Raw genomic sequence first — 44,653 nt, 5'->3', positions numbered from 1 at the left:
TGTCCGGCGCCCGCATCGCCCTGCACCTCGCCCTCGAACTGCAACGCCGCGGCGGCGGCATCGGCGCAGCCGCACTCTGCGGCGGCGGCGGACAAGGCGACGCACTCATCATCCGCGTCCCCAAGGCGTAATTACTTCATCCTGACCAGACAGGTCGCCGAGCCCTCATCGTGCTCGGCGACCTGTCTGTTTCATGTCGGAGGCTAGTTCGGATCAAGCGTCGTCAAACGGTTACGCAACAACTTCTCGATCTCCGAACGTCGGTATCTCCGATGTCCGCCAAGCGTTCTCAGAGTGCCGACCTTGCCCTCCCTCGCCCACCTGGACACCGTGGTCCTGTCGACATGGAACAGTGCGGCAACCTGTTTGGTTGTCAGCCATTCGTCGACAGATGCTGCGTGCTCTTCTTCTCGGCTCATTGACAGTGATTCGTAGCCGTAGCGTGGATGGATGGGTCCGACAATGAATTGGCAACCCCTGGCGCGCTGTGAAAGACTCGCTGCAAAACTTTACTATTCCTTGGGGAAAATATGTCGAAGTCGGTAACTCTGATCCGTTCCACATCACTCTCATCGGTCGCTGAATACGCCTATGCAGCAACGGCTCCCGCCGAGGCTCGACTGATCTTCCTGGCCGGATCCTGCCCGTTGAACGAGGACGGCTCCACTGCCGCCATCGGCGACTACGCAGGACAGGCAGCCAAGGCCGTCGACAACCTGAGAACAGCTCTCTCGGACGCGGGCGCGTCCATCACCGACGTGATCAACACCCGCGTCCTGGTGGCGTCGAGCAATCAAGCCGACCTCGTTGCTGCGTGGGAGGTAGTCCGCGACGCGTTCGGTGATCACGACGCCCCAAGCACTCTGATGGGTGTGACCGTTCTCGGTTACGACGATCAACTGGTCGAGATCGAGGCAATCGCGGCCGTCGTCGACTGAACTCGAACCGAACCGGGCGTTCCTACCGGGGATCTTCGTGAGCAAGGGCCTGGTAGCCCTTTGCCCCCGCACGATCCACAGCGGCTCGCACAACAGCGAAGATGGCTCCCTGCAGGGCGGCGGCGATCAGGACTTCCTTACTCGACCTGCTCAAATCTTTTGGCTCGGGCGCATTCTTGTCGTCACCGATGCGCTTCCACACCTGTTGGAAGACGGCGCCGGCCAGAATGCCGCCGAGGACGCTCGTCGCCAGTGAGAGTGGCTTGTACATCGCTTTCGATACTGCGCTCATTGCGCGGATCCTCCATGGTTCGATTCGTACCGCCTGAGCGGGCTGACCGACTCTCACTACCCCACAGGCGAACTGTCGAAACATTGCACCGGCGCGGCGCGAAGTTGACTGTCGCACGTTATGTTCCACGGTTTGCCATTTCGCGGGCCGGGTAGGATCGTCTTAGCGAAAGAAGGTTGTGTAAGTCATGGAAAACTACAGAATCGAACTACCGGACGGTACTACGGTGATGGAAGATTTCGTCTCGGATCGCGCCGCCATCGCATACGCGGTCGATCTGAATCACGGGTGTAGCGAGAAAGTATCGGTATTCCGTATCACCGACGAAGGGGAAACCATCCCGACTCGGATGTGCCCCAAGCCGAATCCTGGTTCGCGGCGTCGCGCGCGAAGCGTCCGATAGAAACCCGTCAAGAAGCGTCGAGGCGGGGGAAGAGCGTTTCTCTTGCGAGCAACAGCAAGGCCGCAGCGACCGGAATCGCCAGCAACGCACCGACAATACCGAGCAACGCTCCGCCCAACAGGGCCGCGACCACAGTCACCAACGCCGGGACCGCTACCGTCTTCCCGATGATCTTCGGAACGAGCAGGTAGTCCTCGAGCAGACGTAACGCGATGAAGAATGCAACTGTCGCCAATGCCGTTGGGACAGAGACTGTCAGGGAGACCAGGGCGACGATAACCCCTGCGATCGTGGAACCGACTATCGGGATCAGATCGAGCAGAGCGACCAGCAGCGCCAGGATCAACGGGTACGGCACATCGAAGATCAACAACCACGCGAAGGTGCACACTGCGGTGATCACGGAGATCAGAACATTGCCGAGGACGTACCCACCCACACCTGCCAGTATCTGATCACCGATGGCGATTGCTCGGGGCCGCCGCGAATGTGGCACCAGCCGATACAGATTCGTGCGGATTCGTGGATAGTCGATCAAGAAGTACGTCGTCAGTACAGCAACGATTCCGGCGTCGGCGACTGCGCTGAACACCGCCCGCCCCGCACCGAGCAAACCCGTCGCGAGCGCAGAACCCGAACCATCCAGTTGCGTGGTGAGGTGCTGCTCGAGGTGATACTTCTCGTCGAGGTCGTTGACGATCGGGTACCGGTCACGAATGTGTGTCAGGAGTTCGGGAGCGTGCGATGCAAACTGACGTCCCTGCTCGACCAGCGGGGTGATCGCAGCAACGAGAAACAGCGCCAACATCACTGCAATTCCGAGGAGTACCACGGTGACTGCGATCCAGCGCCGGAAATGTCTCCGCTCCAGCCAGACGATCATCGGTTCGATGCCCACCGCGAGAAACAGCGCGACAACGATCAGGATCAGCATGCCTCGCGCCGCAAGCAGCACTTCGATCACCGCATAAGTCACGGCAACTCCGGCCGCGGCGCTCAGACCGATGAAGAACGGTGACCGACGGTCGAATCTCGGTCCGGGTTCACCCAGCGGCCGGACAGGCGTCGCCAATGCTGCGGCTTCGCGTTCCGCTTCCACCATCGGATCTACGGCTTGGACTTCACTTTCGGAGTCCGGTGAACGGTCTGCGGAACTGGGATCCATTCAAGCCACCTCACGATCCGCGCGACTTCCCGGCACGGGAGTGAGTACCCGTGCCGTAGGCGGATCAACCTCGAGGCCTCTCCGCTCCGCTTCGGGTCAGTGCCAGCCCGGTTCCCACAACTCCGATGATCGACACTGCGATGGCGATACTGGGCCAACCGTCGCTCTGCCAGTAGACGTCGTCGAGAGTGATCAGCAACGCGGCCTCGTCGACGATGAGCCCGAGTGCAATACCCAACGCGATGCCCATCCATGTTCGTGCGCGAGGGCTTCGGTCTACGAGGCCGAAGATCGCCACCCCGGCCAACAGGAGAATTCCCCACAGGTAATGGTGAAGGTGCGTCCCACCGGCACTGATGTCGCCGACGTCCCTGGTGTCGATCTGGATCAACCAGGTCACCAGACGTGCTCCACCGAACGTCAGTGTGAAGGCCACCCACGCCAACACCAAACCGCGGCGTGACTCGTCAACTTGATTCCATCTGCGAGGAAACCTGAATCTCTCCACAGGTTTCTCTTCCGCATGATCTCGAGAAAGCATCCTTCATGTTTACCCGACGCAGCTCAGAGCGATACTTTCGGGTAGAGACACCGAAAATCAATTGGAGAACGAAAAAGCGGTACTCGATCTCCGAAGAGATCAGGTACCGCCTTCTCAGCTACTCGCGCAGTATCGATCAATACCAGACTTTTCGTCCGCCCACTGCACGCCCGGTAGCACCGAGGATGGACAAAACTGCACCTACGACGACCAAAATGATGCCGACGGTGGTCAGAATGCTCAACCCCGTGAAAAAGCCGATCAACGCCAGAATAATGCCGAGAACAATCATGTGAGAACCTCATCCGGTATGCGTATAGAAATGATCTACTCAACTGACGCTACTACAAAAACTTCACAATCAAGAAATCCGATAATCGACATCATCAATACGAAACTCGTATTACTACCCAATAATGTCGGCGTTAAAACATTGGCCTTTCTTTTTCTTATCCCTCACGGTTCGATGCCTTCGATCTTGGCCTCGACGGCCGGCGTGATGTGGCTCAACACGCAGCGCCAACGACCGTCTCGCCGGGCGAACACGTCGGTGGTCCACTCCTCGGCGTCGTACTGCCTTCCGTCGTAGTGCGCAGTATTGGTGATCCGCGTGGTGAAAAGCGCAACGTCACCGAAGAAACGCACGCGAGCGCGCCCGACGCGATCCATCGCCGAATGAGTCAGGTCGCCAGAGGCCACGAAACCCAGAAACTCCGCCTTGGTGGATACCCCGGATTCCGAGACGATCACCCAGTCGTCGGCCATGAAGTCGCCGATCCGTTCGGCGTCGTTCGAGCACATCGCGACGTTCCACTCGTCTGCAGTTGCAGTCAGCACCGCTGTTTCCTGATCCGACATGGCCTCTCCCTCTACCGTCGTCACCCTCGGCGGGTGATGCCTCGACGGCAGGGTTCCCGCAAGGTGGACGTCGAACCGACGAACTACGAGAGGGCAGAGATGACAGACACCAGTCGCACCGAGCTTGCAGCTCAGGCGTACATCTACGGATTTCCCCTCGTTTTCAATCTCGACCAGGTCCATCGGTACGTTCACGACGGTGTCGGAGCGAACCCCGCCGCACCTTTCAACACCTTCAGTCACGCCCGCACACTCGCCGGCCCGGCAGATACTTTTGTCACGATCAACAACGACACCGTGTATTCCATGGCGCAGATCGACCTTTCTGTCGGCCCCGTTGCGCTGCACGTCCCCGATACCGATGGCCGTTACTACGTCCTCCAGTTCGTCGACGCCTGGACAAACAATTTCGCTTACGTCGGGCACCGTGCCACCGGCACCAAGAGCGGAGACTTCCTTCTCGTCCCACCCACCTGGACCGGAACCCCGACCACCCAGACCACAGTGATCAGATTTCCCACGACCGTTGCATCGATCGTCGGTCGGTGGGCGTGCGGCGGCGACGACGACCTCCCCGCCGTGCACGCCTTGCAGGACGCCACCACCCTGACCGTCGTCGACTCCGCCGGGGCTCCGGCCGGTCTACCGGTCCCCGACTCCGAGGTCAGCCAGGACCTCCTCTTCCTCGAGAAACTCCGCATCTGGTCGCAGGCCTTTCCGCCGGCCCCGCGCGATCGAGAACTCCAGGATTCGTTCTCACCGATCGGAGTCACCGAGCACGGGGCCTCTCCCTATGTATCGCTGTCTGCCGACGACGCTGCGGCGCTCGCGGACGGGTTGACCGCCGGAGAGAAGAATCTGCACGAAGCACTCACGCACGGCTCCAGCCCCGAGGCCAACGGTTGGAAGCTGACTTTCCACGCCTTCGACTACAACCTCGACTACTTCGAGGTCGGTGCAATCGACGATCCACAATTCAAGATCGCCGATCCCAGGTTGCGAATCATCGAACGAGCGGCGGCGGCCAAGGGCGGGCTGTGGGGCAACCACCCCTACGAAGCGGCGTACATCATGACCTACGTCGACGATCAGGGAACGCAATTGAACGGAAACCGCACCTACACGATCAGACTCGACCCCACTCCGCCGGTGAGCGCCTTCTGGTCGCTGACGATGTACTCGGTGCCGGACTTCTTCCTCGTGGCGAACCCCATCGACCGATACTCGATCGGCGACCGCACTCCCGGCATCGTCCACGACGCCGACGGTGCGTTGACGATCACAATCAGTCACGAGGAGCCGAAAGATGCCACGGCGAAGGCGAACTGGCTCCCCTGCCCGCGCGGAGACTTCCGACCGGTCCTGAGAATGTACGAACCTTCGCCCGCCGTACTCGATCAGTCCTACGTCGTCCCCGCTATCACTCGCTCGCGAGAATGACGGCTCACGTCTGACGGCCTGCCCCAGGCCAGGCCGTCAGACGGACACAGAATCAGGCGTGCGTGCCGCCGTCGACACGGATCTCCGTGCCGGTGATGAAGGCACCATCGTCGGATGCCAGCATCGCGATAACTCCCGCAACACTTTCCGGCCCGGCCATGGGAGCACCACCGGACTCCAGATCAGTGCTCAGAATTGGCGACAGCTTGCCGAAGAGCGACCAGTCGGTGTCTTCCGGCAGGTACGACGCCGTGGTGTCGGTGATCCCGCTCTTCACACTGCCCGGAGCTACCGCGACGGCGCGCAGACCCTGCTTGCCGTATTCGAGAGCCAGTGCGTGAGTGAAGGACTGGATTCCTCCCTTACTCGCCGCATATGCGGCCATGTACGGGTGCGCAAAGGCTGCGGAGGTGGAGCTGAAATTCACCACCACTGCGTTGCCGGTGGACAGGAGAGCTGGCAGTGCCTGACGAGTGACGAGGAAGGTGCCGGTCAAGTTCACGGAGATCACCTGATTCCACAAGTCCAGTGAGGTCTCGTGGGTGTGCCCGCCTCGCAATATCCCGGCGGCGTTGACCAGTACGTCCAATCCCCCGAGAGCCGAAATTGCCTGACCCACAACCGTGATGACGGAACTCTCGTCACCGATATCGACGACGACGGTGTCGAGACGACCCTCCGTCGAGGCATGTTCAGCCGACTTCCGGGTGTCTGCCAGACCCTTCTCGGAGATGTCGGCAGCGACCACGCGGCCACCTTCGGCGAGCAACCGCAGCGCGGTGGCCTGCCCGATTCCAGATCCTGCGCCGGTGACGAGAATACGACGACCTTCGAAACGATTCATTGCTGTGTACCTTTCACGAAAACGAGTTGGCTGGTAATCCAGGCTCGGCGGCGCCGACACTCACAACTCACCCGCGAGAAACTTCAGGTACGGGAAATACGCAGCACTGCAACAGGTGTGGCACTGCGAAATCTCAGCGAGGTAATGCTCGCCGAAGTGGCGAATGTCAGACGGATCCGGCCGGTGCGGCCAAGGCTCTTTCGATCCAGACAAGACCAGAGGGGCGGCGGTCGATCGCCTTACGCCCCCGGCGGAATGTCGCTACGCCGAATCGGGCCGTGCGCAGTGCACGGCCGGAATCGAGAGTACAGCGGCGTATGGACATCACAGGCACCGTAGCAGCGCGAGTACAAGTCGCTCAAACGCGTTGTTCGCGACGCAGGTTTGATTCAGGTAATCAGATGTCACTTCTGGACAACTGTGCCGACTTAGGCAGCACTAACCTGATGGCATCTCGAAAACCCGATCCAGGAGCACAGTCGATGACACATGCAGACGCCACGAGCACAACAACTCCCCGGGCGAGCGTCCTACGAACCGCTGACCACAATCGCGGACTCATCGACGTTCTCGCCGTCGTCGAAGCAATGGAGCGACCGAGCGACCACCTGCTGCGGATCACGGCTCGTTTGACGGAGTCGACCGACGATCCGACCTGGTCACGCCCGAACGTCACCGTACGTATGAATCTCGGGCCCAATTTCGACGACGCTTCGCGTGTGTACACGGTGCGTTCCTACGATTCCGCCACCGGATCGATCGTCATCGACGTGGTCCTGCACGGACAGACCAGCCCGATGATGAGGTGGGCAGCGGCGTTGGCCATCGGTGACACCTTCGGTCTCACCGGTCCGCGACCACACTTCTTGGTCCCCGACGTTCCCGGTCGACGGATCGCACTTTTTCTGGACGGCACCGCAATACCTGCGCTGTACTCGATCATCGAGCAGCTACCCACCGGCGTGGCCGGAATCGGCTGGGTCACAACAGATGACGAGGTCGCTTTCGCCGAACTGCCCGCCCTCCCCGGCCTGGAGCTTCACCGCGTGAGCGCAGATCTCGCCGAGCCCGACGGCCCACTGGCGGTACGAGCACGCGAGCTCGCCGATCCCGCGAGCTACGTCGTGTGGGGAGCCGGTGAACGCAACGAGATGCGCGCAATCCGTAAGCACTTTCGGTCGACCGTCGGACTCGACAAAGACGACGTCGCGATATTCGGATACTGGAAGCGCGGCATCAGCAACACCGAAATCGACCTCCGTCGGCGCGAGAACTACGAGCGCATCCTCGCCGGCGGTGGAACCCTCACCGACATCGACGACCTGGCCATCGAGATCTGATCGCGTACACCGGCCGACCTGACCGGCCGTGCACTGCGGTGATAAGTTCCTCTGTGCCAGCGGACCTCCACACAGGGGGTCAGGGAATCCGGTGTGAATCCGGAACTGACGCGCAGCGGTGAGGGTGACCGCCCGGGCTTACGCCACTGGATGAAAATCTGGGAAGGCGCTCGGGTGGGGCGATCTCGAGTCCGAATACCGGCTGGCAGCAGGGGTCAACAGGCGCCTGTTCACACGGTAACGGGCTCCGCGAACGAGCCCCTGCGAGAACGAGATTCCATGCGTCTGTCCAGACTTCGCCTACCCGCCGCTGCCGTCGCGGCCTTGTTGAGCGCGTCGTTGGTTGCCTGCTCCTCCGACGACAGTGCTGCCCGACAATCCAACTCTTCCGAACAATCGCGCGTGACAGTCCAGAACTGTGGCCGAGACGTCACGGTGGAGCGACCGATCGAACGGGCGATCGCGGTAAATCAGCCTGCGGCCGAAATGCTGTTCGCACTGGGAGTGTAGGACCGGATGGCCGGCTACGCCATGAGCGACGACGACGTACTCCCCGAATTACGTGAGGCACGCGGTCAGGTTCAAGCTTTCGACACCGAGTTCCCGTCCTTCGAGAGTGTCCTCGAACGCGAACCGGACATGGTCTACACGACCTTCAATTACACGTTCACCTCGGAAGGCATCGCCGACCGGACCAAGTTCACCGACCTCGGGGTCGCGACGTACCAGTCGCCCAGCGAGTGCACCGGTCAGGATGCCGAGCAGAGCAAGGCCCTCACACTCGACGACTTGTACGCCGAAATCGGCGACGTGGCAACACTGTTCGACGTCAAGGACAAAGGTGTCGAGCTGACCGAGAGTTTGAAGGATCGCGCGGCCACCGCCACGGCGTCGCTGGGAGCCGAAAACGTGACGCTGGCGTGGTGGTACGCAGCCACGAAGACTCCGTACTTCGCCGGGTGCTGCGGTGCACCGGGAATCATGACCGACGCGGTGGGCGCGAAGAACGCCTTCGACGACAACAAACAGTACTGGCCCGAAATCGGTTGGGAGAGTGTGCTCGATCGTGACCCGACCGTGCTGGTGCTCGCAGATCTCGACCGCGGCGGAGACGGCGACAGTGCCGCAGACAAGATCGCGTTCCTCGAATCGGACCCGGTCGCCAGCAAGCTCACCGCAGTGAAGAACAAGCGTTACATCATCCTCGAGGGAACGACGATGGACCCCTCGATCCGCAATGTCGGTGGCATCGAACAGCTCTCCGACGGGCTGCGCCAGTTGGGTGTGGTCTAGATGTCCGCGGAGATCAGTGAACTGGTGCGTCAGTGGGACGACCAGCAGGCGGCATACATCGCCGACCGCGAAAAGCGATTCGACGCGATTCTCGACGTTCTCGAATTGCAGTACGCGCACACCCCGTTCACGGTTGTCGACCTGGCCTGCGGACCGGGCTCACTGAGCGCCCGGATCCTCGAGAAGTTCAAGCACGCGAGCGTTGTGGGGATCGATTACGACCCGATGCTGCTGGAAGTCGCCCGTCAGTCGTCGACTCGTTTCGGTGACCGACTGCAGCTGGTCGACGCAGACCTGCTGAGCACCGATTGGCCGACTTCGGTGACTGCACCGGTGCAGGCGATAGTGTCGACAACAGCGCTGCACTGGTTACAACCGCAACAGCTCGTCGAGGTGTACCGGCAGTGCCGCGAACTGCTGAGCCCTGACGGAGTCCTGCTCAACGGTGATCACTTCCGCTTCGACAGCCGCTCCCCCGTCATCGGTCGATGGGCGAAGGCTCACGACGAGCAGACGCAACGCTCCGCCTTTGCTGCCGGCGCTCCCGAGTGGGACAGCTGGTGGGAGGAGTTGCGGGCAACTCCCGGCATCGGACCACTGACCGACGAGCGTGAGCGCAGATTCGCCGGACGCGACGCTACCGCGCCCACTGCCGTCGACTTCCAGTTGGCGGCGCTCGCGCAAGCAGGTTTTCGAGAGTCGGGAACGGTCTGGCAACTGTTCGACGACTACGTGGTCTACGGCGTGAGATGACGACAAGAGTTCGCCTGCGTGACAACCCGACGACCGTCACCCTGCTGTGGGTGATCGGTGTTGTCACGCTGGCCGGGTCGGCCGCCGTGGCGATCACGTTGGGGCCGGCCGGTCTGTCGGTCGGTGAGGTGGCCTCGATCGTCGTCGGCCATCTCGGCGGTACCGCGGCGGACGTCACCCCTATCCGCGACGGCATCGTGTGGGATCTTCGTCTGCCACGTACTCTGCTCGCCGCGCTCTGCGGTGCGGGCCTCGGGCTGTGCGGGGCGATCATGCAGTCTCTGCTTCGCAATCCACTGGCTGATCCTTTTGTCCTCGGTATCTCGTCCGGCGCCTCGACCGGTGCCGTACTGATCGTGATCCTCGGAGTGGGGTCGGGGGTGATCGGCTTGTCGAGCGGCGCCTTCATCGGCGCGGTGATCTCCTTCGCCCTTGTGTTGCTGCTCGCCCATGCGGCCGGCGGCACGCCGGATCGGGTGATCCTGGCCGGAGTCGCCGCGACCCAACTGTTCTCGGCGCTCACCTCGTTCATCGTGATCACCTCGGCCGATCCCGAGCAGACTCGCGGCGTGATGTTCTGGCTCCTGGGCTCACTCGGCGGCGCCGACTGGCTCGACGTCGCGCTCTGCGCTGCGGTGGTCGCCGTCGGCCTCGTGGTCTGTCTGACTCACTCCCGCGCACTCGACGCCTTTGCCTTCGGCGAGGACGCGGCGTCGTCGCTGGGGGTGAACGTGTGGCGAGTGCGCGTGACCCTGTTGTTGGCAACAGCTTTGATGACGGCGGTGATCGTGAGCGTCGCAGGCGCCATCGGCTTTGTGGGCCTCGTCCTCCCGCATGCGGCACGGGCTCTCGTCGGTCCGAGCCATCGGCGACTGCTGCCCGCGTCCGCACTGATCGGCTCGATCTTCCTGGTCTGGGTCGACGCTGTGGCACGTACAGCCATTGCGCCGCAGGAACTCCCGGCTGGTGTGGTAACCGCGTTGGTCGGCGTGCCTGCGTTTGCCGTCATCCTCTGGAGACGAAAGGCCAGGCCATGACACTCGAAGCGGCCGGCGTCAGCTGGCGGGTCGGCGGGGCGCTCATAGTCGACGCCCTCGACGTGTCCCCCACCGTCGGAAGTACGGTGGGGCTTCTCGGCCCCAACGGTTCGGGAAAATCGACACTGCTGAAACTGCTTGCCGGGCAGAACCGTCCGACAATCGGGGAGGTGACTCTGGACCGAACTCCGTTGCCTGATTGGAAACGCCGAGATGTCGCGCGTCGGATTGCCACCGTCGATCAGCACAGCAACACGGAGATCGACCTGACGGTAGCCGAGGTCGTCGAATTGGGACGCACCCCGCACCGCGGATTGTGGGGCGGGCATTCAGGTTCCGACCGCGACGCCGTCCGCGCGGCGATCGAACACACCAACCTCTCCGGGATGCTCGACCGGTCGTGGCACACCCTGTCCGGCGGGGAGCGCCAACGCGTGCAGATCGCGCGCGCCCTCGCTCAGGAACCTCACGAGTTGCTGCTCGACGAACCGACCAATCACCTGGACATCAACCATCAACTCGAATTGCTCGCGCTCGTGCGTCGCCTGCCCACCACCACGATCATGGCATTGCACGATCTGAATCTGGCCGCCATGTTCTGCGATTCGATAGTGATGCTGAACCGTGGCTCCATCGTTGCCCACGGAAGCCCGACCGAGGTCCTCACCGCCGACCTGATAGCCGAGGTCTACCAGGTCGATGCCGAAGTCCGCCTGGACGGTCCCGGCGGAGTACCCACCGTGAGATACCTTCCACCCAGCTCGGATTAGACGCACGCAGATCTGTCATTCACGCGAGAGCATCGCCACTGCTTCGCGTTCGAGGTCGACGTACGGTTCCCCACTGACGTCGATCGCCACCCGGCTGAGCGTTCCACCGGTAAACGCCCATGGTGTGGTACCCGGGTAGTCGTCGGTCACAGGCTCCCCGCTGTCACGGCCAGCATTGAGCCCTTCGCCGCCGCCGATGCTGAACTTGCCTGCCTGAGTGCGGATTCTGCCCTCACCGACTTTACGATCGCCGTAGTAGAGGCCGAGCACCCCGTGCGCAGTGCCCGGCGGATCCTCACCTTCCTTGTCGAAAGTTGCTGCCAAGATTACATTTTCGCCGATGGGAAGGTCTTCGGTGGCATCGATCTTCTGCTGTTCACTGCCGAGGAAGTTGTACACATAATGCAGTCGGTTGTCCTTGACGTACAGCGAATGACCACCGAACCTGCCACCATGAGAGAAGAGCACGCCGGCCGCACCCGGTTCGGCCAAGTCGACAACTGCCCCGATCGAGTATGAACGATTACGAAGGTTGACAGCGACGGCTTCCGGTACCTCGGCTCCCCCTGGACGGTAGACGTACCGGTTGCGCGGCGGAGCCAGCTGGGGGCGAGGTGTGGTGAGGAGTTCGACACCTGACCGATCATCCAGTGGCAGAGCTTGATTGGCGCCGGCCTCGTGGAACCACAACCCCACGAGCTCGGCGAGCCTGCCGGGTTCTTCGCCGGAAAGGTTCCGGAGCTCGGCTCGGTCCACCTCCGTGTGGTAGAGCTCCCAGGTGTCTTCGGAGAAATGACCCCACCCGCTCAGAGTCGGGTGCGTGGTGACGGCCTTCCACCCGTCATGCCAAATCCCTCGTCCTCCGAGCATCGAATAGAACTGGGTGTGCTTGGCGGTGGGGATGTTGCCTGCGTCGAAGCTGTACCGCATGCTCACGCCTTGGATCGGGTGCTGGGTGTATCCCTTCACCGTGTCGGGCAAGTCGACACCGACGCAGTCGAGCAGGGTCGGGACGACGTCGATGGCATGGTGGTACTGATCTCGAATCTCGCCTCGGGCGTCGATGCCCTCCGGCCACGAGATGATGCAGGGGTCGCAGGTTCCGCCGTTGAACGAGTACCGCTTCCACATCTTGAAGGGCGTGTTGAACGCCATCGCCCACCCGTTGGGATAGTGGTTGTACGTCTCGGTGCTGCCCAACTCGTCCAGCTTTGCCAGGTTCTCGGCGAGGTCGTCGGGTACCCCGTTCGCGATTTTGTTCTCGTTGACTGAACCGTCGGGTCCGCCCTCACCGCTGGCACCGTTGTCGGAAACCACCACGATGATCGTGTTGTCCAGCTGCTCGATTTCTTCGAGGTATTCGAGCAGGCGTCCGATCTGATCGTCGCAGTGCGAGAGGAAGCCCGCGTACACCTCCGCCATCCGTGAGAACAGTCGTTGCTCGTCAGCGGACAGGGTGTCCCAGGGGCGGGTGAAATCCAGCGGCGGGAACGGTTCGCCGCCAGGTCCGGTGCGGGTGTCAGGAGTGCCTATCGGGTTGAGTGAGGGCAGAGTCGTGTCGTTCGGGACAAGTCCCATGTCCTTCTGCCTCGCCAGAATCTCATCCCGCATGGCTTCGTACCCTGCGTCGAACCTGCCCGCGTAGCGATCGGCCCATTCGCGGGGCGCGTGATGTGGAGCGTGTGCGCACCCGGGTGCGTAGTAGAGAAATACAGGCCGGTCCGGAGCTATCGACTTCACGTCGCCGATGTATTCGAGCGCTCTGTCGGTGATGTCGACGCTGAAGTGATACCCCTCTTCCGGCGTCGACGGCTGTTCGACGGGGTGGTTGTCGTGGACGAGGTCGGGATACCACTGATTGGTCTCGGCACCGAGAAAGCCGTAGAACCGCTCGAATCCGCGACCGACCGGCCAATTCCGTTTCGTGGAAGCAAGATTCATCTCGTCTTCGGCGCACAGGTGCCATTTGCCGACCATCGCTGTACTGAACCCCTGCTCGACCAGAACCTCGGCGAGCGTGGCACATTCGGGAGGGATGTGACCGTTCCCGCCGGGAAACCCGACCGCGCACTCACTGATGCAAGCCATTCCGTTGGTCGTGTGGTTCCGGCCGGTGAGCAGACACGATCGCGTCGGTGAGCACAGCGCTGTGGTGTGCCACTGCCCGTACCGCAATCCGTTGCCCGCGATGCGGTCGATGTTCGGCGTCTCGATCGGTCCCCCGTAGCAACCCAAGGCGCCGAATCCGACGTCGTCGAGAACGATGTAGAGAATGTTCGGCGTGCCGGCGGCAGCCTTCGGCTGCTCGTACGGGCTCCAGTCGGGAATCGAATCGCGAATATCGAGGTTGACGACGCCTTTGAATGCGTTGGCCATGACCTGGCTCCTTGTAGGTGATCTGAATGCCAGCCTCTACGGCTGCATGGTCAATCGCATACCCCGATTGTGCTCACCGAAGCGCTGTCGCCCGAAATGGGCGATGCCATCTTCGGCAGGAGGTCCGAGTATGAATGTGCCGGGCCTGTCATCGCCTCACTGGAAGCCAGGGACCACATGAGCAGTCAATTCGTTGAAGCCTCCACCTCCGATAACCCTGACCCGCTTCCGAGCTGGCAGGACGGCACGCCGAAACAGGCCATCAAGCAATTCGTCGAACGCGCGACGACTGAGGGAAGTCCGGACGAAATCGCACCGGAAGACCGGATCGCAGTCTTCGACAACGACGGAACCCTGTGGTGTGAGAAGCCGATGCCGATCCAACTCGACTTCATCTTGCGCCGCCTCGTCGAGATGACCAACCAGGATCCGACTCTTCGCAACCGTCAACCGTGGCAGGCGGCGTTCGAACAGGACTACGTCTGGTTGAACGATGTGATCTCGAAGCACTATCGCGGCGACGACAGCGCACTGAAGGTGCTCGCGGCCGGTGTCCTAGCGGCATTCGCCGAAGTCACAGTCGACGAATTCGAAACCCACGCCGATACCTACCTGCGCACTGCTTCGCATCCCACTCTCGATCGCAAATATTTGCACTGCAGCTATTCGCCCATGGTGGAGTTGCTCGATTACCTTGCGGCCAAAGGCTTCTCCAACTACATAGTCTCTGGCGGCGGACGTGATTTCATGCGGCCGATCAGTCAGGAGGTCTACGGCATCCCCCGAGATCGCGTCATCGGCAGCGGCGTGGCATTGACGTGGAAGGACGACGGCCACAGCGGCACGATCCTTCGTCAGCCCCAAACCGATGTCGTCGACGACGGGCCGGCCAAGCCCGTACAGATATGGAACCGAATCGGTCGACGACCTGTCATCGCGGCCGGAAACAGCAACGGTGACCTACCGATGTTGCAGTTCGCCGAACACCCGAACATTCCGGCACTTCGTCTTCTGGTGCTCCATGACGATCCGGAACGCGAGTTCGACTACGTGGACGGAGCCGAGCACGCACTCGACGCCTCGCGCGCAAAGGGGTGGACAGTGGTGAGCATCAAAAACGACTGGAAGACAGTCTTCGAACCACTCGCCGAATGACAGTATGGACGTGTGACCCTCGATGATGTCGCCGACGAACTCTACGGCCTCGACCCCGGCGAGTTCGTCGAGGCGCGTACAAAGCATGTGAAGGCTGCCCGGGAGGACAACGACCGCACACTGGCCGCGGAGATCGGAAAACTTCGGAAGCCAACCACCGTGGGATGGTTGGTCAATCTCATTTCGCGCAATCTATCCGAAGATCTGGATGCACTTCTCGCGCTTGGCGAATCGCTACGCGACGCCCAACGCCATCTCTCAGGTCAGGACTTGCGACGGCTGACGACACAGAGGCAGCAGGTGGTGCGAAGTCTCGCCCACAAATCCGGTGAGATCGCGGCTTCGCGTGGAAAGAATGCCGGTGAGGATGCGTTACGTGATGTCGCGCAGACCCTCAATGCCGCCCTGTCCGACGAGGAGACTGCCGCGCAGGTCCGACTCGGACGAGTTGTGACCGCTGCCAGTTACAGCGGTTTCGGGCCGGCGGGACTTGCTGTAGTGGAGGAGGATTCCGTACAAGATGCCCCTGCGATCCACACCGAAGACAGCGCTCCGGCCAAATCCACTGCTCCGGATCGCAAGGCCGAACAAGCCAAGGCGAAAGCAGAATTGAAGGAAGCCAGGGCAGACCTCGAGAAAATCCGACGACGGGTCAAGGCCGAGACCGCCCAGTTCGAGGATGCCAGGTCAAAGCTGTCCGACCTCGACCGCCGCATCGAAGAACTCCGCGCCGATCTCGAACACGCAGAACAGGAACGACAGTTCGCCAAGAACACAGAGAAGGCTGCCGGTGTCGCGGTTCGAGAGTCCGAGGATGAGCTTCGCGAGGCCGAGCGCCGGGTCGACGAAGCAGAAGAGAGCCTTGACGAGACGGAATGAGTTGCACGTTCGGAGATCTTGACCTCTACAGCAGTTCAGGTTCTAGCGTGATTTCATGACATTCACCCGAATCGAACTCGACTACCTGGCCACACAGACTCTCGGACGCCTCGCGACGGTTCAACGGAATGGAACGCTGCAAGTCAGTCCGGTCGGATTCCACTACAACCCGGATACAGCCACGATCGACATCAGCGGTTACAACATGACGGGCAGCCGTAAGTTTCACAATGTCGCGGAGAACGGGCGGGTCGCGTTTGTCGTGGACGACATCGCATCTGTAGATCCATGGCGGGTCAGGTGTGTCGAAATCCGTGGACGGGCAGAGGCTTTGGATGTTACGGGTGCTGGTGCGCATGGTCTCGACGCACCGATCATCCGTATCCACCCCGAACGCATCATCAGCTTCGGCCTCGACGACAAAGAACTGGACGTCCACCAGTTGGTCGTCAACGGACGTGACGTCTGAATGCCCGAATCGAATTGATCAGCCTGCTGCGGCTTCTAGTTCACTCAGTGATTCCTCGAGGTGACCGAGAAGCCGCTGCAGGTGCGGGACATTGCGGCGGCAACCGACGAGACCGAACTGCATGGTGTCCGCGTAGCCGATGACAGTGATGTTCATTGCCTGCCCGTCCAACGGAATCGATGCCGGATAGCAGCTCTCGAGCTTCGCGCCATTCCAGTATCGCGTCGTCGTCGGGCCGGGGACGTTGGAAATCACCAGATTGAAGACTGGGCGCCCGGTGATCAGTCGGGATGAACCAGGGATTAGCGGCAACCCGAGGCCGGCAACATTCAATGCACTGAGCGCCGTGATCTGCAGGGGCGTCAGGCCCGACATCAGGGACTTGGCGCTACTCATCGAGTCGTGAACTCTCTGAAGTCTGGCCGCCGGATCCGCCAATTCGGTTGCCAGATCACACAACACCGCACCAACAGCATTGCCGGAAGCCTCACCCTCATCGCCTTTACGAAGTGATACCGGCACCATCGCGATCAACGGTTTGTCCGGCAACTCGTCCAGTTCGATCAGGTAACGCCGCAGCGCGCCCGCGCACATAGCCAACACCGCATCGTTGAGCGTCACGTCTGCGACGCAACTGACCTTGCGCAGGCGCTCGATCGGCCACGACTGCGCGGCGACACGCCTCGCGCCGGTGATCGGGACGTTGAAGATCGATTTCGGAGCAGCAAACGGTAACGGTGCGACGTGGTCCTTCACCGCCGAGGCAGCGGCGTTCACAATCGCAGGGCCCACCCCGACCACATCTTGCACGGTCTCGATCACGGAGCCCACCCGCCTCTGCAGGTCCAGCCCGCGACTGGCTCGAACCCGCCCCGAAGAAGGTCGCTGCGCCCACGGAGGCATCGATTCTCGATCGAGCGGGTCCGACGAGAGGCTGCGGTACCACGCCTGAACAGCAGACACACCATCCATGAGTGCATGGTGCGTCTTCATGTACACGGCAACTCGGCCGTCGGCGAGACCTTCGATCACATACGCCTCCCACAGCGGCCGATGCCGATCGAGCAGCGTGCCGTGGAGCATGGAGGTCAGCTCGAGCAATTCGCGGACTCGTCCCGGCTTGGGCAGCGCGAGCAACCGGACGTGATACTCGAGATCGACATCCGTGTCCTCCGTCCAACGCACCGGCGCGAAGTTCGACAAGAACTGCACCGGCTTGCGGCGGAAGAGGGGGCGAATCGAGTCGACGTCGGTGAGCGAACGGTAGAGCGACCTGGCGAATTCGCCGTCGTCTCCTTCCGGCGGAACGAAAAGCGACAGTCCACCGACGTGCATGGGATGCTCTCGTGACTCCATCAGCAGGAACATCGAGTCGAGCGGCAGCATCAGCGTCATGGCGATCCGTTCTCTCGGGCAGCTGCCCGGAGTACCGATCAGCCGCTGTTCGACAAAGTTACTCGCCCTGACTTCCCTCATTGGCGACTCCGACAAAACATTGCCCCCTCGATTTCGACAGGAGTCCGACATTCCCGTCGACGAACGCCTTTTCGGGTCGTAGCACCTCACAGAGATTCGTGGGTGAATGACGAGACACAGAGCACTGCAACAAATTTCAATCCTCACAGCCACAAGTAGTAGCGAAGCCGATCGCAGTAATACTTTTGTCGGAATTGTTTCAAATTGTCTGTACATCCAAGTCACACGTGACTACCGTCACTCATCATCACAATCCCGACCGGTCGGTTGTAACCAAAGGAGAAATACATGTCCCGACGTTCGACGTCGCGTGGGCTTTTCGGCGCACTCGCCACCGCAACTGTGTTCGCCACCGTCACAGCGGTGGGAAGCTTGTCAGCAGGTATTGCAGGAGCCGCCCCGGCAGCGGAGATCCCCTTCGGAGGTTGGGATTCATGTCCGATCGACAATCCCGAGACCAGCACCTGTATGGACGTCACGGTTACCGGCGGAAACATGAAGATCGACAAGCTTTCCGTCGGCATTCCCGCCGGGGCGATGCGCATCGCAGGCGGAGTTGCATACCGGGAGAATCCAGAGGCTGAATTCGGATTCGACCAAGTCTTCATCCCACCGAACGACAACAGTCGGGGGATCTACGCCGAACCTATCGACATCCCCGGGGGCGCACTCGGAATCGACCTACCATTCAACAATCTCTTCGGACTGAACAAGGCCTCGGCCACCGTCGAGTCGACGTCTGCACTCCCCACCGTGGATGCATTTCAGCTTGGCGTGAAGCTACCCGTCAAATTGAAGATCGCGAACCCTCTCCTCGGCGGCAAATGCTACCTGGGCTCGGACAGCAACCCCGTTCAACTCAACTTGGATGTGACCGAATACGGCGTCCTCGAAGAGGTTCCAGGTTTCCCGGATACTGCCGTCGTTCGAAACACCGGACACACCGGACAGCCCTTCGCCGTCCCGACAGCTTCCGGATGTGGCCCGTTCGGCGTTCTGAATCCAATCGTCAACTGGCGCGCCGGGCTTCCCTCGTCCACCACGTCCAACTCCCTCACCACGACGAGTGACGTCTACAACATCGGTGCCGACAGCCTCAGGCCCCAGCCGGCCGGCTCACCCGAACCTGCTGCCGTCGCCGCCGAACGTAGCGCCAAGTAAGTAGGTCGGACTTCATTCATCGCCGGCTTCGGTGGCGTCGAGTAACGCACCGAGGGCGCGGTGGAGCTCGGCCAGTTCCCGCCCACCGGTTTTCGTCAGCACTTCCGTATTCTTTGCATCCAATTGGCGGACAATGTCTTTAGCGAGTTCTATGACTCGTTTCCCCTCGTCACTGAGATCGAGGCAAACGGCTCGCGCATCGCGACTGTCTCGTTCGCTGACAACAAACCCGCTCTTCTCCAACGCTCGCACGAGCTTGGATATGTAAATTCGCTGCAACCCCGTGTGCGCGGCGAGTTCTCGCTGACTAGGCCTCTCCCCCGCACTCACCAGACCATGGAGAGACGCGAGCACCGAATACTGGGCGTGGGTCAACCCGAGGTGCGCGATCGCTCGGTCAACCCCCGCCCGCCAGCGCAAGCCAAGGTGCCACACCAGCGACCCCGTCGTCCATATTTCTCGATCTTGCATTCAAATAGAATACATGGCTACTATCTAAATTAGGGTACATGGAAACTATTTGAGGAGTCGCAATGCCCACAATTCCCGTGCTCGACTCGACTGTGGCCTACCGCTCGTGCGGAGACGGAATACCCTTCGTACTTATCCACGGGAACCCCACATCCTCCTACCTGTGGCGAAACATCCTCCCGCAGATAGGAAATCTCGGCCAAGCGCTTGCCCCTGACCTCATCGGAATGGGCGCGTCGGGCAAACCGCCAATCGACTACGGTTTTCTCGACACCGCCCGTTACCTCGACGCATGGTTCGACCAGATGGAGCTCGACGACGTCGTACTCGTCGGACACGACTGGGGCGGGGCACTTGCACTGGACTGGGCTGCCCGCCATCCCGAACGCGTTCGAGGTGTTGCCTTCTTCGAAACGATCCTCCGTCCGATGACCTGGGACGAGCACTTCCCGGGAGACGCACGAGCGCGGGTCGAGGCCCTGAGAGCTCCCGGTATCGGCGAGACCAAGGTACTCGACGAAAACTTCTTCCTCGAAATTGCGCTTCACAGAACAGTTCTCGGAGAGCTGTCCGAGACCGATGCTGAAACCTATCGCGCCCCTTACCCCTCGCCGGAGAGTCGCCGGCCCCTTCTCGAGTGGCCACGGTCCTTCCCCGTCGAAGGAAGTCCCGGCGACGTGAATGCACGAGTGGCGGCGTACAGCGATTGGCTCGCAGAAAGCAGCGAGGTACCCAAACTCCTTCTCACCTTCAGCGGCCCCGCCGAACTTCTCATGATCGGACCTGACGAAGTCGCGTGGAGCCGATCGAATATCGCAAACCTCGAGGTGAAACAGTGCGGTCCCGCAGGACATCTCGCCCCCGAGGATCAGCCTGCGGCCATCGCGGCGGCGATCACCGAATGGACACAGCGGCAACACTGCTTCAGCCGCGACTGAAGTGGGACCGTCGCCACGTTCTCTGAGCGCCGGTTTCCCCGACCCATGCGGTAGCGATCCAGACGGTGCTCCGAAATATGGGACCGACACCACCTCCGCCGGATTTGTCCGATATAACTAACTGGCGAGTACGCCGGTTGGGACGAGGTCGAGAACGAGGGGGCGTGTGTGGTGAACGAGGACGGGTTGGGGCGAACGTCGGGATCGGGGGCTCCACACCGGGTGGGCGGCTTTCTTTATCACCGCAACGGCGACCGGTGGGAGTGGTCGGACGAAGTCGCACGGATTCACGGATACGAACCCGACCAAGTAGCTCCGACGACGGAATTGATGCTCGCCCACAAGCATCCCGACGACCGAAGACACGTTGCCCAGACACTGCACGCCATCCGCACTTCAGGCGGCCCGTTCAGCAGCCGCCACCGCATCATCGACACCGCAGGGGACACTCACTCGGTAATCGTCGTCGGCGACAGCGTCGTGGACGAGTCGGGTGCTGTGGTCGGCAGCTCAGGCTTCTACATCGACGTCACCGAAACCCTGGACAGCACGGTGAAAGCATCTGTCGACGTGCTGGTCAACGAAATCACTGCTTCTCGCGGGGTGATCGAGCAAGCCAAAGGCATGCTCATGGTGATCTACGGAATCTCTGCCGATCGAGCTTTCGACATCCTCGTGTGGCGTTCGCAGGAGACCAACGTGAAACTCAGGGATGTTGCCGAGCAGTTGATAGTTCGCACGCTGGACGATTTCCGGGTCCCGACACTTCTGCGGACCCGGTTCGATCACTTGCTGTTACAGGGTTGAACTTCTCACCCGGCTGAACCACGAACTGGGAGATGCTTAAGGCGGTTCCCGTGGCTGGCTGCTCAACCTCGAGGAACCTCGCCCGCATTGATTCCGGGACGGTCCGATGCGGCCTATCCCCGTTGTTACCCAACGCGGAGTAAAAGGAAACTACTTGTCGTCAGACTTCTTCTCGGAGGTCTCCTCGACCAGTTCAGGCGCCTGTTCTCGAGTTGCCATTCCGCCGTCGCCGCCCTTGTCCACGGGCCCTGGGTGCCCACCCTTGGGCGACTGGTCGTTGTTGTCTTTCTCGGTCATGCGGTCATCCCCGTCATTTGGTCCTGTCAGTCATACGGCGTGCGGCCTTTCAGGAGCCTCGGCCCGCCTCCCTCTCAATCTAACGCTCTCAGCACTTCCCGCAACCCTCACCGGTTTTGTTTGCATTTCAGCGCTTTCGGGCAGGTGACTGCGAACAGCATTTCCGCGATGAGAGGTCGATCCCAGTGCGCGCAGTGACTTGGCAAGGCAAACGAAAAGTAAGCGTCGATACGGTTCCGGACCCGAAGATCGTCGAACCCAGTGACGCGATCATCAAGGTCACCACGACGAATATCTGCGGATCCGATCTGCACCTGTACGAGACTCTGGGTGCGTTCATGAATGCCGGCGACATTCTCGGTCATGAACCGATGGGCATCGTCGAAGAAGTCGGCTCGGAAGTCACGAATCTCGAGATAGGCGACCGCGTCGTGATCCCGTTCCAGATCTCGTGTGGCAACTGTTTCATGTGTGATTCGAGCCTCTACACACAGTGCGAGACGACTCAGGTCCGCGATCAGGGAACGGGCGCAGCGTTGTTCGGCTTCTCCGAGCTGTACGGCTCGGTGCCAGGCGGGCAGGCCGAGTACCTTCGAGTACCGCAAGCACATTTCACACACATCAAAGTTCCCGAAGGTCCCGCGGATTCGCGATTCGTCTACCTCTCCGACGTGCTTCCCACAGCCTGGCAGTCGGTTGAATACGCCGACATCCCGCCGGGTGGGTCCGTGACCATCCTCGGTCTCGGACCGATCGGTGACATGGCGGCCCGCATCGCTCACCACAAGGGATTTCGAGTAATCGGCGTGGACCGTGTACCCGAACGCCTTGCACGCCTTGCCGAACGCGGGATCGAAACCCTCAATCTCGACGACTACGGCAGCAAGATCGGTGACGCAGTCCGAGATGCGACGAACGGCCGTGGAACCGATTCGGTGATCGATGCTGTCGGAATGGAAGCTCACGGGTCTCCGATCGGAAAGCTCGCGCAGCAGTTCGTCGGACTCCTTCCCGATGCTCTTGCCGCGCCTGCGATGCGTAACGCAGGAATCGATCGACTCGGTGCGGTCTATTCGGCCATCGACATCGTTCGGCGCGGGGGGACGATTTCTCTGATCGGTGTATACGGCGGCATGGTTGATCCACTGCCGCTGATGACTATGTTCGACAAGCAGATTCAGCTCAGGATGGGTCAGGCGAACGTCAAGAAGTGGGTAGACGACATCATGCCTTTGCTCACTGATGACGACCCACTCGGCGTCGACACCTTTTCCACTCATCAGCTGCCGCTCGATCAGGCGCCACACGCCTACGAGATCTTTCAGAAAAAGCAGGAAGGCGCGGTCAAGATCCAACTGAAACCGCACGGGTAATAATCAGCACCGATTCCATCCACGTTCGACAGAAAGAAACTGAAACCGAAATGGCTCGCGAACTCACCGTCTCCGACAACGTCGTCGTCAATGTCGACGCGCTTTCTCTCTACGAGCTCATCAGCGATCCCACTCGCATGGGCGACTGGAGTCCCGAAAACCTGGGAGCTACCTTGCGGGGAGACCGCGAAAGCGCTTTCCTGGGTATGGAGTTCGACGGGCACAACAAACGTGGGCGCGCGCAGTGGACCACAAGATGCACCGTCACCGCTGCCGACACCGGGAAACTGTTCGAATTCCGTGTTCACAAGATCGGCCTTGCCACGCCACGAATCTCTGCCGCTATTGCAACCTGGCGGTACCGATTTCAGCCCGTCCCCGGTGGAACCCGAGTTACCGAAACGTGGATCGACGACAGACGGGGCTGGCCGGATTTTGCGGCCGACATATTCGACAAGGTTGCCACCGGCGGAAAGACGTTCGCCGACTTTCAGCGCGGCAACATCCGCAAGACGCTGCTGAATATCAAGAGCGCCGTTGAGCAGGAGGTATCCGGCATCGAAGGCAGCACCGGCTGACCGACCGGCACAGCTTGTGGCAGTTTCTGCCACTTTTGGTACAGTGCGGATATGGCAACAGCCCGCCGCACTGCACTACTTCTCCGCGTCTCGCAGAGTTGCGCTGCCGCTTTCGTCGAACGCGGCGACACTTCGACGACCATCGCGGAGCTCGCCGAACGGGCAGAAATCTCCGAGCGCACCTTCTATCGCTGCTTTGCCACCAAGGAAGAGAGCATCTGGCCGATGCTCGACGAGGGAAACCGCAGTCTTGCCACCGCCCTCAGCGCGCAATCCCGCGAATTCGGACTCTCAGCGGCAGTGAAGACGGCCTTTATCGCATCGGTCGGCGAGTCCTTCGAGCCGATGACTCGGTCACTGATGCCCATCATCTTCGGCGACGCGGCGCTCCGGAGAGTGTGGGAATCAGCAACTTTCGAGACGATGGAACTGATCCGCCCAGAAGTTGCACGTCTGATCGATCGGCCAGAAGGCTCGCTCGACACGACAGCGGCTTCGGGCCAGGCAACACTGGCGGTAGTGGCCGCACTGCGCGAGATGGCAGACCTCCGGACCCCCGCACCCAAGGCCATCACCCGCGCGCTCGGCGCGTTCTCGAAGCCATATCTCGCAACACCAACAGGTTAGGAACAATCATGACTCAGGATCTCTCCGGAAAAATCGTTCTCGTCACTGGCGGCGCACGCGGCCTGGGCGAAGCGTTTGCGCGCGGCATCGTCGCGGGCAACGGCCGCGTCGTCATCGGCGACCTACTCGACGACGACGGCCGAGCAGTGGCCGAATCTCTCGGCGACGCAGCACGTTACGTTCACCTCGACGTCACCGATCCGGCGTCTTGGAAGTCCGCCGCCGAGTACGCGGTATCCGAATTCGGCGCGATCAACGGTTTGGTCAACAATGCCGGAATCTCGGCTTCCGGCCAGACGGTCGCCGAAGAACCGCTCGAGACGTTCCAACGCATCATCCAGATCAACCTGGTGTCCGTACACACCGGTATCCACACGGTGGTGCCGTTCATGAAGGCAGCAGGTGGCGGATCCATCGTGAACATCTCCTCGGCCGCCGGCCTGATGGGCATGGCTCTGACCAGTGGTTACGGCGCAGCCAAGTGGGGCGTGCGTGGGCTGAGCAAGATCGCCGCCGTCGAACTCGGTCGCGACAAGATTCGGGTCAACTCCGTACACCCCGGCATGGTCCTCACCCCCATGACTGCGCCGACGGGCATCAGCCTCGAAGAGGGCGCATTCCCCAACAATCCGTATCGCCGTGTCGGTCGCCCGGAGGAGTTGGTCGGTGCGGTCACCTACCTACTTTCCGACGATGCCTCGTACACAACAGGTTCCGAGATCGCCGTCGACGGTGGTTGGACCGCCGGACCGTCGATCGAATACATCGCCGGCCAGTAAGGCAGGGATCCGTTCCCGCCTGAACCTGCGCATTCCGAACGTCCTCAGGTAGATACCAACGTCTCCCTGATTGCATTCGGAGAACTCAACTTTCGCAGGCGCTGCAGCGCACGATGCAGGTCGAGTGACACCTGGTCGGTCGTACGGGCGAGCGATGTTGCCGTCGCCTCACTGTCGAGGCCGACGATCAACCGCAACACCAGGACATCGCGTTCGACAACCGGGAGCGCTGTTGGAGGCGGGAGCGGCCCACTGCTGAACCGGTCGGATGCCGCCCGAGCAATCGCGACGCTTGTACTCACGTACAGCAGGCGCAGGAAGGGCTGATTCGCCGCCGATCCGTCACAAACTGCCGTGAGAACAGAGATGCATGCAGCATCCGCGGCGGAGTCGGAGACGGCCCGATCAAGCTCGGCGCGGCACCGCAGCACAACCATCGGGCGAAACACTGCGTACAAATCGGTCATGGCTTCATGGCTACCGCTCCGTGCCGCGGCGGCCAACATCTCGAGCGAGCCTTCCTGCAACATGGGCTTACAATCTCTCTCGACCCGAAATTCGTCGTGTAGCCGGGGGATCAGCTGGATCCGAACAGTCCGGCGAAGGGGTTCACTGTCGGCGCGGGTGCCTGATCTTGCCCGCCTTGCCATTGGTTCTGATTGCCCCAATCGTTGCCCTGATTCCAGTTACCACCCTGGTTCCAGCCGCCGTTTCCACCACGGTCCCAATCGTGCGAGTGATCGCCCCCCTGATCTCCATACCAACTGTTATCGGCCTGTGTTACATCATGATTCACAGCATCTGCCGAGGCCGGTGCGGCGAGCACGGCAATGGGTACGGTCAATACCGCACCCGTCACCGCGAGCTTGGTCCAGAAGTACTTCCTACGTTGTTCCGGTGCGGATAGTCGTGTCATGATCGATCCCTTCTCCGAAGATTTCTCCAGACTCTCTCTGGCTGTCCCGAACGGGGCACACACCAGTGAAGTCCTGCATCCTGGCCGTCCACTTGCACAACCCTGGCAGATTCCTGGCAGGGCTGACTTCAAACCGAACGCCTTGCACTACAAAATGTTCCGATGCCGGCTCGTTGTTGTTCGCGCCCCAGTTCCGACCGTTCCGTTCCAGGCGGCAAGGGGTCGCTCGGGCGTAAAGTCGAGAGGGTTCGGCTTAGTCGTCCAGAGCGGAAGGACACCCAGAAAATGCGGAGCGATGGAGATACGTGGGACATCGTCAGTAGCGTCGGACTCACCGCGCTTGCAGTGGCGACCTTCCGCGCATTGGAAAGCGCCCGCTCGGACGCGATCATCGAAGACAAGTTCGCATCGTGGTTCGTAGAAGCTGCAGCGGAGCCGCATTTCACAGCTCTTCTGAAAGATCCGGCACTCCTCGACGACACACCCTTCGGCGGTTTCATGGGATTGCGAACCAGGTTCTTCGACGAATTCTTCTTGTCGTCAACCGAATCCGGAGTAAAGCAGGCGGTAATCGTTGCGGCGGGGTTGGATTCGCGTGCGTACCGGCTGGATTGGAACTCAGAATCCACAGTGTTCGAAGTAGATCAACCAAAGGTATTGGAGTTCAAAGCCGAAGTGCTCGCGGCGCGCGACGCCCAGCCGAAAACTGATCGACGCACTGTGCCTACGGATCTGCGCAACGACTGGCCGGCTGCGCTCGCGGAGGCCGGTTTCGATCCGAAGGAACCTACTGCATGGTCCGCAGAAGGCCTGCTCGCTTATCTCCCCGGCCCGGCCCACGACGCCCTGTTCGAGCGGATCGACGAACTCTCGGCCACTGGTAGTCGGTTGGCAGTGAACGACTTTCCGGCCGGCACGGACCCGAGGAAGCTGGCGACCATCAGATCCAAGTACTTTGCCGAGAACCCGTTCGGAGACCTGGACATTTCGCAACTGTTCTACAGCGACAAACGATCCGATCCCGGCCGGTGGCTCACTGAACACAATTGGACCGTCCGACGCTTCAGCTCGGTGGAGTTGGCAGATCTGTACGATCGCCGGATTCCTGATCTCCCCGAAGAGATCGCCGCACTGTCGACGCAGCCTTCTTTCCTGGCCGCGACCAAGAACTAACTCTGGCAGTACTCACGAAAGTCACTCGGGTGCAGCATTTCTCCGTTTTGTCCAGCTTCACTATGCGTGTCACCACGACAAGTAGTTGACGGTACTCGAGGATGAACCGATTCAGTACTTCAGGCTGAGTACGTCTACACCTCAGACGGACGCGCGCCGAAGAGAACGCTGATGAAATGAGTCCATGAAACTCGAACACACACGCAGGAAGAGTCGCCCGCTCACGCTGGTGGCACTTGCCTCCGCAGCGGTATTCGCCCTCGCCGCATGTACTTCCGGGCCGGATTCTGCACAGACCTCGGACAACAGCACAAAGGTCTCCGCCACCGAGACACCCACGACAGTCACGATCCCCGACAGCCCCGTCGGCAAGCAGATCAGCTGGCTTCTCAGCGCGTTCAACACGAGCGCGCCATTGCCCCAGGAAGAAATCGCCGAGCACTTCGGACCCACCGCACCAGTTGTCCTGACGCCTCCGGACTTCGACTCCATCCGAACCGGACAGCCCTGGACAACAGTGAATTACAAGGGAGGCGATACCGACGGCACCGTTTCCATCACCAGTACCACCGGCGGCGCGTTCGACATAAACGTCGTCGTCGACGGCAACGGGTTGGTCCTTGGAATGGCGATAACACCGACCAAAGACGATCATGTGCCTGCCGCATCGTGGCAAGAGCTCGAGGCAGCTGTCAAAGCACTTCCCGCGCCGACGAACTTGACCGTCACCGAGGTCACCGGCGGAAAGAACGCCGAAGTCTTCGGTGTCGGCGACACCTCACCACAGCCCACAGGGTCAACGATCAAGCTGTACGTTCTCGGCGCGGTCGCGACGGCTGTCCAGAACGGGACACTCTCGTGGGATCAGAAGCTCACCATCACCGACGACCTCAAGTCGATGCCCGGCGGGACAATGCAGGACCTGCCGTCGGGAACCGAAGTCACGGTCCGGGAGACCGCCGGCAAGATGATCTCGATCAGCGACAACACCGCCACCGACATGCTGATCGCTGCTGTCGGGCGCGAGCAGGTCGAGGCCGAGTTCGCCCCGATGGGCATGGCGGATCCTTCGCTCAACATTCCACTGAAGCCGACCCGCGCACTGTTCCAACTCGGCTGGGGCAACGATGGCGCACAACGTATCGCCTGGCGCGACGGAACCCCGGACGAGCGTCGAGCAATACTGGCGGCACTACCTGGCGGCCTGGTGGACATCCCGGCGTCAGCATTCACCACCCCCGCATGGCCTTTCGACATCGACTGGTTCGCCTCGCCCGCCGACCTGCGTGCCGCGTTGGTCTCGTTGCAAGAGATGGCGAAGACAGAGAGCGGTGCACCGGTTCGAGACATACTGGCCGAAGATCCGGCGCTCGGTGACGAGTCCGCGAAATGGTTCACCTACGGCGGATTCAAGGGCGGCAGCTCCATCGGGGTCCTTGCGGGTGCCTACTACGTGGAACACGACGATCGCGCCTGGGTCGTCACCATGCAAACTCACGGTGACGACGCTGCCCTGGTTGCCGATCCGGCTCTGTACTTCGATCCGGTCGACGACGCGATGCTCCTGATCCAGAAGGATGCGACCAGCTAGAACGATAGAAGGTTGAGATTTCGCGACAGTCTCCGACTGGGTTGACAGATGAGGTCCGGATACAGAGAAGCCGCTGTGCTTCCAGTGTCATCCGGATGCACAGCGGCTTCGCCAAGTCTTAGCCCGTGGGGGGCTCGGTCTCGTCCGACGAGAATCCGTCGAAGAATGCGATGACCTTCTGAAGAAGTGCCGCGATGTCGAAATCTTCCAAGCTACCCATTGCGTTCGTCCTTTCGTTTAAAACTGGAGGATGAAACGTGCATCTTGCAATTTCCAATGTAAAGCATGAAAAGCATTATTTCTCGACCACGTGGCACTTCGGTTGCAAATACCTCACTCAGCAAGATATGAGCAAATCACCGCAAATAACAGCTCCCACCCGCAATATTTCCACTTTCCACAACCCATTAAATTCCCTAATTCGCAAGTGGGTAAATCTTGAGAAAAATTTCCGGACGCGTCGATTACGAAAGATCCTCCTGGTGAAACTCTCAATCCAAGACCACGAGGCAGAGGAAGTTGCGACACGGATGACACGCAGTTTTCCCGCTTCCAAGAGGCGCCATCCACATACATGGTGGGCATTCGGCGGCGATAACGAACCGTTAGCAACACAATCCCAGGCACTTTCTCCCACCTTCTGAATTTCACCCATGACCACTGGATATTTTCGCAGATGAAACGCAATACCAGTTCAAAAATTTCATATCTTCAGTGGATACTGTGCACGCGATTAACTGATCAAATGTCTGTTGACTCACCGAGTCCCCACACTTCGCCAGAACTTCACATCCGAATGCTGGACGTTAGTTTAGATGGGTTCGTATTTCTCGAAATCTGCCCGATAAAGGCGGCCCCACGGATAAACCGCGACTGGACCGCCGCAGGCCACCAGGTCACGATCCGCGCCTCGACGAAGGGCGTGCAGGCACCCTCGCATGAGGGTGAAATCGGGGGTGAGACATGCCTTGGGGTCTCGTTTTACCGAGTCCGACACAGTACGTTTTCCCAGGCACGCCAGTCCCCAGATTCATACGGTGTGCAAGGGCTCGTTGACGCTTCCGAGATGTTGGCAAGACCGACCACAGGCCCCGTTCTCCCGACGAGAACGGGGCTTCCTCGGGTCGGTTTCGGCCTTCGACCGACCGGGTAGACGCGAGCATGGGCGCCACCTGCTCGACCGGATCCACCGCTGGCCGCTACGAATCGACGACCCCGACCGTCGGCGTCGAAGAAGAATTCATCCTCGTCGACCCGACATCCTGGCTGCCGTCCACCGACAATGCCGCGGTTGCGGAAACCGCGTCGACACTCGGTTTGGATCTTCAGCTCGAGTTGTCCCGCTGCCAAGTCGAGACCAACTCTCCCGTGTGCCAGAACATCGACGAACTCCGAACCCACTTGATCGACATGCGTCGGCTCGCGGCGAAAGCGGCCGAGTTGAACGGCTGCAGGCTGTTGGCCGTCGGCGCACCGCTTTCGGGGCCTTCGCGTTTCGAGATCAGCGACTCCCCTCGCTACCGCCAGATGGGCGAACACTTCGGCGCCCTCGCCGCCGAACAAAGTATCTGCGGTTGCCACATCCATGTGGGCGTCGCTGATCAAGTAGAGGCCGTGCAGGTCTGCAATCACGTGCGCATCTGGTTGCCTGCCCTGCTGGCACTGAGCGCCAACTCCCGTATCCACCAAGGAGTCGACACCGACTTCGCGAGTTGGCGGGCGATCCAATGGTCCCGGTGGCCCGTCGCCGGGCCGCCGCCGTACTTCGAGACCGCCGGGGACTTCGACACCGCGGTCGCGAAGATGGTGGATTGCGGCGTGATGCTCGACAAGCGGATGGCCTACTGGGATATCCGGCCTTCCTGCCACCTACCGACCGTCGAGATCCGGGTCTGCGACGTTCAGCCGACGGTCGACGACACCGTATTGCTTGCAGCACTTGTGCGCGCGCTGGTCGCCACTGCACTGCGCGCCGTCGAACGAGGAGTCGTCGCTCCGCGCACTTCCCTCGAGAACCTCCGCCTCGCAACCTGGGTGTCCGCGAAGGAGGGCGTCCTGGGAGCGTCGATCGATCCGGTTACCACACAAAGAATTTCGGCCACGGAACAGTTGCACCGACTCCTGATCCATGTCCGTGACTCCCTCGACGAGACAGGCGAGTACACGAGCGTGGAATCAGCACTGCGCGACAAATGCGTGACCGGCGGCGGCAGCGACTGGCAACAGCGGACGCTTCGCCAGGTCTGCCTGCGGGAACTGATCGCACGTGCCGTTGAGCGCACCGTCCCGACTGGCACGGATACGCATGACGGGCCGACCCCCTGATCAGTAGTAATGCCTCCGACCACCGATAGCGTGCCCGGCCGCGCCCAGCGCGTACAGGATGATTCCGATCACCAACAAGACGACACCGATCGTCCAGAGGATCGGAATGTTCACCACGAAACCGATAATCAGCAGGATTACGCCGAGGATGATCATCACAAGCTCCTTCAGTGCGTTCACTCGGGCGGATACGCCCGCCTCGAGCCGCATACATCAGGGATACCCGTCGGCTGAGCGTTTCATACCCACTCTGACCGGGTATTTCGCTGGGCACCATAATATTTGAAGAATCGAGCCCGCCATGATGAGAATTGTGACTCTGATCGTTCTGATCTGGCTGATAGTCGGGGCCGTCGCGGCCGGCCAACGCGGCTACTACAGCAGTTCGCCGACCAACTGCGCCGGCGTCGGGACCATCGCGCTCACGGTCATCGCCGGCCCGCTGAACTACTTCGGCGTCAACCCCAAAGTCACGGATTGCACGCTCCCCCAGCCCACCGAGTGAGCTGCCGGACATCCGCGCTAAACCGACTAGTCGTTACCCTGGAGGTGAGTCGACACACATCGAAGTGAGGGGCCACCATGACCACTGCACCAGATCGCACCCGAATCGAGTTCCCGGACATCAGCTCGCGTGCGTGGGAACACCCAGCCGATCGGGCCGCATTGGTGACGCTCCGGACGCTTCGGGGGTTCGACACTGTTCTGCGGACGCTGTCCGGACTGCTCCAAGAACGTCAGCACCGCCTCATGTACCTCGCCACGTCAGTGCGAGTCGACGAACGCCAGTTCAGTGACCTGAACGATCTGCGCCGTGACTGCGTCGAGATCCTGCAGGCCGACGAGACACCAGAGCTGTTCGTACTCCAGACCCCGATGGTCAACGCCTTCACCATCGGCATGGACAAGCCGTTCATGGTGGTCACTACTGGTCTGCTGGACGTGATGAACTACGAGGAGCAACGGTTCATCATCGGCCACGAACTAGGCCACGCACTGTCCGGCCATGCCGTGTATCGCACCATCTTGATGCATTTGATGCGACTGGCCGGAACCATCGGATGGCTGCCGGTCGGTGGATGGGCACTGCGCGCGATCATCGCCGCCCTGATGGAATGGCAACGCAAGTCCGAACTGTCCGGCGATCGTGCAGGACTACTGTGCGGCCAGGACGTACACACAGCGATTCGCGTGCAGATGAAATTGGCCGGCGGATCCCGAGTCAGTGAAATCGACATCGACGCGTTTCTTGCCCAGGCCGCCGAGTACGACGCCAGCGGCGACCTCCGCGACGGTGTACTCAAGCTCCTCAACATCGAACTGCTCTCTCACCCGTTCTCGGTGCTTCGCGCCGCCGAACTCAAGAAGTGGGTGGACAGCGGAGACTACGCCGCGATTCTGCGCGGAAACTACCCCCGCCGCGGCGATGACGACGGAGCGAAGATCAGCGACGAGTTCAAGAATGCAGCCAAGACGTACAAGCAGAACTTCGACGAGTCGGAAGACCCCTTGGTCCGGATGGTGCGCGACATCGGTAGCGGATTGGGCGGTGCCGTGGGCGCCGTCGGGAACGGCGTCGGCGACGTAGCGACGGACATCAAGGAACGATTCACTCACTGGCGCAAGAGTTCCGACAGGTCGAAGGGCACTGACGACGCCGATTAAGCAGAATCGGGACCTGCCACCGAAGGCAGTCGGCGGCAGGTCCCGGGTTCTTGGCGTGAAGGTGATGCAGGCTTCCCTCTGCACCACCCTCACGTTCACAGACAGTACCAGCAGTCGAACAAACGTGCGAACTGAAAGCGGTCGTGTCGAATCACCAGTTGTCGGGTACGCGGCATAGGACCACTACAGAAGGGAGCCGACATGCATGCTGGGCGGCTGAAGAAGGTCGGTTCGAGTGACGGCCCGTTTGCCTCCGTGTACTTCGAAGACGTCCGCAACCGGGAAGATGCACGCGAGCGCTTCGAACTCGAATGGCGCTCGATGCGCAATCAACTCACGAAACAGGGAGCATCGGAATCGCTGATCGCGCGACTGGACGAGGTGAAGGACAACCATCACGGCATCTCAGGTCGCGCCGGACGCGCGATCGTCGCCACATCCGAGGCGGTGCTGATCGACGATATTCTGCTCGAACCTGCCGGCTCCACCATCGCGACCTTGGGCGAACTGCCCTACTTGATTCCACTGATCGCACACGGATACGACACCGAACCGTTCCTCATCGCAAAGGTCGACCACACTGGCGCGGACCTGTGCGTGCGCGATGCTCGCGGGCGTGACGTGTACGGCGAAACGGTAGACGGCGACGGCTTCCCGGTCCACAAGGCGCACGTGGGCGGCCAGGAGCGGTACACCGACAGCCAAAGCCTCGTGGAGGAGAACATCCGAAAGAACCTGACACAGGCCGTGGAGCGCGCGGCGGCGCTCGCCCGCGAACACAAGGTCGCACTGGTGGTCGTGATCGGAGAAGTACAGTCCCGCAAAGCTTTTGCACAGCTCCTACCGTCGACGCTACGGGTGGTGGACGTCGAAAAGGGTTCGCGTTCAGTCGGTTCGACACCTGCCGAGGTGTCGAAGTCGATTCGTGAACTGATCGACACGCAGCGACTGCGCAGAATGGATGCGGAAACCGAACGCTACGTCGCAGAGCAGGGCCGGGACTCCGGCCTCTCCATCGACGGGACCGCACGCGTCCTCGACGCCCTCGAACAGGGCAAGGTCGAGACACTGCTGCTCACCGATCCCGACGACAAGGAAGTCACCAGTGGAAAGCTGATCGGGCCCGCCGATCGCGTACTCCCCTACATCGCAATCGGGACCGGCACCGAGCTGGTACAGATCGACGAACGCCTCGTTCTCGCCGACGGATACGGCGCGATACTTCGGCACCCCTGAACACCGGCCTGATGATCAGATTCGGGGGCGAGCACGTTCAGCGAGAAGCGTGCTTGCCCACCGAGTCCGGGAAACCATCGGCAATCGCTGCGACGAGTTCCAGATATGCCCGTGCAGTGCGCTTGTTCAACAATTTCAAGTCGATCGGACCGCCCTCACCGAGGTGATCGTCATAGGGCAACGTCTTGACCGCTCGCACTCCACGCTGAGCGAAAACGTCCTCGAGTTGGTCGAGGTCGAGCGAAGACGAACCCGGCCGCGTCGCATTGATCGCCACGACCGACCTGCTCACCAGATCTGCGTATCCGTGCTTGGTCAGCCAACTGAGCGTTGCTGCGGCACTACGGGCACCGTCCTGCGCCGTCGGGCTGACGACTACCAAAGCGTCTGCTTCGTCGAGAATTCCGTACATGGCCGAGTGCATGATTCCGGTGCCACAGTCGGTGATGACGATGTTGTAATGCACCTCGAGAATTCGCAGAGTATCGAGGTAGTCCTGCTCGTTGAAAGACTCCGAAGTTTCCGGATCTGCTTCACTCGCAAGGATTTCGAGTCGGCTGTCGCCTTGCGAGGTGTAGTAGCGAACATCGCTGTACGTACGAATGTCACCGTCGGCCAACAGATCACGAACAGTCAGGTGATGTTCACGTCGTTCACGATCAGCCAGAGTCCCCAGGTCGGGATTGGCGTCGATGGCTACGATTCGATCGCCACGGATCGACGCGAACGTCGAACCGACGGTCTTTGCCGCCGTGGTTTTTCCCACACCACCCTTGAGTGAGATGAAAGCAATCTTGTACACGCCGCGCACTGTTCGGTTGGCACGGCGCACCAGAGCTTGATGTTCGAGTTCGGCGGCCGACTGCCCGGTGTTGATCCGACCCCCGGTGAGTTTGAACAACACACTGCCCAAACCGCGTTCGGGTGGACGCTTCGCCCGCTTGATGATGTCCAGATCGTCGACAGAGGTCATAGCCCTGGGCGTCGAGGTCCGAAAATCGGTCGGCTCTTCACGACGTTGCTGGCGCATCCGCTGACTGGGCAACGGTTTTGCCGCAGGTTCGTCGAATTGCGGCGTGAAGGTGACGGTTCGAATCGACGTTGCGTAACCGTCGTCGGACGCGTCGAAAAGGCCGTCGCCCTGAGTCGTTCCGGAGTTGTTCCCCAGGACTCCGTTATTCGAACCGTTGTTATCGCTGCGCACCGTTTTCCTAGGTCGAGTTCGGAATCATTTCGGACATAGCCTCTCGGACGCTATCACTCTGGCGGGCTTGCCGTTCTCTGCTCAATACCGTCACGGCACAACAGACCGTTACACCCGCACTTCGATGACTTTGGTCCCCACGCCTGTGCCGATCTCAGCAAATACGAACGTCGTAACGATATGCGGCACAGATATCTTCATCTGCCGCTGAAAACAGCCTTCCGCAATGTCAGGGCAAATCCCTTGGTAACAAACGAGAAAAGGGAGGGTGATCACCTGGGCGATCGCCCTCCCTTCATGGACAAGTGTTCAGCTGCTGCATAATTCCGCGCTCTCGAACGAAGTGCCCCCAACCCTACGGATCACTCGTACCATTCGACCGCCATCACGGGCAGAGCACACTCTTCACGTATGCACCACTCGGTTTGACGGTGCCGTCCGACCTCACTGCGCCGAAATACGACTCTCGATCCGTCGTTGCCCCGTAAGGCGCGTAGTCGTTGAGACGGTAGAAGATGAGCGGCCCCAACCAAGACTTGGTTTGCTTGTCTGCCATCGCTGCCTGATAGATCTCGAGTTGACGTGCTTCGCTGACGCTGTCCGGAGTCCCACTTGTAGGCGCCCCGAACTCGGTAATCCAAATCTTTTTTGCAGAATCTCCGTTGGCAGTCATGATTCCGCGAAGGCTCGGCCGAACGATCCCGCCGCCCCCGCCGCCCGCGAACGACTCGACGCTCATCTGAGACCACGAGTTCCAGTCATGTTCATCTGTAGGCAGCGCCGGATACGAGTACGGATGATGACCGACAGCGTTGAACGATGACCGTGCACCATTCGTATACAGGGATTGCAAGAATGTGAGTGGCGCGACCTGACTGCCGTCGACGGCGTCAAACCGACTCGGCCGGGCTCGACTACTAGCCCTCGTAGTAGCTGCCTGTATCCTTTCGCGTATGACGCCGGGTCCGAAAGATGTCGCGCAGCTGCGCGGCGCTTTCGTGGGCGGTACCTCCGGCGCGGTTTCCGTCGCAGCCCACGCGCTCGGTGGCGGCGGCATGGCCCCGTCCGAGAGCGCGGTGGTGTTGTTGATCCTCGCGTGCGCGAGCGTCGGCGCGGTGGTCACGTCCATCGACACTCGCCGATCCCCTGCCCTCTTGCTCGCCCTTATGCTCGCTGCGGGTCAGGCCATCGGTCACGCGACATTGACCATCGCTTCGGATCATCAACACGGCCTGCTCCTGTCGCTTCCGATGCTCGCAGCGCACATCGCTGCCGTCGGAGTGTGCGCAGTTCTGATCCGCGGCGCAGAACACGGGTACGTCGTGGCGGCATCGACGGTGGCGGCAATCGTCGCCGTCCTATTGCGCCCGTGGGCACCTGAACCCTCACCGTTCACTGCGCGCACTCGATACCGCGCCAAAGTTGTTCTGCGTCAACTTCTCACCTCAGGCCTGGGCACTCGCGGCCCACCGGCATTCGTGTAACTCACCTTCCCTTTCCTCTCACGCACGTGAATACGTGCGCCACTTTGCTGTGCGCCTTTATTAACCGCCCGCGGTTAATAAAGGCGCACGGCGGGATCGAGTACACGCATGTCCGCACCCGAATTGGAGCGCGCACAGACACGCGCTTCCAACGACAGTTCTCCCCCGAAGACGCAGGTTGGCGGCGCCAGACCACTGATACTGCGTCTGCATTTCTACGCCGGCATTCTCATCGGGCCGTTCATCCTCATCGCCGCGCTGAGCGGTGGTCTCTACGCGATGGCGCCCACCATCGAGAAGTTCGTCTACAGCGACTATCTCCAGACCGACACCACCGGACAAATCGCGTCGCTGAACGACCAGATCCGTTCCGCCCAGCAGTACCGCCCTGACCTGACCGTCTCGGCAGTACGTCCGTCCCCTGCGGCCGGAGAAACCACGCGGGTCCTGTTCACCGATCCGTCGTTGGGCGAATCGGAGAGGCTCGCAGTCTTCGTCGATCCAGTGCTTGCACAGCCGGTCGGCGAGCTGGCGGTCTACGGAAGCAGTGGTTCGTTGCCACTGCGCACCTGGATCTCTCAGCTGCATCGCCACCTTCATCTCGGTGAACCTGGCCGCCTCTACAGCGAATTGGCCGCGTCGTGGATGTGGGTGGTCGCACTCGGTGGCGTCCACCTGTGGTTCCGTCGATACCGCACCGCTCGGAACGCTCGTCTACTTACGATCGACCGAGCGTCCACCGGACGAAGCCGGACCCTGAACTGGCACGGTGTCGTCGGCATCTGGATAGCAGTTGCGTTGGTGTTTCTCTCGGCGACCGGACTCACGTGGTCGACGTACGCCGGAGAGAATGTCAGCAATCTGAGAACCGCATTGAGTTGGACGACGCCCTCGGTCGTGAAAACTCTCGGCGACGCTCCACCACCGGCAACGGGCGGGCACGAGGGTCACGACATGGCCCCCGCCGCCGCCGGCACGCTGACAGACACCAACGTCGGACGTGTCGACACCGTCCTCGGTATCGCCAGGTACAACGGGATCACCGGTCCGGTCGAAGTATCGATACCCGCCAACGCCGAGACAGCCTTCACCGTCGCCCAGACGCGTCAGCCGTGGGTGTACAGCAACAACACCATCGCAATCGACGGAGCGACGCAGAAGGTCACCGACGAGTTGTGGTTCTCGGATTGGCCACTCGCAGCCAAACTTTCGGCTTGGGGAATCCAGCTCCACATGGGCCTGCTGTTCGGCCTTGCCAACCAGATCGCACTCACCGCACTGGCACTCGCGTTGGTCAGCGTGGTCATTCGTGGCTACATCATGTGGTGGCGCCGACGCCCCACCCGTGGCTCCGACTGGGCTGTCGGCCGGGCCCCTGCCCGCGGCGGGATTCGCAACCTCTCCCCGCTCAGCATTGTTGCGCTGGTTGCGGTAACCGCACTGGTGGGCTGGTTTGTTCCGCTACTCGGCATCAGTCTTCTCGCATTCCTGCTGATCGACGTTTGCATTGCGGCGTTCAAACGCCGCGTCACCACCTGACACCTCACGAATCACGGAGACACACATGACTGTTCGAACAAAGATATTCGCAGCTGTTGCACTGACCGCAGCTCTCGCCTTGACCGGCTGTTCTTCGAACTCCGACAACGAAACCGAAGCCGCACAATCCATCACAGTTCAGGATCAATGGGTCAAGGCAGCACCCGAGGGAATGAGTGCGGCGTTCGCCGAACTGGTCAACTCCAGCGACAAGGACGTACGCGTGGTCTCGGCAACCAGTCCCGCGTCATCGCGACTGGAACTGCACGAGGTCGTGACCGGGGACGGCGGCACGATGACGATGCGCCCCAAGGACGGTGGGTTCCTGGTCCCTGCCAACGGGTCCGCCAGCCTCACCCCGGGCGGTGACCACCTGATGTTCATGGACCTGTCCGCGCCGCTGCTCCCAGGCGCAGAAACCGACCTCACATTGATCTACGACGACGGTTCCAGCACCACGTTCACAGCCCAGATTCGCGACTTCTCCGGTAATCAGGAGAACTACGACCCGAATCACGGTGGCTGAGAACACGAACCCGCCCAGCCGAGCACTCAGCCGGCGGCGCCTTCTCGGAGGAGGTGCCGCCGCGCTCGGCGTCGCGGGAATAACTTGGGGCGCAACCACAGTGGTGGAGCGCAGCGAACACGAACAGCAAGCAGGCAAGCTGGTGGAACCGTTCTACGGCGTCCACCAAGCTGGGATCGCCACCACTCCGCAAGCGCACGGCACGTTCATCGGGTTCGACCTCTTGCCTGGAGCCGATCGAGCAATCGTGGTCGGGATCATGAAGATGTGGTCCGAGGATGCGTCACGGCTGACCGCCGGTAACCCGGCGTTGGCGGATACCGAACGGGAACTGGCCGTGGATCCGGCCCGCTTGACGGTGACCGTCGGCTACGGCCCTGGCCTGTTCACCAAGCTGGGATTGCAAGCACGTCAACCGGACTGGTTCGAGCCGTTGCCGAGCTACGAGATCGACCGACTTGACGACCGATGGGGCGGGTCGGACCTGTTGCTGCAGATTTGTGGCGACGATCCGGTGACCATTGCTCATGCTGTGCGAGTTCTGACCAAGAACGTCCGATCACTGACGACAATCCGGTGGACACAAAAGGGATTCCGCAACGCTCGCGGCACCACGCCCGAGGGAACCACGATGCGCAATCTCATGGGCCAAGTGGACGGGACGGTCAATCCGGCTCCGGGAACAGTGGATTTCGATTCACTGATCTGGCACGACGGCGCCGGTCAACCGTGGCTGGCGGGCGGAACCTCGTTGGTACTACGACGCATTCGCATGGAAATGGATACCTGGGACGAACTCGATCGCTCGGGGCGTGAACTCACCATGGGGCGCACGTTGTCCAATGGCGCTCCGCTCAACGGAACCAACGAATTCGACGAAGCGGATTTCACACTCACGGACAAGTTCGGCATTCCGGTGATCCCGCCAGGATCACACATCGCGCGAGCCCACCAGACGCATGAGAAGGAGCAGTTCTTCCGTCGGGCATACAACTACGACGACGCACCCGAGAGCGGGCAGACCTCGAACTCGGGATTGATCTTCGCAGCATTCCAACGGGACATCGCCGAGCAATATCTACCGGTCCAACAGCGATTGAGTGACTTCGACGCACTCAACGAGTGGACGACGCCGATCGGTTCTGCGGTGTATCTCATTCCGCCGGGATGCACCGAGAACGACTATGTGGGAAGCGGATTGCTCGGCTGACAACCCCGGGTAACGATACTGTGGGGGCGGGATCCGAACGGATCCCGCCCCCACAATGCCTTCTGCCTGAAGTTGTTGCGTTACTTGGACTTACGAGGTCCCGGCATGACCGCCCCCGGACGAGCGGTAGTCAACCTCGTGACCCAACCGCTGACGGGCCACTTCTTCAGGCCGACGTTGTGCGGGGTGACCTCGGTTCCGACGTACTTGGCAGCGAGCTCGTCGTCGACGGTTCCGTTGAACCGCCACAGTTGGCTTCCGTCGGCATTGCGAGTGGACACCTCCCATGACTGAGCACGGAATGCACCACGAATGATGCTGTCGGCAAACACCAGAACGGGGATTCCGATCTCGGCACGAACAGCTGCACCGGCAGACCACTCGGCGCGCGCGAGTTCGTAGATCTCTTCCGGCGTTGCTCCCGGACGAGCGGAGGCCGGCACGTGGAGGACGATGCTCGGCGTCGGGAGTTCCGGCGCGGGATCGGCCGAGTAGCGCAACGCGAGTTCCTCGACGCGGGTCGCACGGGCGTCCTTGTCCGATGTATCGCCCGCGAGGTTGGTCAGGCCCTCGCCCGCGTCGGTGATTCGCAAGGCTTCCACGATGCCGCGGACGACCTCGTCGGTAGTGGCGGCCGGATCCGTGGCGGCAGCGACCGAGCGGAGAAGAACGAAGTGCTCCACCGCCGAACCCGCGTCGTAGATTTCACGGATGCGGGCGATCTTGGCTGCTGTCACAGCAGCATTCGACTCGGCTGGGCCGTCCGCTCCTTCGAGATTCGCAAGTTCACCGAGCGCTTCGAATACCGGCGCGAACACTTGATTTCCCGTGCCGTGCCCGACATGGAACACCTGATCGTTGCGCGGGTCACGCAGGGCAAAGACGTACTGCCCCAATCTCTTCCCAACCTTTTCGGTGAACGGCTGCGGAGCCGGCTTCCTGACGACGACCTCGGTGGACAGAGTGCGCATCACGGCCAGACGGAGTGCGTCGGGCACGCTGGTGGAACCGGCAGCACCGGAAAAGATTGCCGCCGAAGCAGCGCTGATCGAGGTGAACGTGCGGCCGACTTGCTTCTCGAGAGATGCAGAGACCGTACCGACCGCAGTCAGTTTTGCATCGAGGGTGCCGTCACCCTCGACAAGGAACTCCTTGATCAACGGAGCAACGAGCAGGGTGGAGCCGATAGCGCGAGGAACTGTCCAGACAATAGCCATGCCACGAGCCTAGGCGATCACCTCGAGACGCGAGGCGAACGCGACTCAGCCCGCCGCTGCCGGCCCGGCCAGTCCCTGCACAAGAAGGTTCCAGGCCGAGTGCGCAACTTCTTTCCGCGAGCTCTCGGCAGTCCGTTCCATGATCGCGGCGAACATGGCGATCGCCAGGATCACGTCCTCAGCAGTCACGGACTCTCGTATCTTCCCAGTTCGACGCGCCTCGTCGAGGCGCCCTTCGAGGAGATCGGTCAAACGGGCGCCAGCCGAATTCAGTCGCGAGTCGCCGAAGGAGACCGGCTTGATGACCTCCACGAACACGATGGAGGTAGTGATCTGGTCGACCAACAAACGAAAAAGATCGTCGAGAGTCGAATCCGGATCAGCCGCCAGATCGTGCAGCTCGACGATGTTCTCGTCGAACACCGCGAGTGCGAGACTTTCACGAGTGGGAAAGTGCCGGTAGAGGCTGCCCTGGCCGACGCCGGCCGTGCGGGCGATCAGGCTGAGCGGAGCAGCAAATCCCTGGGTGGCGAACACCTCGCGAGCTGCTGAGATGAGCGCCGCACGATTGCGCGCCGCATCTCTCGGCCCTCTGTTGAGAGATCCGCTATTGACGCGGCCAGACGATGTCACGCACACTACGATACCAACCGGACAGCATTGTCCGGTTGGTTGCGGCCCGACACCGGTTCACACCCCGACCCGATCGTCGTGAGCGCTCGAACACGCGCCTGCCCTCCGCGCTGCCTGTCCTTGAGGTACGTCTGCCCGTGAGATACGAAAGGCAATCCCGCACCGGGAGTTGGACTCGATGAAATCGTTCACGACCATCAGAACCAGATCTGCCATCGCGCTCGTCACCTTGATCACCGTCCTTCCCGTGTGCGTCGCTTCTGCTGAGCCCGCCACTGCCCCGGGCTCGATCCACGAGAACCCGGGTGTCGCTTCCAACGCTGCAAGCCGCGCCGAATGCGGCCCGGGCTCGATGCCCGAGACCGGGTTGCAGGGTGATGTTCCGGCCGAGGACCGAAACAGCGGACGCAGCCGAGACGGGTACAGCTGCAACATGTCTCAGATCGGCGGTTACTCGGGTCGCGGCGGCGGGATCACGTCCACCAACTTCGAACACTGCTCGTACATCGGCAGCTTCTTCCCCGGGAACCTCCTGGGCCCCGCGCAGGGCGTGCAAGTTCTCGACGTGTCGGATCCTGCCAATCCTGCTCTCACCGCCACGCTGACCGAACCTGCGATGCTGGCCGGAACGTGGGAGAGTCTCAAGGTCAACACCGCGCGAAAGCTGCTGGTGGGCACGGGCGTTCCGCTCTTGACCGGCGTCGGCCTGATGTCGGTCTACGACATCTCCGATTGCGCGCACCCGAAACTGCTCAACCCCGGACCAGGAACCGATCTGGGGATGCTGCTGCCGATCACCAATCACGAGGGTGGATTTTCACCGGACGGGAACACCTACTGGTCTTCCGGCACCGCTCCCGGTGTGGTGAGCGCCGTCGATCTCACCGATCCCGCCAACCCGCGCGTCGTCTGGCAGGACCTCATCGGGTTGTCGACCCACGGCTTCGGAATCACTCCAGACGGAAATCGCATGTACTTGTCGAACAATCTCGGCGGAATACATGTTCTCGACATCAGTGAGGTTCAGCGCCGCGTCCCGAATCCTCGGGTGCGCCAACTGTCCCAGCTCTCTTGGACCGACGGTTGGGCCACCCAACACAGCATTCCGGTCACCTACGACGGTTCGCCGTACCTGTTCACCGTCGACGAAGGTGGTTCCGGCGGAGTCAAATTGATCGACGTCTCCAATGACGACGAACCTGCGGTCGTCAATTCGGTGAAGCTCGAGATCAATCTGCCGGAGAATCAAGATGCTGCGCTGGCGTCTGCTGCCGGCGGATCGCTGTTCGCGTACGAATCTCACTACTGTTCGGCCGATCGCCCGGTCGACCCGACGGCGCTGGCATGCGGATGGATCTCGAGCGGGATTCGGGTCTTCGATGTTCGAGATCCCTTCGACGTCCACGAAATTGCGTACTTCAACCCACCCGCTCGGACCGGCGACAATGTCGAACTCGCCAACTCGCCGCACGCTCTCGCCTCGCTCATCGGGGTACCCATTCTCAGCACGCCGGCAATCGCGCAGTCGATCGCGCAAGGCCAGTTCGACCCCGGCCAAGCGCTGAGTTCGCGATCGGGCATGGTCGCTCTCGGCGACATCTCGACCGATTGGTGCTTCTCCCCACCCGAATGGCGCGGGACCACGTTGTGGGCGACGTGCGCCGACAACGGCTTTGTTGCCATGCAACTCGAAAACGGTGTCTACACACCACCCGCTGACCAGAAGACGACCGTGGGATCATGACGGCGCCGCGATCGGTCAAGGCCGTCGCACTCGTGGCTGCGGCACTGATGCTGCTCGTACTCGGCGCAGCATTACGTCCGCTGTTCGCACCCGAGAACCACACGCAGACAGCTGTTCTGAGCGAAACCGAAATCGGATTCGTGCATGACATGGCGGCCCACCATCAACAGGCCCTCTTCATTCTCGCGCGTCTGAGTCCCGATGTGGACCCGGCGGTTACGAGACTGGCCCAGCAGATCGACGATGTTCAGAGAACGGAAATCGGTGTCATGCTCGGTTGGCTGAGGTTGGCCGGTGTCCCGCCGAACAGTAGAACGCCGATGGCGTGGATGGAGGCGTCACCGAGCGGCGCTGGCGACTCTCATCATCACCCGGCAACGCCGGAAACAGAGGCCGACGCCATGCCGGGTATGGCTACCACGGAAGAACTCGAGAAACTGAGCGCCGCTCGCGGGCTCGACGCCGAGGTTCTGTTCCTGCAACTGATGGAACGCCACCACCGTGGCGGGATCGCTATGGCGCAGGCCGCCGATGCACTGCTCGAGCGCGGACCGGTGAAACAGTCGGCCCGCGACATGATCAATTCCCAGAGTCAGGAATCCGGGCTGATGACACTGATGCTCGGACAACGTGGGGCGCAACCACTGCACTGAACCGCATCTGCACTGACTAGCATGGGTGTCGACCTGTGAACTACAGAAGGAATCGACACTTCAATGACCCTGCTCGTTCGCGGAATCGAATGGTCGAACCCGACAGCACCGCGGATCCGATGCGTCGACGACACCACTTCCGCTACGACCTTCTACACTCACGACTCGGTTCTGCGATTCTCCGTCGACGAGGCGAAGGGCCGCCGTTGCCTCGGGTGGCGAGATCTCACCGCCGAAGGTCCGGGACACTCGCCGTGTGACCGCGGGGCCACGGTCGTTACCGGGCGCCAGTGCGATCGATGCCGAAATCGTGAGGGATTCACCACCGTTCATCAGGCACATGTCAGCGGCGCGCACATTCATCCGAACGTGCGCACCTATCTCACGCAACCACAATGGCTCTACATCGACATCTTCGCCGGCGGTCAGATGAAGGTGGGGACGGCGGCCGAGTTCCGCAAGCATCCGCGAGTCGCC

At 61.2% G+C, this 44,653-nt stretch carries 51 protein-coding genes, 1 pseudogene and 1 riboswitch (1 of these 53 only partly in view); of the genes and pseudogenes, 34 read left to right on the top strand and 18 right to left on the bottom strand.

The features are described 5' to 3' along the window. A pseudogene (locus ABX74_RS29935) lies at nt 1-131 on the top strand (acetyl-CoA C-acyltransferase); the annotation flags it as partial. A 72-nt stretch (nt 132-203) separates the two neighbouring features. Here the strand turns inward: ABX74_RS29935 and ABX74_RS15555 are convergent. Further along, the gene (locus ABX74_RS15555; protein ID WP_021333209.1) at nt 204-419 is read right to left on the bottom strand and encodes a BldC family transcriptional regulator; all 216 of its coding nucleotides are present in this window, start codon (nt 417-419) and stop codon (nt 204-206) included. Between the two features lie 111 nt (nt 420-530). Between ABX74_RS15555 and ABX74_RS15550 the strand changes: the two genes are divergently transcribed. Then, the gene (locus tag ABX74_RS15550) at nt 531-938 is read left to right on the top strand and encodes a RidA family protein (protein WP_019747226.1); all 408 of its coding nucleotides are present in this window, start codon (nt 531-533) and stop codon (nt 936-938) included. 22 nt (nt 939-960) lie between these two features. Here ABX74_RS15550 and ABX74_RS15545 read toward each other — a convergent pair whose 3' ends face one another. Then, nucleotides 961-1,230, bottom strand: a complete 270-nt coding sequence (locus ABX74_RS15545) for a DUF4235 domain-containing protein (protein WP_007734706.1) — start codon at nt 1,228-1,230, stop codon at nt 961-963. Nucleotides 1,231-1,417: 187 nt separating this feature from the next. On the opposite strand from ABX74_RS15545, the gene ABX74_RS15540 reads away from it, so the two are divergent. After that, a complete protein-coding gene (locus ABX74_RS15540) occupies nt 1,418-1,633 on the top strand; it encodes a hypothetical protein (protein ID WP_019747225.1) in 216 nt (71 codons plus the stop codon). Nucleotides 1,634-1,640: 7 nt separating this feature from the next. Here the strand turns inward: ABX74_RS15540 and ABX74_RS15535 are convergent, their stop codons facing one another. From ABX74_RS15535 to ABX74_RS15525, 4 genes are all read right to left on the bottom strand, one after another. Next, nucleotides 1,641-2,798 carry an AI-2E family transporter gene (locus ABX74_RS15535; protein ID WP_047889165.1) on the bottom strand — a complete coding sequence of 386 codons (1,158 nt, stop codon included), beginning with the start codon at nt 2,796-2,798 and terminating at the stop codon, nt 1,641-1,643. Nucleotides 2,799-2,862: 64 nt separating this feature from the next. Beyond that, nucleotides 2,863-3,339 (bottom strand): hypothetical protein, encoded by a 477-nt coding sequence (locus tag ABX74_RS15530; RefSeq protein ID WP_019747223.1) that lies wholly within the window; start codon nt 3,337-3,339, stop codon nt 2,863-2,865. A 136-nt stretch (nt 3,340-3,475) separates the two neighbouring features. Then, nucleotides 3,476-3,631 carry a DUF6131 family protein gene (locus ABX74_RS30420; RefSeq protein ID WP_003945564.1) on the bottom strand — a complete coding sequence of 52 codons (156 nt, stop codon included), beginning with the start codon at nt 3,629-3,631 and terminating at the stop codon, nt 3,476-3,478. Nucleotides 3,632-3,795: 164 nt separating this feature from the next. After that, nucleotides 3,796-4,197, bottom strand: a complete 402-nt coding sequence (locus ABX74_RS15525) for a nuclear transport factor 2 family protein (protein ID WP_029537656.1) — start codon at nt 4,195-4,197, stop codon at nt 3,796-3,798. 99 nt (nt 4,198-4,296) lie between these two features. Here ABX74_RS15525 and ABX74_RS15520 point away from each other — a divergent pair, with 99 nt between their 5' ends. Then, complete coding sequence (locus ABX74_RS15520; RefSeq protein WP_047889177.1) at nt 4,297-5,637, top strand: DUF1254 domain-containing protein; 1,341 nt, start codon at nt 4,297-4,299, stop codon at nt 5,635-5,637. Nucleotides 5,638-5,689: 52 nt separating this feature from the next. Here the strand turns inward: ABX74_RS15520 and ABX74_RS15515 are convergent, their stop codons facing one another. Beyond that, nucleotides 5,690-6,481 (bottom strand): SDR family NAD(P)-dependent oxidoreductase, encoded by a 792-nt coding sequence (locus ABX74_RS15515; RefSeq protein ID WP_029254632.1) that lies wholly within the window; start codon nt 6,479-6,481, stop codon nt 5,690-5,692. Between the two features lie 482 nt (nt 6,482-6,963). Between ABX74_RS15515 and ABX74_RS15510 the strand changes: the two genes are divergently transcribed. The 6 genes from ABX74_RS15510 (at nt 6,964) to ABX74_RS15490 (ending at nt 11,674) form a co-directional block, all read left to right on the top strand. Further along, nucleotides 6,964-7,821, top strand: a complete 858-nt coding sequence (locus ABX74_RS15510) for a siderophore-interacting protein (protein ID WP_047889164.1) — start codon at nt 6,964-6,966, stop codon at nt 7,819-7,821. A gap of 40 nt (nt 7,822-7,861) precedes the next feature. Then, nucleotides 7,862-8,043: riboswitch (cobalamin riboswitch) on the top strand. Nucleotides 8,044-8,100: 57 nt separating this feature from the next. After that, nucleotides 8,101-8,331, top strand: a complete 231-nt coding sequence (locus ABX74_RS30635) for a hypothetical protein (RefSeq protein ID WP_223257934.1) — start codon at nt 8,101-8,103, stop codon at nt 8,329-8,331. Between the two features lie 6 nt (nt 8,332-8,337). Further along, nucleotides 8,338-9,114: an ABC transporter substrate-binding protein gene (locus ABX74_RS15505; protein WP_223257933.1), complete on the top strand. Its 777-nt coding sequence runs from the start codon at nt 8,338-8,340 to the stop codon at nt 9,112-9,114. Then, complete coding sequence (locus ABX74_RS15500; RefSeq protein ID WP_020906482.1) at nt 9,115-9,867, top strand: class I SAM-dependent methyltransferase; 753 nt, start codon at nt 9,115-9,117, stop codon at nt 9,865-9,867. It begins immediately after the preceding gene. After that, a complete protein-coding gene (locus tag ABX74_RS15495) occupies nt 9,864-10,904 on the top strand; it encodes a FecCD family ABC transporter permease (protein WP_020906481.1) in 1,041 nt (346 codons plus the stop codon). Before ABX74_RS15500 ends, ABX74_RS15495 begins: the two co-directional genes overlap by 4 nt. Continuing rightward, nucleotides 10,901-11,674 (top strand): ABC transporter ATP-binding protein, encoded by a 774-nt coding sequence (locus ABX74_RS15490; RefSeq protein WP_019747215.1) that lies wholly within the window; start codon nt 10,901-10,903, stop codon nt 11,672-11,674. The genes ABX74_RS15495 and ABX74_RS15490 overlap by 4 nt, the downstream gene beginning before the upstream one ends. Nucleotides 11,675-11,689: 15 nt before the next feature. Here the strand turns inward: ABX74_RS15490 and ABX74_RS15485 are convergent, their stop codons facing one another. Continuing rightward, nucleotides 11,690-14,050 carry an arylsulfatase gene (locus ABX74_RS15485; protein ID WP_047889163.1) on the bottom strand — a complete coding sequence of 787 codons (2,361 nt, stop codon included), beginning with the start codon at nt 14,048-14,050 and terminating at the stop codon, nt 11,690-11,692. A gap of 177 nt (nt 14,051-14,227) precedes the next feature. Here ABX74_RS15485 and ABX74_RS15480 point away from each other — a divergent pair, with 177 nt between their 5' ends. From ABX74_RS15480 to ABX74_RS15470, 3 genes are read left to right on the top strand one after another with little or no spacing between them, the layout of a single operon-like run. Next, the gene (locus tag ABX74_RS15480) at nt 14,228-15,205 is read left to right on the top strand and encodes an HAD family hydrolase (RefSeq protein ID WP_047889176.1); all 978 of its coding nucleotides are present in this window, start codon (nt 14,228-14,230) and stop codon (nt 15,203-15,205) included. Between the two features lie 12 nt (nt 15,206-15,217). Then, nucleotides 15,218-16,084: a hypothetical protein gene (locus ABX74_RS15475; protein WP_047889162.1), complete on the top strand. Its 867-nt coding sequence runs from the start codon at nt 15,218-15,220 to the stop codon at nt 16,082-16,084. A 55-nt stretch (nt 16,085-16,139) separates the two neighbouring features. Continuing rightward, on the top strand, nt 16,140-16,553 hold the full coding sequence (locus tag ABX74_RS15470) for a PPOX class F420-dependent oxidoreductase (RefSeq protein WP_019747211.1): 414 nt from the start codon (nt 16,140-16,142) through the stop codon (nt 16,551-16,553). An 18-nt stretch (nt 16,554-16,571) separates the two neighbouring features. Here the strand turns inward: ABX74_RS15470 and ABX74_RS15465 are convergent, their stop codons facing one another. Next, nucleotides 16,572-17,948 (bottom strand): WS/DGAT/MGAT family O-acyltransferase, encoded by a 1,377-nt coding sequence (locus ABX74_RS15465; RefSeq protein WP_020906476.1) that lies wholly within the window; start codon nt 17,946-17,948, stop codon nt 16,572-16,574. Nucleotides 17,949-18,317: 369 nt separating this feature from the next. On the opposite strand from ABX74_RS15465, the gene ABX74_RS15460 reads away from it, so the two are divergent. Next, nucleotides 18,318-19,190 (top strand): hypothetical protein, encoded by an 873-nt coding sequence (locus tag ABX74_RS15460; RefSeq protein WP_047889161.1) that lies wholly within the window; start codon nt 18,318-18,320, stop codon nt 19,188-19,190. 12 nt (nt 19,191-19,202) lie between these two features. Here ABX74_RS15460 and ABX74_RS15455 read toward each other — a convergent pair whose 3' ends face one another. Beyond that, nucleotides 19,203-19,661, bottom strand: a complete 459-nt coding sequence (locus tag ABX74_RS15455; RefSeq protein ID WP_020906474.1) for a MarR family winged helix-turn-helix transcriptional regulator — start codon at nt 19,659-19,661, stop codon at nt 19,203-19,205. A 62-nt stretch (nt 19,662-19,723) separates the two neighbouring features. On the opposite strand from ABX74_RS15455, the gene ABX74_RS15450 reads away from it, so the two are divergent. After that, complete coding sequence (locus ABX74_RS15450) at nt 19,724-20,599, top strand: haloalkane dehalogenase (RefSeq protein WP_047889160.1); 876 nt, start codon at nt 19,724-19,726, stop codon at nt 20,597-20,599. Nucleotides 20,600-20,767: 168 nt separating this feature from the next. Beyond that, on the top strand, nt 20,768-21,406 hold the full coding sequence (locus tag ABX74_RS15445; RefSeq protein WP_019747203.1) for a PAS and ANTAR domain-containing protein: 639 nt from the start codon (nt 20,768-20,770) through the stop codon (nt 21,404-21,406). Between the two features lie 150 nt (nt 21,407-21,556). Here ABX74_RS15445 and ABX74_RS30415 read toward each other — a convergent pair whose 3' ends face one another. After that, nucleotides 21,557-21,703, bottom strand: a complete 147-nt coding sequence (locus ABX74_RS30415; protein WP_019747202.1) for a hypothetical protein — start codon at nt 21,701-21,703, stop codon at nt 21,557-21,559. 185 nt (nt 21,704-21,888) lie between these two features. Here ABX74_RS30415 and ABX74_RS15440 point away from each other — a divergent pair, with 185 nt between their 5' ends. From ABX74_RS15440 to ABX74_RS15425, 4 genes are read left to right on the top strand one after another with little or no spacing between them, the layout of a single operon-like run. Continuing rightward, the gene (locus ABX74_RS15440) at nt 21,889-23,076 is read left to right on the top strand and encodes a zinc-dependent alcohol dehydrogenase (protein ID WP_019747201.1); all 1,188 of its coding nucleotides are present in this window, start codon (nt 21,889-21,891) and stop codon (nt 23,074-23,076) included. Nucleotides 23,077-23,126: 50 nt separating this feature from the next. Then, the gene (locus tag ABX74_RS15435) at nt 23,127-23,654 is read left to right on the top strand and encodes an SRPBCC family protein (protein ID WP_047889159.1); all 528 of its coding nucleotides are present in this window, start codon (nt 23,127-23,129) and stop codon (nt 23,652-23,654) included. A 51-nt stretch (nt 23,655-23,705) separates the two neighbouring features. Beyond that, nucleotides 23,706-24,281, top strand: coding sequence for a TetR/AcrR family transcriptional regulator (locus ABX74_RS15430; protein ID WP_020906470.1), 576 nt, complete (start codon nt 23,706-23,708; stop codon nt 24,279-24,281). An 8-nt stretch (nt 24,282-24,289) separates the two neighbouring features. Beyond that, nucleotides 24,290-25,060, top strand: coding sequence for a glucose 1-dehydrogenase (locus ABX74_RS15425; protein ID WP_003945779.1), 771 nt, complete (start codon nt 24,290-24,292; stop codon nt 25,058-25,060). Nucleotides 25,061-25,104: 44 nt separating this feature from the next. Here the strand turns inward: ABX74_RS15425 and ABX74_RS15420 are convergent, their stop codons facing one another. Beyond that, nucleotides 25,105-25,590 carry an RNA polymerase subunit sigma gene (locus tag ABX74_RS15420; protein ID WP_021333191.1) on the bottom strand — a complete coding sequence of 162 codons (486 nt, stop codon included), beginning with the start codon at nt 25,588-25,590 and terminating at the stop codon, nt 25,105-25,107. 47 nt (nt 25,591-25,637) lie between these two features. Further along, complete coding sequence (locus tag ABX74_RS29705; protein ID WP_053062037.1) at nt 25,638-25,976, bottom strand: hypothetical protein; 339 nt, start codon at nt 25,974-25,976, stop codon at nt 25,638-25,640. 285 nt (nt 25,977-26,261) lie between these two features. Here ABX74_RS29705 and ABX74_RS15410 point away from each other — a divergent pair, with 285 nt between their 5' ends. From ABX74_RS15410 to ABX74_RS15400, 4 genes are all read left to right on the top strand, one after another. Next, nucleotides 26,262-27,149 carry an SAM-dependent methyltransferase gene (locus tag ABX74_RS15410; protein ID WP_047889158.1) on the top strand — a complete coding sequence of 296 codons (888 nt, stop codon included), beginning with the start codon at nt 26,262-26,264 and terminating at the stop codon, nt 27,147-27,149. Nucleotides 27,150-27,333: 184 nt separating this feature from the next. Further along, nucleotides 27,334-28,740 carry a serine hydrolase gene (locus ABX74_RS15405; protein WP_047889157.1) on the top strand — a complete coding sequence of 469 codons (1,407 nt, stop codon included), beginning with the start codon at nt 27,334-27,336 and terminating at the stop codon, nt 28,738-28,740. Between the two features lie 257 nt (nt 28,741-28,997). Continuing rightward, entirely contained in the window at nt 28,998-29,384 is a 387-nt protein-coding gene (locus ABX74_RS30185) for a hypothetical protein (RefSeq protein ID WP_133053396.1), read from the top strand. 517 nt (nt 29,385-29,901) lie between these two features. Next, entirely contained in the window at nt 29,902-31,065 is a 1,164-nt protein-coding gene (locus ABX74_RS15400) for a glutamate--cysteine ligase (protein WP_047889156.1), read from the top strand. On the opposite strand, the gene ABX74_RS30410 is transcribed toward ABX74_RS15400, so the two are convergent. Next, entirely contained in the window at nt 31,066-31,221 is a 156-nt protein-coding gene (locus ABX74_RS30410; protein WP_003945912.1) for a DUF6131 family protein, read from the bottom strand. A gap of 145 nt (nt 31,222-31,366) precedes the next feature. Between ABX74_RS30410 and ABX74_RS15390 the strand changes: the two genes are divergently transcribed. The 3 genes from ABX74_RS15390 to ABX74_RS15380 all read left to right on the top strand — a co-directional run bounded on the left by ABX74_RS15390 (nt 31,367) and on the right by ABX74_RS15380 (nt 33,966). Next, a complete protein-coding gene (locus tag ABX74_RS15390) occupies nt 31,367-31,570 on the top strand; it encodes a hypothetical protein (RefSeq protein WP_003945456.1) in 204 nt (67 codons plus the stop codon). A gap of 77 nt (nt 31,571-31,647) precedes the next feature. Further along, complete coding sequence (locus ABX74_RS15385) at nt 31,648-32,730, top strand: M48 family metallopeptidase (protein WP_019747189.1); 1,083 nt, start codon at nt 31,648-31,650, stop codon at nt 32,728-32,730. A 201-nt stretch (nt 32,731-32,931) separates the two neighbouring features. Then, nucleotides 32,932-33,966: a hypothetical protein gene (locus ABX74_RS15380; RefSeq protein WP_019747188.1), complete on the top strand. Its 1,035-nt coding sequence runs from the start codon at nt 32,932-32,934 to the stop codon at nt 33,964-33,966. A gap of 37 nt (nt 33,967-34,003) precedes the next feature. Here the strand turns inward: ABX74_RS15380 and ABX74_RS15375 are convergent, their stop codons facing one another. After that, entirely contained in the window at nt 34,004-35,170 is a 1,167-nt protein-coding gene (locus tag ABX74_RS15375; protein WP_020906466.1) for a MinD/ParA family protein, read from the bottom strand. A gap of 385 nt (nt 35,171-35,555) precedes the next feature. Further along, nucleotides 35,556-35,909, bottom strand: a complete 354-nt coding sequence (locus ABX74_RS29700; RefSeq protein WP_053062036.1) for a hypothetical protein — start codon at nt 35,907-35,909, stop codon at nt 35,556-35,558. A gap of 214 nt (nt 35,910-36,123) precedes the next feature. On the opposite strand from ABX74_RS29700, the gene ABX74_RS15365 reads away from it, so the two are divergent. From ABX74_RS15365 to ABX74_RS15350, 4 genes are all read left to right on the top strand, one after another. Next, entirely contained in the window at nt 36,124-36,654 is a 531-nt protein-coding gene (locus ABX74_RS15365; RefSeq protein WP_020906463.1) for a hypothetical protein, read from the top strand. Between the two features lie 108 nt (nt 36,655-36,762). Then, nucleotides 36,763-38,193: a PepSY-associated TM helix domain-containing protein gene (locus ABX74_RS15360; protein WP_047889155.1), complete on the top strand. Its 1,431-nt coding sequence runs from the start codon at nt 36,763-36,765 to the stop codon at nt 38,191-38,193. 25 nt (nt 38,194-38,218) lie between these two features. After that, on the top strand, nt 38,219-38,719 hold the full coding sequence (locus tag ABX74_RS15355) for a copper chaperone PCu(A)C (RefSeq protein ID WP_047889154.1): 501 nt from the start codon (nt 38,219-38,221) through the stop codon (nt 38,717-38,719). Next, nucleotides 38,712-39,929 carry a Dyp-type peroxidase gene (locus ABX74_RS15350; RefSeq protein ID WP_047889153.1) on the top strand — a complete coding sequence of 406 codons (1,218 nt, stop codon included), beginning with the start codon at nt 38,712-38,714 and terminating at the stop codon, nt 39,927-39,929. Before ABX74_RS15355 ends, ABX74_RS15350 begins: the two co-directional genes overlap by 8 nt. An 80-nt stretch (nt 39,930-40,009) precedes the next feature. Here ABX74_RS15350 and ABX74_RS15345 read toward each other — a convergent pair whose 3' ends face one another. Beyond that, nucleotides 40,010-41,146, bottom strand: coding sequence for a GIY-YIG nuclease family protein (locus ABX74_RS15345; RefSeq protein WP_030537603.1), 1,137 nt, complete (start codon nt 41,144-41,146; stop codon nt 40,010-40,012). Nucleotides 41,147-41,191: 45 nt separating this feature from the next. Beyond that, the gene (locus tag ABX74_RS15340) at nt 41,192-41,779 is read right to left on the bottom strand and encodes a TetR/AcrR family transcriptional regulator (protein ID WP_223257932.1); all 588 of its coding nucleotides are present in this window, start codon (nt 41,777-41,779) and stop codon (nt 41,192-41,194) included. Nucleotides 41,780-41,957: 178 nt separating this feature from the next. Here ABX74_RS15340 and ABX74_RS15335 point away from each other — a divergent pair, with 178 nt between their 5' ends. The 3 genes from ABX74_RS15335 to ABX74_RS15325 all read left to right on the top strand — a co-directional run. Further along, nucleotides 41,958-43,523, top strand: a complete 1,566-nt coding sequence (locus tag ABX74_RS15335) for an LVIVD repeat-containing protein (RefSeq protein ID WP_047889152.1) — start codon at nt 41,958-41,960, stop codon at nt 43,521-43,523. Further along, complete coding sequence (locus ABX74_RS15330) at nt 43,520-44,176, top strand: DUF305 domain-containing protein (RefSeq protein WP_047889151.1); 657 nt, start codon at nt 43,520-43,522, stop codon at nt 44,174-44,176. Before ABX74_RS15335 ends, ABX74_RS15330 begins: the two co-directional genes overlap by 4 nt. A 63-nt stretch (nt 44,177-44,239) precedes the next feature. After that, nucleotides 44,240-44,653 carry the 5' end (the start) of a DUF2797 domain-containing protein gene (locus ABX74_RS15325; protein WP_053062035.1) on the top strand. It continues 510 nt past the right edge of the window, so 414 of the gene's 924 nt are visible here — the first part of the coding sequence; it begins with the start codon at nt 44,240-44,242; the stop codon falls past the right edge of the window.

It is taken from the genome of Rhodococcus sp. ARP2 (genome assembly GCF_001029585.1).
GTDB classification, from domain to species: domain Bacteria; phylum Actinomycetota; class Actinomycetes; order Mycobacteriales; family Mycobacteriaceae; genus Rhodococcus_F; species Rhodococcus_F erythropolis.
This window is presented reverse-complemented; position numbering and strand designations above follow the sequence as displayed.

Bases quoted from the DNA above. Each gene is read 5' to 3' on its own strand.
- ABX74_RS15555 (WP_021333209.1), bottom strand. From the start codon at position 419: ATGAGCCGAGAAGAAGAGCACGCAGCATCTGTCGACGAATGGCTGACA.
- ABX74_RS15550 (WP_019747226.1), top strand. From the start codon at position 531: ATGTCGAAGTCGGTAACTCTGATCCGTTCCACATCACTCTCATCGGTC.
- ABX74_RS15545 (WP_007734706.1), bottom strand. From the start codon at position 1,230: ATGAGCGCAGTATCGAAAGCGATGTACAAGCCACTCTCACTGGCGACG.
- ABX74_RS15540 (WP_019747225.1), top strand. From the start codon at position 1,418: ATGGAAAACTACAGAATCGAACTACCGGACGGTACTACGGTGATGGAA.
- ABX74_RS15535 (WP_047889165.1), bottom strand. From the start codon at position 2,798: ATGGATCCCAGTTCCGCAGACCGTTCACCGGACTCCGAAAGTGAAGTC.
- ABX74_RS15530 (WP_019747223.1), bottom strand. From the start codon at position 3,339: ATGCTTTCTCGAGATCATGCGGAAGAGAAACCTGTGGAGAGATTCAGG.
- ABX74_RS30420 (WP_003945564.1), bottom strand. From the start codon at position 3,631: ATGATTGTTCTCGGCATTATTCTGGCGTTGATCGGCTTTTTCACGGGG.
- ABX74_RS15525 (WP_029537656.1), bottom strand. From the start codon at position 4,197: ATGTCGGATCAGGAAACAGCGGTGCTGACTGCAACTGCAGACGAGTGG.
- ABX74_RS15520 (WP_047889177.1), top strand. From the start codon at position 4,297: ATGACAGACACCAGTCGCACCGAGCTTGCAGCTCAGGCGTACATCTAC.
- ABX74_RS15515 (WP_029254632.1), bottom strand. From the start codon at position 6,481: ATGAATCGTTTCGAAGGTCGTCGTATTCTCGTCACCGGCGCAGGATCT.
- ABX74_RS15510 (WP_047889164.1), top strand. From the start codon at position 6,964: ATGACACATGCAGACGCCACGAGCACAACAACTCCCCGGGCGAGCGTC.
- ABX74_RS30635 (WP_223257934.1), top strand. From the start codon at position 8,101: ATGCGTCTGTCCAGACTTCGCCTACCCGCCGCTGCCGTCGCGGCCTTG.
- ABX74_RS15505 (WP_223257933.1), top strand. From the start codon at position 8,338: ATGGCCGGCTACGCCATGAGCGACGACGACGTACTCCCCGAATTACGT.
- ABX74_RS15500 (WP_020906482.1), top strand. From the start codon at position 9,115: ATGTCCGCGGAGATCAGTGAACTGGTGCGTCAGTGGGACGACCAGCAG.
- ABX74_RS15495 (WP_020906481.1), top strand. From the start codon at position 9,864: ATGACGACAAGAGTTCGCCTGCGTGACAACCCGACGACCGTCACCCTG.
- ABX74_RS15490 (WP_019747215.1), top strand. From the start codon at position 10,901: ATGACACTCGAAGCGGCCGGCGTCAGCTGGCGGGTCGGCGGGGCGCTC.
- ABX74_RS15485 (WP_047889163.1), bottom strand. From the start codon at position 14,050: ATGGCCAACGCATTCAAAGGCGTCGTCAACCTCGATATTCGCGATTCG.
- ABX74_RS15480 (WP_047889176.1), top strand. From the start codon at position 14,228: ATGAGCAGTCAATTCGTTGAAGCCTCCACCTCCGATAACCCTGACCCG.
- ABX74_RS15470 (WP_019747211.1), top strand. From the start codon at position 16,140: ATGACATTCACCCGAATCGAACTCGACTACCTGGCCACACAGACTCTC.
- ABX74_RS15465 (WP_020906476.1), bottom strand. From the start codon at position 17,948: ATGACGCTGATGCTGCCGCTCGACTCGATGTTCCTGCTGATGGAGTCA.
- ABX74_RS15460 (WP_047889161.1), top strand. From the start codon at position 18,318: ATGTCCCGACGTTCGACGTCGCGTGGGCTTTTCGGCGCACTCGCCACC.
- ABX74_RS15455 (WP_020906474.1), bottom strand. From the start codon at position 19,661: ATGCAAGATCGAGAAATATGGACGACGGGGTCGCTGGTGTGGCACCTT.
- ABX74_RS15450 (WP_047889160.1), top strand. From the start codon at position 19,724: ATGCCCACAATTCCCGTGCTCGACTCGACTGTGGCCTACCGCTCGTGC.
- ABX74_RS30415 (WP_019747202.1), bottom strand. From the start codon at position 21,703: ATGACCGAGAAAGACAACAACGACCAGTCGCCCAAGGGTGGGCACCCA.
- ABX74_RS15435 (WP_047889159.1), top strand. From the start codon at position 23,127: ATGGCTCGCGAACTCACCGTCTCCGACAACGTCGTCGTCAATGTCGAC.
- ABX74_RS15430 (WP_020906470.1), top strand. From the start codon at position 23,706: ATGGCAACAGCCCGCCGCACTGCACTACTTCTCCGCGTCTCGCAGAGT.
- ABX74_RS15425 (WP_003945779.1), top strand. From the start codon at position 24,290: ATGACTCAGGATCTCTCCGGAAAAATCGTTCTCGTCACTGGCGGCGCA.
- ABX74_RS15420 (WP_021333191.1), bottom strand. From the start codon at position 25,590: ATGTTGCAGGAAGGCTCGCTCGAGATGTTGGCCGCCGCGGCACGGAGC.
- ABX74_RS29705 (WP_053062037.1), bottom strand. From the start codon at position 25,976: ATGACACGACTATCCGCACCGGAACAACGTAGGAAGTACTTCTGGACC.
- ABX74_RS15410 (WP_047889158.1), top strand. From the start codon at position 26,262: ATGCGGAGCGATGGAGATACGTGGGACATCGTCAGTAGCGTCGGACTC.
- ABX74_RS15405 (WP_047889157.1), top strand. From the start codon at position 27,334: ATGAAACTCGAACACACACGCAGGAAGAGTCGCCCGCTCACGCTGGTG.
- ABX74_RS15400 (WP_047889156.1), top strand. From the start codon at position 29,902: ATGGGCGCCACCTGCTCGACCGGATCCACCGCTGGCCGCTACGAATCG.
- ABX74_RS30410 (WP_003945912.1), bottom strand. From the start codon at position 31,221: ATGATCATCCTCGGCGTAATCCTGCTGATTATCGGTTTCGTGGTGAAC.
- ABX74_RS15390 (WP_003945456.1), top strand. From the start codon at position 31,367: ATGATGAGAATTGTGACTCTGATCGTTCTGATCTGGCTGATAGTCGGG.
- ABX74_RS15385 (WP_019747189.1), top strand. From the start codon at position 31,648: ATGACCACTGCACCAGATCGCACCCGAATCGAGTTCCCGGACATCAGC.
- ABX74_RS15380 (WP_019747188.1), top strand. From the start codon at position 32,932: ATGCATGCTGGGCGGCTGAAGAAGGTCGGTTCGAGTGACGGCCCGTTT.
- ABX74_RS29700 (WP_053062036.1), bottom strand. From the start codon at position 35,909: ATGAGCGTCGAGTCGTTCGCGGGCGGCGGGGGCGGCGGGATCGTTCGG.
- ABX74_RS15365 (WP_020906463.1), top strand. From the start codon at position 36,124: ATGACGCCGGGTCCGAAAGATGTCGCGCAGCTGCGCGGCGCTTTCGTG.
- ABX74_RS15360 (WP_047889155.1), top strand. From the start codon at position 36,763: ATGTCCGCACCCGAATTGGAGCGCGCACAGACACGCGCTTCCAACGAC.
- ABX74_RS15355 (WP_047889154.1), top strand. From the start codon at position 38,219: ATGACTGTTCGAACAAAGATATTCGCAGCTGTTGCACTGACCGCAGCT.
- ABX74_RS15345 (WP_030537603.1), bottom strand. From the start codon at position 41,146: ATGGCTATTGTCTGGACAGTTCCTCGCGCTATCGGCTCCACCCTGCTC.
- ABX74_RS15335 (WP_047889152.1), top strand. From the start codon at position 41,958: ATGAAATCGTTCACGACCATCAGAACCAGATCTGCCATCGCGCTCGTC.
- ABX74_RS15330 (WP_047889151.1), top strand. From the start codon at position 43,520: ATGACGGCGCCGCGATCGGTCAAGGCCGTCGCACTCGTGGCTGCGGCA.